Annotated in this window: 60 protein-coding genes and 1 pseudogene (2 of these 61 running past the window's edge); 23 read left to right on the top strand and 38 right to left on the bottom strand. The window is 60.8% G+C overall.

Annotated features, from left to right (window positions below; all coding sequences use genetic code 11):
• A protein-coding gene (locus tag AB0P14_RS08465; protein WP_363840294.1) for an AAA family ATPase crosses the window boundary here: on the bottom strand, positions 1-599 show its 5' portion. The gene continues 2,338 nt to the left of window position 1, outside the view; only the first 599 of its 2,937 coding nucleotides appear in the window; its start codon is at positions 597-599; its stop codon lies off the left edge, out of view.
• A 146-nt stretch (positions 600-745) separates the two neighbouring features.
• On the opposite strand from AB0P14_RS08465, the gene AB0P14_RS08460 reads away from it, so the two are divergent.
• From AB0P14_RS08460 to AB0P14_RS08440, 5 genes are all read left to right on the top strand, one after another.
• Positions 746-982: a hypothetical protein gene (locus AB0P14_RS08460; protein WP_363840292.1), complete on the top strand. Its 237-nt coding sequence runs from the start codon at positions 746-748 to the stop codon at positions 980-982.
• Between the two features lie 709 nt (positions 983-1,691).
• On the top strand, positions 1,692-1,823 hold the full coding sequence (locus AB0P14_RS08455; RefSeq protein WP_363840289.1) for a hypothetical protein: 132 nt from the start codon (positions 1,692-1,694) through the stop codon (positions 1,821-1,823).
• A gap of 340 nt (positions 1,824-2,163) precedes the next feature.
• Positions 2,164-2,814, top strand: a complete 651-nt coding sequence (locus tag AB0P14_RS08450) for an alpha/beta fold hydrolase (protein ID WP_363840286.1) — start codon at positions 2,164-2,166, stop codon at positions 2,812-2,814.
• Positions 2,811-3,845 carry an LLM class flavin-dependent oxidoreductase gene (locus AB0P14_RS08445; RefSeq protein ID WP_363840283.1) on the top strand — a complete coding sequence of 345 codons (1,035 nt, stop codon included), beginning with the start codon at positions 2,811-2,813 and terminating at the stop codon, positions 3,843-3,845. Before AB0P14_RS08450 ends, AB0P14_RS08445 begins: the two co-directional genes overlap by 4 nt.
• Positions 3,846-3,934: 89 nt before the next feature.
• Positions 3,935-4,483: a YdeI/OmpD-associated family protein gene (locus AB0P14_RS08440; RefSeq protein WP_363840280.1), complete on the top strand. Its 549-nt coding sequence runs from the start codon at positions 3,935-3,937 to the stop codon at positions 4,481-4,483.
• A gap of 37 nt (positions 4,484-4,520) precedes the next feature.
• On the opposite strand, the gene AB0P14_RS08435 is transcribed toward AB0P14_RS08440, so the two are convergent.
• On the bottom strand, positions 4,521-5,492 hold the full coding sequence (locus tag AB0P14_RS08435; RefSeq protein ID WP_363840277.1) for a hotdog domain-containing protein: 972 nt from the start codon (positions 5,490-5,492) through the stop codon (positions 4,521-4,523).
• Positions 5,493-5,822: 330 nt separating this feature from the next.
• Here AB0P14_RS08435 and AB0P14_RS08430 point away from each other — a divergent pair, with 330 nt between their 5' ends.
• A complete protein-coding gene (locus AB0P14_RS08430) occupies positions 5,823-6,218 on the top strand; it encodes a hypothetical protein (protein ID WP_363840274.1) in 396 nt (131 codons plus the stop codon).
• Here the strand turns inward: AB0P14_RS08430 and AB0P14_RS08425 are convergent.
• The 4 genes from AB0P14_RS08425 to AB0P14_RS08410 form a co-directional block, all read right to left on the bottom strand.
• A complete protein-coding gene (locus AB0P14_RS08425; protein ID WP_363840271.1) occupies positions 6,215-7,606 on the bottom strand; it encodes an MFS transporter in 1,392 nt (463 codons plus the stop codon). The genes AB0P14_RS08430 and AB0P14_RS08425 overlap by 4 nt on opposite strands.
• The gene (locus tag AB0P14_RS08420; RefSeq protein WP_363840269.1) at positions 7,599-8,024 is read right to left on the bottom strand and encodes a MarR family transcriptional regulator; all 426 of its coding nucleotides are present in this window, start codon (positions 8,022-8,024) and stop codon (positions 7,599-7,601) included. Before AB0P14_RS08420 ends, AB0P14_RS08425 begins: the two co-directional genes overlap by 8 nt.
• A gap of 730 nt (positions 8,025-8,754) precedes the next feature.
• Complete coding sequence (locus tag AB0P14_RS08415) at positions 8,755-8,889, bottom strand: hypothetical protein (RefSeq protein WP_363840266.1); 135 nt, start codon at positions 8,887-8,889, stop codon at positions 8,755-8,757.
• Positions 8,890-9,015: 126 nt separating this feature from the next.
• Positions 9,016-9,474 (bottom strand): MarR family transcriptional regulator, encoded by a 459-nt coding sequence (locus AB0P14_RS08410; RefSeq protein WP_363840263.1) that lies wholly within the window; start codon positions 9,472-9,474, stop codon positions 9,016-9,018.
• Positions 9,475-9,558: 84 nt separating this feature from the next.
• On the opposite strand from AB0P14_RS08410, the gene AB0P14_RS08405 reads away from it, so the two are divergent.
• The 5 genes from AB0P14_RS08405 (at position 9,559) to AB0P14_RS08385 (ending at position 12,702) form a co-directional block, all read left to right on the top strand.
• Complete coding sequence (locus AB0P14_RS08405; RefSeq protein ID WP_363840260.1) at positions 9,559-10,041, top strand: hypothetical protein; 483 nt, start codon at positions 9,559-9,561, stop codon at positions 10,039-10,041.
• Between the two features lie 47 nt (positions 10,042-10,088).
• Complete coding sequence (locus AB0P14_RS08400; RefSeq protein WP_363840257.1) at positions 10,089-10,670, top strand: hypothetical protein; 582 nt, start codon at positions 10,089-10,091, stop codon at positions 10,668-10,670.
• A gap of 386 nt (positions 10,671-11,056) precedes the next feature.
• Entirely contained in the window at positions 11,057-11,260 is a 204-nt protein-coding gene (locus AB0P14_RS08395; protein WP_363840254.1) for a hypothetical protein, read from the top strand.
• A 783-nt stretch (positions 11,261-12,043) separates the two neighbouring features.
• Positions 12,044-12,397, top strand: a complete 354-nt coding sequence (locus AB0P14_RS08390) for a type II toxin-antitoxin system RelE/ParE family toxin (protein ID WP_363840473.1) — start codon at positions 12,044-12,046, stop codon at positions 12,395-12,397.
• Positions 12,397-12,702, top strand: coding sequence for an XRE family transcriptional regulator (locus AB0P14_RS08385; protein WP_363840251.1), 306 nt, complete (start codon positions 12,397-12,399; stop codon positions 12,700-12,702). Before AB0P14_RS08390 ends, AB0P14_RS08385 begins: the two co-directional genes overlap by 1 nt.
• A 1,070-nt stretch (positions 12,703-13,772) precedes the next feature.
• Here AB0P14_RS08385 and AB0P14_RS08380 read toward each other — a convergent pair.
• From AB0P14_RS08380 to AB0P14_RS08355, 6 genes are all read right to left on the bottom strand, one after another.
• A complete protein-coding gene (locus tag AB0P14_RS08380) occupies positions 13,773-14,576 on the bottom strand; it encodes an IclR family transcriptional regulator C-terminal domain-containing protein (protein WP_363840248.1) in 804 nt (267 codons plus the stop codon).
• Positions 14,573-15,235 carry a 3-oxoacid CoA-transferase subunit B gene (locus tag AB0P14_RS08375; RefSeq protein ID WP_363840246.1) on the bottom strand — a complete coding sequence of 221 codons (663 nt, stop codon included), beginning with the start codon at positions 15,233-15,235 and terminating at the stop codon, positions 14,573-14,575. Before AB0P14_RS08375 ends, AB0P14_RS08380 begins: the two co-directional genes overlap by 4 nt.
• A complete protein-coding gene (locus tag AB0P14_RS08370) occupies positions 15,235-15,930 on the bottom strand; it encodes a 3-oxoacid CoA-transferase subunit A (protein ID WP_262453213.1) in 696 nt (231 codons plus the stop codon). Before AB0P14_RS08370 ends, AB0P14_RS08375 begins: the two co-directional genes overlap by 1 nt.
• An 8-nt stretch (positions 15,931-15,938) precedes the next feature.
• Positions 15,939-17,147, bottom strand: coding sequence for a thiolase family protein (locus tag AB0P14_RS08365; RefSeq protein ID WP_363840243.1), 1,209 nt, complete (start codon positions 17,145-17,147; stop codon positions 15,939-15,941).
• Positions 17,148-17,244: 97 nt separating this feature from the next.
• Positions 17,245-17,652 carry an alpha/beta hydrolase gene (locus AB0P14_RS08360; RefSeq protein WP_363840240.1) on the bottom strand — a complete coding sequence of 136 codons (408 nt, stop codon included), beginning with the start codon at positions 17,650-17,652 and terminating at the stop codon, positions 17,245-17,247.
• A gap of 141 nt (positions 17,653-17,793) precedes the next feature.
• On the bottom strand, positions 17,794-18,432 hold the full coding sequence (locus AB0P14_RS08355; protein ID WP_363840238.1) for an MBL fold metallo-hydrolase: 639 nt from the start codon (positions 18,430-18,432) through the stop codon (positions 17,794-17,796).
• Between the two features lie 191 nt (positions 18,433-18,623).
• Here AB0P14_RS08355 and AB0P14_RS08350 point away from each other — a divergent pair, with 191 nt between their 5' ends.
• Both AB0P14_RS08350 and AB0P14_RS08345 read left to right on the top strand, forming a co-directional pair.
• Positions 18,624-19,202 (top strand): hypothetical protein, encoded by a 579-nt coding sequence (locus AB0P14_RS08350; RefSeq protein ID WP_363840235.1) that lies wholly within the window; start codon positions 18,624-18,626, stop codon positions 19,200-19,202.
• On the top strand, positions 19,199-20,785 hold the full coding sequence (locus AB0P14_RS08345) for a GMC family oxidoreductase (RefSeq protein WP_363840233.1): 1,587 nt from the start codon (positions 19,199-19,201) through the stop codon (positions 20,783-20,785). The genes AB0P14_RS08350 and AB0P14_RS08345 overlap by 4 nt, the downstream gene beginning before the upstream one ends.
• A 47-nt stretch (positions 20,786-20,832) precedes the next feature.
• Here the strand turns inward: AB0P14_RS08345 and AB0P14_RS08340 are convergent, their stop codons facing one another.
• Both AB0P14_RS08340 and AB0P14_RS08335 read right to left on the bottom strand, forming a co-directional pair.
• Positions 20,833-21,621 carry an IclR family transcriptional regulator gene (locus AB0P14_RS08340; protein ID WP_262453223.1) on the bottom strand — a complete coding sequence of 263 codons (789 nt, stop codon included), beginning with the start codon at positions 21,619-21,621 and terminating at the stop codon, positions 20,833-20,835.
• A 133-nt stretch (positions 21,622-21,754) separates the two neighbouring features.
• Positions 21,755-22,075 carry a putative quinol monooxygenase gene (locus AB0P14_RS08335; RefSeq protein WP_262453224.1) on the bottom strand — a complete coding sequence of 107 codons (321 nt, stop codon included), beginning with the start codon at positions 22,073-22,075 and terminating at the stop codon, positions 21,755-21,757.
• A gap of 203 nt (positions 22,076-22,278) precedes the next feature.
• Here AB0P14_RS08335 and AB0P14_RS08330 point away from each other — a divergent pair, with 203 nt between their 5' ends.
• Positions 22,279-25,098 carry an FAD-binding and (Fe-S)-binding domain-containing protein gene (locus AB0P14_RS08330; protein ID WP_363840229.1) on the top strand — a complete coding sequence of 940 codons (2,820 nt, stop codon included), beginning with the start codon at positions 22,279-22,281 and terminating at the stop codon, positions 25,096-25,098.
• A 302-nt stretch (positions 25,099-25,400) separates the two neighbouring features.
• On the opposite strand, the gene AB0P14_RS08325 is transcribed toward AB0P14_RS08330, so the two are convergent.
• Together AB0P14_RS08325 and AB0P14_RS08320 are read right to left on the bottom strand one after the other, a co-directional pair.
• Entirely contained in the window at positions 25,401-25,577 is a 177-nt protein-coding gene (locus AB0P14_RS08325) for a hypothetical protein (RefSeq protein WP_262453226.1), read from the bottom strand.
• A 932-nt stretch (positions 25,578-26,509) separates the two neighbouring features.
• Complete coding sequence (locus tag AB0P14_RS08320; protein WP_363840225.1) at positions 26,510-26,914, bottom strand: helix-turn-helix domain-containing protein; 405 nt, start codon at positions 26,912-26,914, stop codon at positions 26,510-26,512.
• Positions 26,915-27,033: 119 nt separating this feature from the next.
• Here AB0P14_RS08320 and AB0P14_RS08315 point away from each other — a divergent pair, with 119 nt between their 5' ends.
• The gene (locus AB0P14_RS08315; protein WP_363840222.1) at positions 27,034-27,774 is read left to right on the top strand and encodes an SDR family NAD(P)-dependent oxidoreductase; all 741 of its coding nucleotides are present in this window, start codon (positions 27,034-27,036) and stop codon (positions 27,772-27,774) included.
• Between the two features lie 430 nt (positions 27,775-28,204).
• On the opposite strand, the gene AB0P14_RS08310 is transcribed toward AB0P14_RS08315, so the two are convergent.
• From AB0P14_RS08310 to AB0P14_RS08295, 4 genes and pseudogenes are all read right to left on the bottom strand, one after another.
• Positions 28,205-28,837, bottom strand: coding sequence for a recombinase family protein (locus AB0P14_RS08310; RefSeq protein ID WP_363840219.1), 633 nt, complete (start codon positions 28,835-28,837; stop codon positions 28,205-28,207).
• 48 nt (positions 28,838-28,885) lie between these two features.
• Positions 28,886-29,536, bottom strand: a pseudogene (locus AB0P14_RS08305) (IS30 family transposase); the annotation flags it as partial.
• Between the two features lie 45 nt (positions 29,537-29,581).
• Positions 29,582-30,789, bottom strand: a protein-coding gene (locus AB0P14_RS08300; protein WP_363840216.1) for an IS3 family transposase whose coding sequence is annotated in 2 segments (ribosomal slippage) — positions 29,582-30,537 and positions 30,537-30,789 — 1,209 coding nt in all. Because the reading frame shifts where the segments join, the coding sequence is not laid out codon by codon here.
• 351 nt (positions 30,790-31,140) lie between these two features.
• Positions 31,141-32,409, bottom strand: coding sequence for a TIR domain-containing protein (locus AB0P14_RS08295; RefSeq protein WP_363840213.1), 1,269 nt, complete (start codon positions 32,407-32,409; stop codon positions 31,141-31,143).
• A 103-nt stretch (positions 32,410-32,512) separates the two neighbouring features.
• On the opposite strand from AB0P14_RS08295, the gene AB0P14_RS08290 reads away from it, so the two are divergent.
• The 3 genes from AB0P14_RS08290 (at position 32,513) to AB0P14_RS08280 (ending at position 34,484) form a co-directional block, all read left to right on the top strand.
• The gene (locus AB0P14_RS08290; protein WP_218713690.1) at positions 32,513-32,662 is read left to right on the top strand and encodes a hypothetical protein; all 150 of its coding nucleotides are present in this window, start codon (positions 32,513-32,515) and stop codon (positions 32,660-32,662) included.
• A 142-nt stretch (positions 32,663-32,804) separates the two neighbouring features.
• Positions 32,805-33,194 (top strand): translesion error-prone DNA polymerase V autoproteolytic subunit, encoded by a 390-nt coding sequence (umuD, locus tag AB0P14_RS08285; RefSeq protein ID WP_363840210.1) that lies wholly within the window; start codon positions 32,805-32,807, stop codon positions 33,192-33,194.
• Positions 33,195-33,212: 18 nt separating this feature from the next.
• Positions 33,213-34,484 (top strand): Y-family DNA polymerase, encoded by a 1,272-nt coding sequence (locus AB0P14_RS08280; protein ID WP_218714154.1) that lies wholly within the window; start codon positions 33,213-33,215, stop codon positions 34,482-34,484.
• Here the strand turns inward: AB0P14_RS08280 and AB0P14_RS08275 are convergent.
• The 7 genes from AB0P14_RS08275 to merA all read right to left on the bottom strand — a co-directional run bounded on the left by AB0P14_RS08275 (position 34,479) and on the right by merA (position 41,884).
• Complete coding sequence (locus AB0P14_RS08275; protein WP_363840207.1) at positions 34,479-35,141, bottom strand: SOS response-associated peptidase; 663 nt, start codon at positions 35,139-35,141, stop codon at positions 34,479-34,481. The genes AB0P14_RS08280 and AB0P14_RS08275 overlap by 6 nt on opposite strands.
• Positions 35,142-35,432: 291 nt before the next feature.
• Positions 35,433-36,311, bottom strand: coding sequence for a F510_1955 family glycosylhydrolase (locus AB0P14_RS08270; RefSeq protein WP_363840204.1), 879 nt, complete (start codon positions 36,309-36,311; stop codon positions 35,433-35,435).
• A 91-nt stretch (positions 36,312-36,402) separates the two neighbouring features.
• Positions 36,403-37,005 (bottom strand): DUF305 domain-containing protein, encoded by a 603-nt coding sequence (locus AB0P14_RS08265; protein WP_363840201.1) that lies wholly within the window; start codon positions 37,003-37,005, stop codon positions 36,403-36,405.
• A 105-nt stretch (positions 37,006-37,110) separates the two neighbouring features.
• Positions 37,111-37,590 (bottom strand): DUF6153 family protein, encoded by a 480-nt coding sequence (locus AB0P14_RS08260; RefSeq protein ID WP_363840198.1) that lies wholly within the window; start codon positions 37,588-37,590, stop codon positions 37,111-37,113.
• An 87-nt stretch (positions 37,591-37,677) separates the two neighbouring features.
• Positions 37,678-39,798: a copper-translocating P-type ATPase gene (locus tag AB0P14_RS08255; RefSeq protein ID WP_363840195.1), complete on the bottom strand. Its 2,121-nt coding sequence runs from the start codon at positions 39,796-39,798 to the stop codon at positions 37,678-37,680.
• 33 nt (positions 39,799-39,831) lie between these two features.
• Positions 39,832-40,146, bottom strand: coding sequence for a heavy-metal-associated domain-containing protein (locus AB0P14_RS08250; protein ID WP_363840192.1), 315 nt, complete (start codon positions 40,144-40,146; stop codon positions 39,832-39,834).
• A gap of 307 nt (positions 40,147-40,453) precedes the next feature.
• Positions 40,454-41,884 carry a mercury(II) reductase gene (merA, locus tag AB0P14_RS08245; protein ID WP_363840189.1) on the bottom strand — a complete coding sequence of 477 codons (1,431 nt, stop codon included), beginning with the start codon at positions 41,882-41,884 and terminating at the stop codon, positions 40,454-40,456.
• Positions 41,885-41,990: 106 nt separating this feature from the next.
• On the opposite strand from merA, the gene AB0P14_RS08240 reads away from it, so the two are divergent.
• Positions 41,991-42,380, top strand: coding sequence for a heavy metal-responsive transcriptional regulator (locus tag AB0P14_RS08240; protein WP_218714147.1), 390 nt, complete (start codon positions 41,991-41,993; stop codon positions 42,378-42,380).
• 191 nt (positions 42,381-42,571) lie between these two features.
• Here the strand turns inward: AB0P14_RS08240 and AB0P14_RS08235 are convergent, their stop codons facing one another.
• The 10 genes from AB0P14_RS08235 to arsB form a co-directional block, all read right to left on the bottom strand.
• Positions 42,572-43,576: a hypothetical protein gene (locus tag AB0P14_RS08235; RefSeq protein WP_218714146.1), complete on the bottom strand. Its 1,005-nt coding sequence runs from the start codon at positions 43,574-43,576 to the stop codon at positions 42,572-42,574.
• Between the two features lie 422 nt (positions 43,577-43,998).
• A complete protein-coding gene (locus tag AB0P14_RS08230; protein WP_218714145.1) occupies positions 43,999-44,352 on the bottom strand; it encodes a helix-turn-helix transcriptional regulator in 354 nt (117 codons plus the stop codon).
• A complete protein-coding gene (locus AB0P14_RS08225; RefSeq protein ID WP_363840184.1) occupies positions 44,339-45,454 on the bottom strand; it encodes a tyrosine-type recombinase/integrase in 1,116 nt (371 codons plus the stop codon). The genes AB0P14_RS08230 and AB0P14_RS08225 overlap by 14 nt, the downstream gene beginning before the upstream one ends.
• A 222-nt stretch (positions 45,455-45,676) precedes the next feature.
• The gene (locus tag AB0P14_RS08220) at positions 45,677-46,099 is read right to left on the bottom strand and encodes a low molecular weight phosphatase family protein (protein ID WP_218712541.1); all 423 of its coding nucleotides are present in this window, start codon (positions 46,097-46,099) and stop codon (positions 45,677-45,679) included.
• A gap of 16 nt (positions 46,100-46,115) precedes the next feature.
• Entirely contained in the window at positions 46,116-46,637 is a 522-nt protein-coding gene (locus AB0P14_RS08215) for a universal stress protein (protein ID WP_363840181.1), read from the bottom strand.
• 13 nt (positions 46,638-46,650) lie between these two features.
• Positions 46,651-47,310: an arsenate reductase ArsC gene (locus AB0P14_RS08210; RefSeq protein WP_218712539.1), complete on the bottom strand. Its 660-nt coding sequence runs from the start codon at positions 47,308-47,310 to the stop codon at positions 46,651-46,653.
• Between the two features lie 17 nt (positions 47,311-47,327).
• Positions 47,328-48,836: an FAD-dependent oxidoreductase gene (locus tag AB0P14_RS08205; RefSeq protein WP_363840178.1), complete on the bottom strand. Its 1,509-nt coding sequence runs from the start codon at positions 48,834-48,836 to the stop codon at positions 47,328-47,330.
• A gap of 177 nt (positions 48,837-49,013) precedes the next feature.
• Entirely contained in the window at positions 49,014-49,988 is a 975-nt protein-coding gene (gene trxB / locus AB0P14_RS08200) for a thioredoxin-disulfide reductase (RefSeq protein WP_218712537.1), read from the bottom strand.
• Between the two features lie 18 nt (positions 49,989-50,006).
• On the bottom strand, positions 50,007-50,429 hold the full coding sequence (locus AB0P14_RS08195; RefSeq protein WP_218712536.1) for an arsenate reductase ArsC: 423 nt from the start codon (positions 50,427-50,429) through the stop codon (positions 50,007-50,009).
• Between the two features lie 39 nt (positions 50,430-50,468).
• Positions 50,469-51,515 carry an ACR3 family arsenite efflux transporter gene (arsB, locus tag AB0P14_RS08190; protein WP_363840470.1) on the bottom strand — a complete coding sequence of 349 codons (1,047 nt, stop codon included), beginning with the start codon at positions 51,513-51,515 and terminating at the stop codon, positions 50,469-50,471.
• Positions 51,516-51,660: 145 nt separating this feature from the next.
• Here arsB and AB0P14_RS08185 point away from each other — a divergent pair, with 145 nt between their 5' ends.
• A complete protein-coding gene (locus tag AB0P14_RS08185; protein ID WP_218712535.1) occupies positions 51,661-52,011 on the top strand; it encodes a metalloregulator ArsR/SmtB family transcription factor in 351 nt (116 codons plus the stop codon).
• On the top strand, positions 52,008-52,523 hold the full coding sequence (locus AB0P14_RS08180; protein WP_363840173.1) for an N-acetyltransferase family protein: 516 nt from the start codon (positions 52,008-52,010) through the stop codon (positions 52,521-52,523). The genes AB0P14_RS08185 and AB0P14_RS08180 overlap by 4 nt, the downstream gene beginning before the upstream one ends.
• 146 nt (positions 52,524-52,669) lie before the next feature.
• On the opposite strand, the gene AB0P14_RS08175 is transcribed toward AB0P14_RS08180, so the two are convergent.
• Complete coding sequence (locus AB0P14_RS08175; RefSeq protein WP_218712533.1) at positions 52,670-53,419, bottom strand: cytochrome c biogenesis CcdA family protein; 750 nt, start codon at positions 53,417-53,419, stop codon at positions 52,670-52,672.
• A 109-nt stretch (positions 53,420-53,528) separates the two neighbouring features.
• Here AB0P14_RS08175 and AB0P14_RS08170 point away from each other — a divergent pair, with 109 nt between their 5' ends.
• Both AB0P14_RS08170 and AB0P14_RS08165 read left to right on the top strand, forming a co-directional pair.
• Positions 53,529-53,918, top strand: a complete 390-nt coding sequence (locus AB0P14_RS08170; RefSeq protein WP_218712532.1) for a metalloregulator ArsR/SmtB family transcription factor — start codon at positions 53,529-53,531, stop codon at positions 53,916-53,918.
• Positions 53,915-54,811, top strand: the 5' portion of a protein-coding gene (locus AB0P14_RS08165; protein WP_363840170.1) for a cation-translocating P-type ATPase. 1,059 nt of this gene lie beyond the right edge of the window; 897 of the gene's 1,956 nt are visible here — the first part of the coding sequence; it begins with the start codon at positions 53,915-53,917; the stop codon falls past the right edge of the window. Before AB0P14_RS08170 ends, AB0P14_RS08165 begins: the two co-directional genes overlap by 4 nt.

Here is a 54,811-nt window from a genome sequence, read left to right as displayed (position 1 = left end):
GTGTTGAGCCGGTCCAGGGGGCCCAGCGCCATCCAATCCACGCGCGGCAGGCGGCGGATGTCAGCGAGCCAGCGCAGCAAACGGTTCCCCACACCAGACTCGCCGCTCCGTAGGGTGGCAATGAGGGCCAGGCGCCTGTCGGGTGGGCCGGCGATCAGGTACATCAGCACATCCAGGGTGCTGAGGTCCGCCCAGTGGAGGTCGTCGATGACAAGCACCACGGGACGGAGGGGACACAGCTGATCCAGCCACGCGTCAATGATGACGGGGACGTCCGGGTGGGCCTGGCTGGAAATGATGTCCGTGGGGTGTTCCACTCCGTCAACCTGCGGCGCGTTCCGGAATGCAGCCCGCAGCGCCAGGAAGGGCACCGTCATGGAGGCCAGGGGCAAGGCGGCACCTGAGAAGATCCACGGTGCCGAGCCGGCGGCGCGGCAGGCTCGTTGCACCAGGGCGGTCTTGCCCACGCCAGCGTCACCGGAGATGACAAGGCTTCCGGCGGATCCGGCGGCCGCAGCGTCGAGAAACGTCTTGAGGGCAGCTTGTTCCTTCGCCCGCCCGACGAGCCCGGCCCCGGCTGTTCCCACGATTCCCTCCACGCCTCATTTTCCCACGAAGCACGCTCTGGTGTCCGGAAAATCTGAGGATAGAAATGGGCTTTCTCAGGGGTCTCCCCGGATGCCGGGAGAGCGCTTCGCGGGGCACTGTTGAAGTACGAGAAATACCCCGCCAAGGAGGCAGCATCATGAACAAATCGCATCAGGGGCGCCGATGGGCCGGAGCAGCCGTTGCAGCACTACTGCTGGCCACCACCATGGCGGCACCGGCCTCGGCCCGGCTGGATCCAGACGGCACCCCGCTCAACAACACGCAGCAGGTGTTCCCGCAATGTCCGCTACAACGGATTGGCCAGCAGCTTGTCCACTGCGACAGTCTCACAGGGGGCGGAGTGCCTGCCCCGTCCTGGGTGCCGGAGCAATAGCAAGCAACCCCGTGGAAATCTTCGGATACCGCGGCACCTTCGGTCACGCACGGCACCAGCAGATCTGATGTGCTCAGGTCCGCTGGTGCCGTGCGTTTTGTGGAAGCCGAGCCGATGGTGATGCCAGAAGAGCTCAAAATCTGGAGCCGAGGGAGAGCTTTCTGGCCGGCGGTGACAATAAAAATGAAATATTGGGGATTATTTCAATTCAGACTGGATTTATGCGGAGATTCTGTTGTAGTTTATCTAGTAGTCCCCGACGAGTTGTCCGGGATGTCCGCGTGCAACTGAAGGGAGGTCATGATGTTTGCAAATATCAAGTCCGGAATTATCGGATCTCATCATGCCTTTACTGGCACGCCCGACAACCGCTGGCACATCTAACCACTGTCACAGCGTAGGGCCGCCACCGCAAGGCGTTCGGCCAGTGCCGCATTTATGCAGCAAGCTTCGGACCGATGATCCAGGTCATTCACCGCTACCACAGCCAGTAATTCTCTGCACCTCACATGCGTTGTGAGGGCTGAAACTGATGCTTCTGCGGGAACCCATAATGTCCCGGTCCGATAAATTCGTACAAAACAAATCGCGCATTTTTGTACTCTTATGATGCCATTTTTCGTTTATTCAATAAAAGAAAAGAAGGCTTTATTTGTCGCGCCCCAATATGTCCACTTATTCACATCCAGCGTCGAAAGGAGGTGCCATCATGAACCCCAAGCCCACGAAGTCTTCCATCAAGAGGATCTTCTTTACGCCCGTGGATCAACAAAAGTTCAACCAGCTTCGCGAACGTCAGTATCGCGAGATCGTTCGAGTTGACCTCTTCAATATCCGGTAGTCTCCGCTGCTCCTCAAGCGGTGCCGGAGCCGGCGACGGCACCCCACTGAAAGGAGGCTCCGAAATGACCATTACGCATTTCGATCACCTCATCGTCCGCCTAGGCGCCCCTTGCCCTGGCGCAGGGCATCGTGCCCCTGCTGGACACCGTGAACAGCCCGTGCTGATATGCACGGGCTGTTTCGTTTAAGGGTCGCGCTGGAACTCAAGGAGCAAAGCGAGCATTTCGCCGTCGTACTGCGGTCAACCCCGCTACCTGATAGTTGAAGCTACAAGTAAAGGGTGTATCTTTAAGCTATTAGGCACAGTGCTGTAGCTGGCCACTACCCAAGGAGTTTGAATGAACACCACCCTACGCGATGTGCGATCACCCGGCTGGAACACCACCGATACTCCTGAGGCGATGGTCCTTTTCCTGCATGGTTTCGGTTCCAATGAGCGCGATCTCACGCAGTTGGCACCGGCCCTGGGGCTGGAGCTGCCGTGGGCTTCCCTGCGGGCACCTCTGGAGGTGGGCAATGGGGGAGCGGCGTGGTTCTCCATTACCACCCCCGGAAATCCCGACGCCGCCCCGGTGGAAGTAGCCACTGAAGCGATTTGGGCCTGGATTGATGAAAACGTGAACTCGGAAACTCGCATTGTTCCCATCGGTTTCTCGCAAGGCGGGCTCATGGCCAGCCAGCTGTTGCGTACCCGGCCGCAGCGTGTGGTGGCGCCGGTGGTGTTGGGCGGATTTGTTTTGGGTGCCGCGCAGCCGGGGGACAGTCAGCTGATTGAACGACGCCCGGCACTGTTCTGGGGGCGTGGAGCCGAGGACCGGGTTATCGCACCGATTGCCATCACGCGCAGTAGCGAGTATTTGCCGCAGCACACCTCGCTGACCGAGCACGTTTATCCGGGGCTGGCGCATGGGATCAACGCGGCCGAACTCAGTGATGTCCGCGACTTCATCACCCTTGAAGTCGGTGCCCATGGGGTGGTCTCGGCATGAGTGGCACCAAGCCGTTTGAGATCGGCATCTTCACTTTTGGTGAGCTGACCAGCGATGCCCATGGCCAACCCATCGACGCTATGACACGCACGCGCGACATCCTTGAGTGGGCCCGCGTAGCAGATGAGGCCGGGCTGGATGTATTCGGAGTGGGCGAGCACCACCGTGAAGACTTTGCAGTCTCCTCACCCGCTGTGGTGTTGGCGGCTGCCGCCGCGCAAACCAAGAACATCCGCCTCACCAGCACCGTCACGGTGCTCTCCAGCTCTGACCCCGTTCGTGTCTTTGAAGACTTTGCAACACTGGACCTCATCAGTGGCGGACGTGCGGAGATCACCGCGGGCCGGGGCGCCTATGTGGAATCCTTCCCGCTGTTCGGCCAGAAGTTGGAGCGGTATGACGAATATTTTGAGGACCGGCTCGATCTGCTGCTGCGCATTCGCGAGGAAAACCCCATCACATGGAATGGCACCACGCGTGCGCCGCTGACGGACGCCGGCGTCTGGCCGCGGCCGGTGCAGGCTCAACTGCCCATCTGGGCTGCTGTCGGCGGTACGCCCTCTTCTGTCGAGCGAGCTGGCCGGCTGGGCATGCCGTTGTATCTGGCAATCTTGGGTGCCCCTGAACGATTTGGGGCGCTGGCGCAGTTGTATCGACGTGCGGCACAAGAGGCTGGCAGGGAGCCGGGGCAGATCGGTGTCACCTCGCACTTCTACGTTGAGGAAACGTCCCAAGGCGCCAAGGACACGTTCTTCCCGCACTATTCCTCCTACATTGAGCAAAACATGCCACGCGCTGGCAGGATGGACCGGGCCAGTTTTGACGCTTGGTCCGGATCTCGCGGCGCACTCTTCGCGGGAAGTCCGACCGAAATTGTGGACAAGATCCTGTGGGAGCATGAGGTCTTAGGTCACACACGTTTCCTCGCTCAGGTGGGATTGGGTGGTTTGTCGCAAACTGCAACCCTGCGTTCCATTGAACTCTTGGCTACCGAAGTCCTGCCCGCCGTGCGAGCCGCGCTGAAACAATAAGGTTCTGGCCCGCCATAACCGCACCATGGCGCCTACGCTGGTGAGGCAGTCAATAGCGGAAGACGCAAACGGTGGTGGAGGAGTGACCCATGGACGTGCTCGAATTCCGTGACGGCCGCGCATGGCATTCCTGGTTGCAAACCCAGCACGCGCAACACAGTGAAGCGTGGTTGCGCATAGCCAAGCGTCATGCAGCACTGGAGCTCATCTCTATTGTTGACGCGGGCGACGTGGGACTTTGCTTTGGCTGGATTGATGGCCAGCGAAAGTCCTACGACGAGCTGTCCTTTGTGCAGCGTTACTCGCCCCGGCGGGCAGGCAGTCCGTGGTCGCAGGTCAACGTGGCTCGGGTTGAATCGCTCCTGGCGGCTGGCCGCATGCACCCGGCGGGCTTGGCGGAAATTGAGCAGGCCACAGCAGATGGCCGGTGGAGCGGGGCCTATGCCCCGCAGCGAACTGCTCAGCCGCCCGCCCAATTGCTCGCGAACCTGGCCCTGAACCCAACTGCGCTCTCCGCTTTCGAGGAGCTGCCACGCTCGGAGCGGTACCTGCTGATGCTGCCGCTGCTGAAGGGCTATACGCCCAAGACTAAGGAGCGCGCCCTTGCCCGCATCATGTCCACTCTCTCCCGCCCCTGATATGTGAAGTCCGACGGCGTTGCTCTCACCTGCGCGGCTAGGTCCCCGCTGGCAAAAGGTGATTCGGGAGCCTGTTTCCGGGCACCCGGCCACGGATTTCAAGGAGGTCCTTGGCGTGGGCGTGCAGCCGTTTGTCCTCCTCAGACACGGGGACCCACGGCGGCACCGGAACCGAATTCCCCGCGTGATCACGAGTCACCATGACGGTCAGGCATGAGGTGGTCAGGTTCATCTCACGGTCCTTGGGATCCCCGGAGCGGACGTGGACGGCGATGTGCATGCCCTTGTTTCCCGTGTAAACCAGCCGGGCCTCGACCTCCACCACGTGGCCGATCAGCAACGGCCGGTAGAAGCGAATGCCGCCGGAAAACACGGCCACGGTGTCCGTGCCGCAATACCGGCTTGCGCACAGGTAGGCGGCCTCATCGATCCACTTCATGACTATTCCGCCGTGAACCTTGCCGCCCCAGTTCACATCCGTGGGGGCTGCGAGGAAGCGTAGGACCACGCGTTCGGCCGTTCCCGCGTCGGTGTATTCCTGGACCTTCATGGATTCCACAATTTCTTCCCGGACGCTAACGCGGTCCAGGGCGTCATCGCGGTGATGGATATCCTGGGCTGTGACCGGCTCAAACGGTGTCACGGGGATGGGCTTGCCGTCCTCGCCCACGGCCACAAAGATGACGATGCACTGGCTGCGCATGGTGGGGGTTCCGCCACGTGGATCGCCTGAGGAGACCACGGTTTTGATGTGCATTGAGGAACGTCCGGTGTACACAACGGTGGCCTCAACTTCCACCATGTCGCCGCTGTTGACGGGATCCGCAAAGTGGATATTACCCACATAAGCTGTCACACAGTAGGACTTGGCCCAGCCCACAGCGGTGGCGTAGGCAGCCTTATCAACCCACTCCAGGACGGTGCCGGCGTCCACGGATCCGCTGTGGCCAACGTCGGTGGGGGCAGCAAGGAAACGAAGGGTAACGGAATTTGCGGGGGACTCATTCATAGGACGACTCTATTGAACGGTTCAAGTGGTCTCGAGATGGCCTGTCTCATAGGCTTGTTCGCTCGTCATAATGCCGTGCTGTCGGAACCATCTCGATAGAGCCTAGGCCACCGGCCTCGGCCGAGATGAGCGTTGCTTTTTGCGAGCAAGAGGCGTCATGCCTGCCGTAGTCTTCGAAGAGTCCAAGACATTTCCGGCCCTCCGGGATGTGGAAAAACTTGTTCCAGACCCCCATCACTTCGGTGCCTGGAGCACGGTATTTTCCAGCTACCCGGCTTCGCCTCAAACTAGTGTTAACACGGGGCGGCTTGGCCTTGTTATGCTCGGCGAGTGATTATCCGAGCGATCGATCTCGTGGATGTCTTCGTGTACCTGGTGGTGCTCGGGGCTTTCACCCAGCTGTTCCCGCAGGTCATTTCCGAATCATTCCTGCTGGCGCTCCTGACAGCAATCCTGCTCAAGGTCGTCCTCGATTTAGTGTTGTGGGTCAAGAAGAACATCGTTGGGCGGATCAAGACCACTAAGAGTGCAAGTGTTCGAGTCATTAATGTTGCGGCCCTGCTGTTGGTGCTCCCGGGTAGCAAGTTTGTGGTTCTGGAACTGGTTGCCTTGGTTTTCGGTGATGCCGTTCAGCTTGGGGGCTTCTTCCAAGTGACCGCTCTGATCATCGTCCTCATGCTTGCCCGTGGCGGGATGAGACGTTTGTGCCCTAGCGCTGTTGCCTAGCCTGTGACAGGCCGGGAACGCGCTATCAAGTTGCGGGCCAAAAGGGCAACGAATACTGCTAAACAGAGGATTGCGCCGATCGCCAGCGTCGCAGTAATACCCGTGTGAGTGGGGTGTAGATCAGGGGCCATATTCGCTGCGAGTACCGCCCCGGCCACCGCGGTGCCAAAGGAACTTCCCACTGTGCGCAGTACTTGATTGAAACTTACCGAGCTGCCAAGCTCTTCAGCGGCCACGCTGCGGGCGATCAGCGCCGGCATGGCGGCATAGCTGGCGCCCATGCCCAGGCCCAAGACCAACATCCCAATGAGGATCTGCCATAGTTCAGTGTGGGCAAACCAGAGCAGCATTCCGGCGACCGTCATGGCAGCTGTGCCGATGGGTAACAGCGTCGCCAGATGAATTCGATGTGAGAAGCGACGTACCAATCGGTTCGCGCTAAAGCTTCCCACCGAGAGCGGGAACATGACGAAGCCAGCCCAGAAAACTGGCATCGCGAGGCCGTAGCCGGTAGTGGCGGGGGCTTGTGCGATGAGGCTTGAAATTGACAGGCCAATGTACATTGCGGCGCCCAGCCCCACTGCGGTGCAGTTAGCCAGCATCACCTCGCCGTTTTTTAGCACGTGGAGGTTGATCAACGGGTGGTCACTGCGTAGTTCAAGTCGAGCCCACGCGGTCAGGGTGATTGCCGCGAGAATGAATGCGCCAAGGGTCCACGGAGAAACCCATCCCCAATTGGGGCCTTCACCAATACCCAGCAGAAGGGCGCCCAAACCTAAACCGAGGAGGGCTGCTCCGGTGAAATCGAAGGGAGTACTTGTGGCTTGAGTATCAGTCCCTTCTGGCATAAGGCGGTGGACAACGATGATGGCCGTGACCACAAACAAAGCGGCAAACCAGAACGCGATCCTGAAGTCGAAGAGTCCAGCGATGATGCCGGTCAGGGGATAGCCGATTCCGATTCCAGTGGATACTGTCACAGACAAACTAGAGATGGCGGCCTGCGCTGACTTGGCCGGAACGTAGCGCCGGGCCAGGGCAATGGTCACCGGAACGATCCCGTAGGTCAGGCCTTGCAGTGCCCGCCCGATTAGAAAGATGGTGAAGTTTGCTGCCGTCGCCGCGATGAGGGATCCGATGAGGATGATGAGCAAGGACACCAGCAGCAGCCGCTTCTTGTGTGGACCGTCGCTGAGCCGGCCCATGACCGGCGTCGCAATGGCGCCAACCAAGAGATTGACAGTCAGCATCCACTGCGCCGTGCTGACTGAGACATCCATCTCGCGGGAGATGGTGGGTACCAGCAACATGCCCAGCGAACTCACGATCGCCGTCGAAAGTGCAGCGTAGATGAGAGCCGGAACTAGGCGGGAACGCGCGTTAGTCAACGGCCGGCTCCGCGCCAAGCTTCTTCAAGATCGGGATCACTGTTTCGAGCGTCTTCTGCTCCTCGAGCGTCAACTTTTCGGTGATGGCTTGGCCCAGCCAGCCCTCACCCGCCAACGTTTCTTTGCCCAGCCGCTGAGATCCCGCCTCCGTGATTTCGATCCAGGCTCGACGGCGGTCCTCCTCATCTGGGACCCGCACCACAAATGCCAAGCGTTCAAGCTCCCGCGCGGCAAGTGAAATCCCTTGGGGACTGACGCGTATGGCTGTGGCTAATTCCGAGGTTGTCGCTCGCCCATGCAGCGCCAGATGCCGCAGTACCCCAATCTTTCCTGCGGAGATGGTGCGTTCGCTGGTGAGGCGTCGCAGCAGTGGGTGGAGTGCTTCGAAGAAGGCTCGTGTCATGAGTGGGTCGGTCATGAGACGATCCTACAAGCTACTTGATCAAGTTCCTTGTCGAATTCCTGGAATGTGTCGAATCAGTCATGATCGACGTCGGTCGTTTCGCGTTGCGCTTCACTGGGGTGGTTGGTGAGATTTCCAGTGGCTTTATGGCCTTTAGTGCGGTGCGAATCCTTGCAGGGGTTAATGAGAAGACTTCAAGTCGTTTCAAAAGTGCCCATCCCTGCACTGGCTCAACATGCTTCATTGGGCCCGAGCCGGTTTCTCCGCCCGGCGGGAAGAATGCGGGTATGGAGAAGATTCGATAGGCTCCGCTGAGCCATCAGTACTGGGTGATCCGTGCCGAAGCCAGTCCAAAGCGTCAGGGGTGAGGAAATAGATATGTCGACGGAGAGCCCGATAGTTTTCACCGGCGATGCGGTCTGTCTCTTCCGCTACGAGAGCAAACCCCGCATCCGGGCCTTGAGCGACGCTCTGTGCGAGGCCGCAACCCAGAGCGAGCCACAGGTAGGGCGCGGATGGTGAGTTGTCCGACGTCGTGTTTGGGTATATCGGGTAGATCAGCAAAGGGAATCGTCTGGCATTAGGGTGATCGGGCCACCAGTTCCTTTATGATCTCGTTGGTGCCACCGAAGGTCTGCAGGTACCGGTCCGGTGACTTGTTTTGCCAATTGGCGCGCCACAACTTTGCGATCGAAGCTGTCCGCGACGCATTCCGCGAGCACAACCCTAGTGTTTTGAAAGGCCATCAGGTTCGGCCGAGGGCATCTCGATCGTTGGCGGACACCGTCGTCTCGGGGACCTGCGTATTCACGAAGTCACGTTCGCGGGAGTCCTGTTCGTGCGTGCCGTTGAGCATGGGCGACTTCGAGCTATTGATCACCTATGAATCGCAATCACGCTTTGTCGGGTATGGACACTTTGGGGCGCTGGCCCGTGGATGGTTTCCTCGTTAGCGCTGCCGGAGTGGTTTCATCTGGGCATGAATCGACACCGGAGGTGGCCTCGGCTACGACTTGTTGGGCTCGGGGTCTGAGAGCGCTTTGAGCTCCAGTAGGGTCTGGCGTAGTTCGCGGTAGCGGTCGGTGCCCAGGATTGTGGCCCAGTGCTCTTCAGTTTCGGCGATGAGCTGCCGCGACAGATCCGCCGCAGCAACACCGGATGCGGTCAACGTGACAATCTTTGAGCGATTATCTGCTGGATTGCGATCCAGGACCACGTATCCCTCTCGTTGTAGATGCGCTATGAACTGGCCAATTCCGGGCTTGGTGATATCAGCTCGCCGGGCAAGCTCGCTGAGCTTGAGCCCCTCCGCAGGGATCAGTGCCATCACGCGGTAGTGGGAAGGCCTCAGGCCAGGCAGCGACGCGGCGTTGAGAGCAGTTCGGAAATTCTCGAAGGCGCCAATCAACAGCGCCGGCATGGAGAGCTGCATGTCAATTTGGGACTCGCCGTTGACATTTTTCATAAAGTAACTTTACCATTATTGGTACAGTTAGTTAACCATTGACTTGTCGTGGGGGAGCATCTCGATTCTTCTCAGGGGAGCGCCATGAACAACGCCGCGCTAGTGAATCTCGACATCTTGGGCCCAGCCGCTCCCACAGGGTCGGAGCTGGGCCGAATCGCCGGCGCGGCTCTGCATCTGCCTCCGGTGGAAATAGGTTTCGCCAATGCTGCGCCGATCCAAGTTCCGCTCTTCAATATGACCACTGGTGGCTTGTGGCGCATCACCGGAACTGCCCAAATGGATGGTTCAGCGGTACCCGGCAAATCAGTCCCGTTCAGCGTTGTCGTGAAGTCAATCCAATCGCCGGCGTTGTGGTCTGGGATATGGCAGGTGCCTGATCACTTCAGGGAGAGTTTGGTGCGCAATTATCCGTGGCACACCGAAGCACGGGTGTACGCCTCCGATCTAGCGAATAACATGCCCGACGGCGGACGTCTTCCCGAGGTGTTTGCTAGGCAGCCGCACTGCTGGGAAGGCTGGCAGGAAGCGGAGCTGTTCGTCAGAGTGGACCGGCGCTCTCGATAGAAAAGGATGCCGAACGCCTCCGGTACTTCCTCGATTCAGTGGGGTCCTTGATCTACATTCCGAGCCTTCGTGGCGATGAATTGTGGCAGGTGCCTGCTGTTGCCGAGGGTGCCAGCGCCGAACTCATTGCTGGGCTCCGCTCGCTGACGGATCGGGCCCACCAGCTGGTCGATGAGATTCTTGAGCTTCCTACATTTCCGGCGCACGGAGATGCGAGTCGACAGAACCTTCTCATCGAAACGAGGGAGGCGAGCGTAGGCGAGCCAGGAGCGTCGCCGCGATTCGTCGTCATTGACTGGGGAGCCTATGGAGCGGCATGCGCTGGTTTTGACCTCGGTCAGCTGTTGTCGGGCTTAGTTAACAATGGGCTGATGAGCGGCGAGGAACTCTACCGATTGGAGCCTCTCTGCTTTCACGCTTACTGCGACGGGCTGGCCGAGTCCGGAGCGGATGTGCGGGAATCAGCGGTGTTGCGAGGTCATGCGATGACTATGGCGCTTTTTACGGGGTTGTCTGCAGTACCTTCCCAGCGCTTGGGGGAGCCCGATTCGGAGGAACTGCGGGTATTCATGGCCGGCAGAATTGTGATGGCTCGCTTTGTCCTAGATCTGCTGGCATCAACTGACTAGCCAGAGGCCTCAAGCGTCGCGGTGGATGTCACCGGTGTGGTTTCTCTGTCGCCCTTGCTGGACTGGCTTGGAGCCTAGAGAGTCTTCTTTGGATGAAATGTAGAGCTGGGTTCGCGCTCAAGCGCCATGCGGGGAAGGTCCTCAAGGGCCAGCGCTACCTGCATTGGATGCAGCCCAAGTGGGTGGCTCATAACATTCATGCCCTCCTGTGAGCTGGAGCTGAATCGCGAACTAGTCAGCTAACAGGAGCGGCTATGTTACGCATTTGGTAGAGGATTTTTGAGTGCTCCGTCACATTGAGGGCCTTCGAGGGTGGAAGCTGACATAGCCTGAAGAGGCTGCCTCAATGACGAGGTGGCCGGAACAGTCAAAGAAAGCAATGGCGCATGAACTTTGAATTGAACACCTTAACCCTGAAAATTTGGGACCAGTCAACCATCGACCACACCTTGGAAGCGGCTATTGCCCACGTTTCCTCCAAGGCAAACGCACCGAGAGACATGGTTAGGGTCACTCGAAGTGGACCTAATGTATTCACAGTCAACGTGACCGGCGGAATGCCCGGCGACTCGCTGACAAATCTCAGTTAGGGTCTGTGCCCCTGACCCACGGAAGCGCTGACCCACGAAAGTGCCGCCTCAACACCTTGTTGGGGCGGCACTTCTGGGTGTATGCCCAGCCTGGGCATTTGCTTAGAGGTGAAAGTCCTCTGAAGGATAAGGTGGTTTAACTAGTCGATGGTAACTGCGTCACCGTGAGGTGGGGTGGGAAGGAAGCCGGAGGCAAATCCCTGCACCGAGGGACACGAACCGCATAGTAGGCATGCTGGTTGGGATAGGCCAGCGCAAGATGGTGAAGCCCGTTCCACCGAAACGGCCAGTGTGTAAATGCGGCGGCAGGGGGAAAGTAAATGTTCTTATCTGGGGAGGTCTGTCCCAGTGCGCCACCTGTTTGATGGGTGGAGCGGTGCGGCTCTAAGGGTCGTCACTGATGGGGCAGAAGTCAGCCGAGGCCATAGTACCTACCGGAATTTTGTTGGTGGTGGGGAAGGGCTGAACGCTGGGAATTGATGTTCTGAAGCGGTATTTCTCGTGTTCAGACTCCATAAGGCCGTGAAGTGTGCTTTTTTGTGACTCTTTGTTGGGGGAGCGGAGCACTATCCGTCCGAATTTCGGGGCCATTCGCCTCCGACTGGCCGACCTTGTCGGCCCAAATTGGAATAAGTTTCGTGCGCCAAACTGCGAACAAGTAGAAGGTTGATGCGCGGAATGAGTTGCAACCCCTTACTTGGCTCCAGGCCTACTAATTTGTCGGCAGATCAGATTCGATATAACCCTTGAGTTGTATCACCTAGGTGTTGTATTGTGGTGGTGATGTGGAACGTCGACGCGGGTTTGGTTGAGGCATGGCTGTTCGGTCTGGATGAGGACTCTTATGCGCAAGTGGTTGCTGCCCTGGAGTTGTTGGCTGAGCGCGGGCCGCAGCTTGGCCGGCCCTTGGTGGACACCGTTGTTCGGTCGCGGCACAAGAACATGAAGGAACTGCGGCCAGGGTCAAGTGGGCGGTCGGAGCTGCGGGTGTTGTTTGCCTTTGATCCGCGGCGTCAGGCGATTTTGCTCGTGGCTGGTGACAAGGCTGGAAACTGGTCCAAGTGGTACACGAAAAATATTCCGATAGCTGATGACTTGTTCGATGATCATTTGAAGACTTTGAAAGGAGAGTCGTGATGGCAATGTCCATTGAGGAGATGCTGGCGAAGCGGCCGGTCGGCCGGGCGGTCGTGGAGGGGCATAAGAAACGGATGCTTGATGAGGTTCGTGCTTACCGTCTGCGTGAACTGCGTGAGGCGTCCGAGCTGACTCAGGTACAGCTGGCTGGTCGTCTGAACGTTACCCAGAACCGGGTTTCGCGGATCGAACACGGTGACATTGACCGCGCCCAAGTCGACACGCTACGCAAATATGTTGAAGCGATCGGAGGCACGTTGCGCATCGAGGTCGAGCTCGGGGACGAACGCATCCAAATCGCCTAAATGATTGAAAACGCAGGTGAGGAATCGCCATCACCTGCGCATACAGAGCCCCAAGCAGTCTTGCCGTGCCGAACTCCTGACTGAAACCGTGGCAAGAACCGCATCGTTTGTCGCCCACCGGACAAGTTACCGGACAGGCTAAACAGGACACAAAATATGGCGCCAATTCAAAGCTGCTGGTCAGGGCGAGTCTGACCGGTGAGAAAACGGCTTACGGGTTCGGCGTCTGGCCGACTGCAAGGTACTCGCCGCGTTGGAATGGACCTGCCGCAGCCGGCCGTTGGGATGGTGGTTTAGGGCAATTCTGCCGAATTACGAGAGCTTGAAGATCGGATCCGCCACGCCGGGCTGTTTACGGTCTTGAGGGAATTTCTTTGGTAACCGGCGGTCGCCAGTTCCGTGAGCAGGGCGATCGGAGGGCCAATTATTGGCAGTCAGGGTCGCAGGTCGTTCGTGCCTGGATGAGCCCCGGATTTCCACCACTTTTATGCGCGCGGATTGAAAGTCGTGACCTCAGGTGGATTCGAAATAGACCCCGAAAATTTCAGAAATGTGATCAACTTTTCGTTCAATAACGTGAATAGAACGTGATCTGGCGCCTCGGCGCACCCGGACAAGAAGAGTAAACCCGCAGTTCAGAGGCCTTTTTGTGTTCCGGGCGGGAATTGAGGCCATGGCCAAGAAAATCGCGGCGCAGAGCCCTCGAGCTAATTGAGGAGGCGCCTGCAAATAATGTGTAAAGAAGGTTCATCCCGCAGCATCATTGGGCAGCGAACCGACTCTCTTCCTCCGGGAATGCTTTGAGCGGTACTGTCTGGCCTGCATTGGTCTCGAAATGATGCACAGACTGAAAAAAGACGAAGCGGCCGTGTCCACAAGGGACTACGGCGGCTTTCCAAACCACCGATCGGCATCTTGCCGGGGGACTAGGCCTCCACAGTGCAGTCGGCCAGATGAATCCTGAACACGATCTTGGTCAACACGTGGCGATCACGGAATGACTGTCCAACGCCCGCCAACCTGGTGGCCGGTCAGCGCCGCGCAGGCGTGACGGCTGCACGGCGCGTCGGCTATCGTCCGGCGGCGAGATCGGCGGAGATCAGGGCGGCCGTGTGCAGCAGCTGCTCGCGCACAGTGTCCAGAAACGCCTCCGGATCGTCCTGCCCATCCACGGCTTGAGCCTGCAGAGAAACGTTGACGGCGGCTGTGACCTCACCGCCGGCGCCGCGTACCGGGGCGGCCATGGACATCAGGCCCACCTCCAGTTCCTGATCCAGCAGGCACCACCCCTGGTCCCGTACGCCGGCCAGGACTTTCCGCAGGTCAGACTCCGACCCCACGGCTTTAGGCGTCATGGGAGTGACCGGGTGGACGGCAAAGTACTCGTCAAGCTGGGCTGGTGGCAGACCGGCCAGCAGCACACGCCCCATCGAGGTTGCGTGGGCCGGGAACCTGGTGCCCACGGTGATACCGACACTCATGATGCGCCGGGCCGCGACCCTCGCCACATAACTGATGTCGCCGCCGTCGAGCACGGCTGCCGACGTCGATTCCCCCAGCAAGGCGGAGAGCGCCTGCAGGTGGGGCTGCGCCAGCTGGGGGAGTGAGAGCGCGGACAGGTAGGAATACCCCAATTGCAGTACGGACGGGGTCAGGGAGAAGGCCCGGCCGTCCGTGCGGACGTAGCCCAGCTCCACCAGTGTGTGCAGGAAGCGGCGGGAGGTGGCCCGGCTCAAATCCGTGCGTTGGGCCACCTCGGTCAGGGTCATGGCCGGATGGTCCGCGTCAAAGGCCCGGATGACTGACAGTCCGCGGGCCAGCGACTGTACATACTGGTCACTGGCGACGGGCTGGGCAGACTGTTCCTCGATCATCCGAGGATGGCCGCTTCGAGGGGCACGGCAATGCGTTCCTGCAGTTCCGCCACCGTGGTGCCGAAGGTTTCGCGCACGCGCACGCCGTCGGCGGTGATGAGGAAGACGGCGTCGTTGGTGTAGATGCGGGTGACGCAGCCGACACCGGTGAGCGGGTAGGTGCATGCCTCGACGAGTTTTGAGGTGCCGTCCTTGGCGAACAGGCTCATCATGACGTAGACCTCCTTGGCGCCGGTGGCCAGGTCCATGGCACCGCCGACTGCGGGAATCGCGTCGGGTGCCCCGGTGTGCCAGTTCGCGAGGTCGCCGGTCGCCGAAACCTGGAAGGCGCCCAGAACACAGACATCAAGATGGCCCCCGCGCATCATGGCGAAGGAATCGGCGTGGTGGAAGTAGGACGCGCCGGGCAGTTCCGTGACGGGGATCTTGCCCGCGTTGATCAGGTCATCGTCGATGTCGTCCCCGTGAGCTTCCGGGCCCATGCCGAGCATGCCGTTTTCGGTGTGCAGCGTGACGGCTTGTTCCGGGCGCAGGAAGTTCGAGACCAGGGTGGGCTGGCCAATGCCAAGGTTGACGAAGGAGCCGGCCTTGATGTCGGCGGCTACCAGCGCGGCCAGTTCCTCCCGGCCAAGCCGGGTGCCGTTTTCTTGCGTGCTCATTACTTGACCCCATGTTCTGCCGGTGCCGGCGTGGTGGCGTTGATCGCTACGATCGTGTTGACATAGATGCCGGGTGTGATCACGTTTTCCGGATCGAGTTCGCCTGTCTCGACAATGTTGCCGACCTGGACGATGCTTTCCTTGGCCGCGGTGGCCATGATGGGGCCGAAGTTGCGTGCGGTCTTGCGGTACACCAGGTTCCCGGCCCGGTCCGCCGTCAGCGCCTTGATGAGCGCGTAGTCGGCGTGGATGGGGGTTTCGAACACGTGGCCGCGGCCGTCGATCATCCGGGTTTCCCGGCCCTTCGCGAGCATCGTGCCGTAGCCGGTGGGCGTAAAGAACCCGCCGATCCCGGCCCCCGCGGCCCTGATTCGCTCGGCAAGGTTGCCTTGCGGGACCAGCTCCAGTTCAATCTCGCCTGCCCGGTACGCGGCGTCGAAGTGCCAGGAGTCGGACTGCCGCGGGAAGGAGCAGATGATCTTGCGGACCCGGCGTTCCTTGATGAGCAGGGCCAGGCCCGCGTCGGCCTGCCCGGCATTGTTGTTGACAACTGTCAGGCCCGTGGCGCCGCCGTCGAGCAGGGCATTGATCAGTTCCATGGGCTGCCCGGCGTTGCCGAAGCCGCCGATCAGCACGGTGGAGTTGTCCCGGATGCCGGCGACGGCCTCGGCCGCGGAGCTTGCAATGATGGGCATTTTCTTCCTTACTTGTTCGAGGTGACGTTTTCGAGCACAACGGCCAGGCCCTGCCCCACGCCGATGCAGATTGCGGCCACGCCCCACCGTTCGCCGCTGGTCTGCAGGCTGCGGGCCAGGGTGCCCAGCAGTCGGGTGCCGGAGGCGCCCAGCGGGTGGCCCATGGCGATGGCGCCGCCGTGCTGGTTCACGATTCCCGGGTCGATGTCCCAAGCATCGATGCAGGCCAGTGACTGAGCGGCGAATGCCTCATTAAGTTCGACGGCACCCACCTGGTCCCAGCCGATTCTCGCCTTTGCCAGCGCCCGGTTCGCGGCCTCGACGGGTCCGTAGCCGAAGAACTGCGGGTCCACCCCGGCCGCACCGCGCCCGGCGATCCTGGCCAGCGGGTCCATCCCCAGGATCCCGGCCGCGGCCTCGGATCCCAGCCATGCCGCGGACGCGCCGTCGGACAGCGGTGAGGCATTCGCTGCTGTTACGGTGCCGCCTGCCACGCCGTCGGCCTCCTTTCGGAATACCGTCTTGAGCCCGGCCAGCTTCGCCGCCGTCGACCCGGCTCTGATGCCCTCATCCCGCAGCAGTTCCGTGCCGGGCACCACGGAGGTGAGGTTGTCGTAGAAGCCGCTGTTCCAGGCTGCATCGGCCAGCCGGTGCGAGTTTGCGGCAAATTCGTCCTGGCGTTCGCGGGTGATGCCGTATTTTTCGCGCAGCTGCTCGGTGGCTTCGCCCAGGTTCACTGTCCATTCTTTGGGCATGGCGGGGTTGACGAGCCGCCAGCCCAGTGTGGTCGAGGAGAGGGCCAGATCCCCTGCCGGGTACGCCCGTTCCGTCTTTGGCAGCACCCACGGTGCCCGGCTCATCGATTCCGCCCCGCCCACCAGCACCAGGTCGGCATCGCCGACGTTGATCTGGCGTGAGGCGATGATCGCCGCGTCAATGGAGGAGCCGCACAACCGGTTCACCGTGGTACCGGGAATGGAGGTGGGCAGGCCCGCGAGCAGCGTTGCCATGCGCGCCAGGTTCCGGTTTTCCTCGCCGGCACCATTGGCATTGCCGAAGACCACCTCGTCGATCCGCTCCACGTCGAGTTTCGGTGCGCGGGCTACGGATTCGCGCACCACATGGGCGGCCAGGTCGTCCGGGCGGACGCCCGCCAGGCCGGAGCCAAACTTGCCAAAGGGGGTGCGGACAGCGTCGTACAGGTACGCATGGTTCACGGGAGTTCGTCCTTCTGTTCGGTGGAGTGTGGCTCGGTGACGGCCTAGGAATCACCGCAGTGGATGGAGGTCTTGCCGTCCCGAGCGGGTGTCGGGGTCAGGGCTGGGTCTGATGGATCAGGCCCAGGAGCAGGCGGGCAACCTCGGCCGGTGCCTCCGCTGGTGTCAGGTGGGCAACGTGCGGGAGGGTGGCGAGTTTCGCCACCGAATCTGCGGAAGCGGTGTCTTTGTCGGCGCGTTGGACGGCCCCTGCGTTTACTGCATCCACCATCTCCTGCATCAGTTCCGGGCTTGCCACCGAGTCCTCTGAACCGGCCACGGCCAGCAACGGGACGCGGATTTGTCCGAGTTCGTTTCTGACGTCAAAGCCGGCCAGCGCACCGCAGCAGTGGGCGTAACTGAACTGGTCGGTGTCGCGCAGGGTGTTCAGCAGCCGGCTGGACAGCTCGGGCTCCCGGTCCAGGAAACCTTCAGCAAACCAGCGCTGGGCAGAACCCTGGATCATGACGGCGGTGCCCTGCGTCCGGACCGTTTCCGCCCTCTCGGTCCAGGCCGCCGGCGTGCCCAGCTTTGGACCCGAACACTGCACGGAGAGGCTCAGGAGACGGTCCCCATGGTCGATTTACTGAGGTTGGAGGGCGGGAACCTACCAGCCGCGTTCCAGCCACTGCCTCAGCTGCGGCCGCTCGGCACCCAGGGTGGTGCCTGTGCCATGGCCCGGATGCACAACGGTGTCATCCGGCAGCCGGCCGAAGACCCGGCCAGTGACATCGGCGATCAGCGTGGCGAAGCGTTCGGGGTCCCCGAAGGTGTTGCCGACGCCGCCGGGGAACAGAGAGTCGCCGGTGAATATATGGTCGGGTCCCGACCGGTCCCGGTAGAGTAAGGCCACGGAGCCGGGAGTGTGGCCGCGGAGCTTGATGACCTCTAGCTCCAGACCGTCCCCGATTTCCAGTCGCCCGGCCTCCAGCGGCAGATCTGTAGGGACTTCAATATCTGGCACGTCCGCCGTCCCGGCTGCTGTACGGGCCCCGGTGTTCTTCACCAGCTGAGCCAGTGCCCTGACATGGTCCCAATGGGAGTGGGTGGTCACGATCCACTCCAGCCGGGTCGGCGCGGGAGAGTCGGCCTCCGAAGCGGCGATCATCTCCCGGATTGCCTCCGGGTCATCGGCGGCATCGATGAGCACCTGCGTCCCGGTGCGCTTGGACGTCAGCAGGTAGACGTTGTTGTTCATGTCACTGACGGAGCAGTTGCGGATAGTAATCTCTTCTAAATCAATCATGCGATCAGGCTATGTGGACCCGCGTGGGCCATGGCACGGGCATTCTCACCAGTCGATAACAGCCGTTGGCCCGTGTGTGATGCGTGGCACACACTGTAGGTATGGCTTCCCGACCGTCAGGTGGCAGCACCACCCAGTGCCGGCCCGGGAGCCTTGACCTAGCCTGACCCTAAACAACCGAGGTGACAACGATGGTGTTTCCCGCAAAATACTCGGAACTCAACGCCCTGGAGCTCTCCGGCGAGGCGCGGCGAATCCTGACCCGGATCATCCGGGTCTCATTCCCGCACCCGCAGTTCCCGAACGGCCCCTATGAACGGATGACCGAGAAGATCATCGAGGCTTCCGAGGAATCACGCTGGTTCCGGATGGCCCTCATCCAGGGCTTGGCGACCCTGGACACGCTCACGGACGAGCACTTCCTGGATCTGCCCGAAGACCGGGCCATCACGGTGCTCAAGCGCATCGCCGATCTGGAGTTCTTTGCCTTCATTCGGCGGACGGTGGTGCTCAACCTCTATGACGACCCGGAGGTCCACACTGCGCTGGGTTACGAGGGCGAGTCGTACTCGAAGGGCGGCTACGTCAACCGCGGGTTCAACGACCTCGCCTGGCTGCCTGATCCGCGGATCGAGGAGTGTACCGAGCCCGTACCCGAGATCGGCCCGCTGCCGTACCAGGTGGCAACTTGCACCCCCACAGAAGGCTTTGAACCCGTAGGGAATCTGTTCAAGGACACCGGAATGATCGAGGAAGGCCGCACACGATGAGCACCGAAGAAATCTCAGCCCGTTTTGAGTACGACGACGATTCCGTGGTGGTGATCGTCGGCTCCGGTGCCGGCGGAGGCACCCTGGCCCACGAGCTGGTCAGCAAGGGCATCAAGGTAGTCCTGCTCGAGGCAGGGCCGGATCTGAAGAACGAGGACTACCACCAGGACGAGTGGGCGGCTTTCAACCAGATGGCGTGGCTGGATCCGCGCACCACGTCAGGATCATGGCGCATCGCCCGTGATTTCCCGAATCTGCCGGCGTGGATCGTCAAGGCCGTCGGCGGCACCACCACTCACTGGTCCGGGGCCACCCCGCGGTTCAAGGCCCACGAATTCAAGGCGCGCACCACCTACGGGCGCATCGATGGAGCCAACCTGCTGGACTGGCCCATCACCTTGGCCGACCTCGAACCGTACTACGACCGCGCCGAGCAGAAGATGGGTAGCACCCACCGGCACGGCCGCCCGCCGCTGCCGGCCAACAACAACTACAAGGTCCTGGCCAATGGTGCCAAGCGCCTGGGCTACCGGCACTTCTCCACCGGCCCTTACGCCACGAACGCCGAACCCTATGACGGCAGACCCGGCTCGATCCAGGACGGGTTCAACTTCCAGGGCGACAAGAACAAGTCCAAGTGGTCCACTTTGGTCTCGGAGATCCCAAAATCGCTGCGCACAGGGCTGCTGGACCTGCGTCCGGACTCCCACGCCGTACAGGTCACGCACACTCCCGGTGGGCGTGCCGATGGCGTCATCTACATCGACGCCGACGGTAATGTCCAACGCCAGAAGGCACGCATCGTGGCGGTTGCAGGCAACTCCATCGAGACGCCGCGCCTGCTGATGCTCTCATCCTCTCCGCTGTTCCCTGACGGGCTGGCCAACTCCTCGGGGCAATTGGGGCGGAACTACATGCGCCACACAACCGGCTCGGTGTACGCCAAGTTCGACCAGCCGGTGAACATGTACCGGGGCGAGACGATGGCTGGCTTGATCGCCGACGAAGCACGCCACGACGTCGAGCGCGGATTCTCCGGGGGCTACTACCTCGAGATGATCTCGCTCGGGCCGGCGTTTCTGGCCAGTTTCGTGGAACCCGGAGCCTGGGGCCCGGATTTCACCGCATTGTTGGACAATTACGTCAATACCGCCGGGCTGTGGATCACCGGCGAGGACATGCCGCAGGAGTCGAACCGGATCACGTTGAACACCACCGTGACCGACCGGCTGGGGCTGCCGGTGCCCAACGTGCACTTCGATGACCACCCCAACGACGTCAACATGCGCAACCACGGCTACCAGCAGGCGTCCCTGCTCTACGAGGCAGTCGGGGCGACGTCGATCCACCGCACCCCGCCGTACCCTTCCACCCATAACTTGGGCACTGCACGGATGAGCGAGCGGCCCGAGGATGGGGTCGTCAACGCGTTCGGGCAGACACACGACGTGCCCAACCTGTTCATCTCCGATGGCTCGCAGTTCACCACCAGTGCGGCGGCGAACCCGACGCTGACGATCGTGGCCCTGGCGATCCGCCAGGCCGAATACATCGTCGACCAGATGGCAGCTTCGGCCCTCTAAAACAAAGCTGCCACCAAGCAACTGGCTGGCACCCCTCTGCCCGGCGCCTATCGCCCAAGCAGTGGGGTGCCGCGCAGTGCGCGGCTGACGCGGGACGCCACGTCGCGCAGCAGCACGGAGACTTCCCCGGAGCGCACGAGGAAGTCAGACGGATCCATGGACACCGCCACCGATCCGACCGTCTGCCCGGCGGCCGTCGTCACAGGGGCCGCCATGCACGAGGCTCCACGGATGAATTCCTCGCGTTCGACGGCGATGCCTGAGGTACGCACCCCGTCCAGCTCCGCGTCGAATATTGCCGGATCTGTGATCGTGGCTGCCGTCATACTGGGCATCCCATGGCGCTGCAGGTAGGTCCGGCAGCGCTCGGCGTCCATTCCCGCCAGCAGCACCTTGCCGAACGCAGTGGCATGCGCGGCATCATTGAACCCGAAGCCCATGGGGGTGATTCTTGGCCGGGTCGGGGATTCCACCACATGCGCCACGACGATGTCCTCACCGCGGTGGACCGCATAATAGGCGGCAGCATCGGCGCGCACATGCAGTTCACGCACCAGCCGCGCCACCGACGGTGGCGTGCCAACCTGCCGACGCAGTGATTGGTCCAGGGCGTGGAGCTTATAGCCCAGCCCAAACCGGCTCTCGTCCTTGAGATGGATCAAATGCTCGGAGGCAACCAGAGTTTTCAGCAGCCGGTAAACGGTGGGCAGCGGCATCGCCAGCTCGGCTGCAATCTCCTTGGCCGACATTCCCCGGTGGTGGGAGGCAACCACATCCAACAGTGCGAAGGCCTTCTGGACCGAAGCCAGACCGGTCAGTGAATCGTTTTGTCCCATGCACCCAATCTTGTCCCCAGCGCAGAGGATTACCAAGTTAAGACGGCCGGCGTCCACCCCCAAGGGGCAGCGCCGGCCGTCACCGCCGGCGGTCCATGCACGGGACCGGAATTAACAGCCTCGTGGCGGTTCGTTAGTTGATTTCCAGTTCCCCCATGCGGTCCCAGGCATCGCCGTCGATCTGGCGGCTGACGATCCGCGGGGTGTCGACCAACGCTGGGGCCATGTCCAGCATGGCCTGCTTGAAGTGGCCGCTGTTCACATGGTCACCCGCGGCGTCGTCCTGGAAGGCCTCGACGAGGACGTACTCGTGCGGATTGTCTAAGCTGCGTGACCAGTCAAACCACAGGTTCCCGGGCTCGGCACGGGTGGCTTCGGTGTACGAGTGGGTAAGGTCGGGCCAACGGTCCGACCAGTCGGGCTTGACATTGAACTTGACGACGATGAATATCACGGTGCGTTCCTTCCGGTGGTGGTACGCCTCACCGTCCTGGACTAGGCCTGGACAAGGCGTGCTGTCCGCCAAGTCTTGCCGGTACCCGGACCGCCAGCCAATGGGTGTTCTCGGTGGGCGAGAATGACGACAGACGCCGTCCGGCAGGCGGATCTAGAGTGGGAAAGACTTCACCCACCTCCGCAGCGAAAGACGGTTGCACCATGCTGAGCACCCTCCGGGCGGCCGTAGCCGACCCCGCCCAAGTCAAGACCCGAGCCATCGACCTGCACGCCAACGCCCACGACGCCTCCCATTTCCTGCTTGTCCCGCAGGCGGTCGTCGTCGCCAGGGACGCAGCCGAGGTTGGTGGGCTTATGCGGGCCAGCACCGCCCAAGGCATCCCGCTGACGTTCCGCTCAGGCGGGACCAGCCTCAGCGGGCAGGCCGTCACGGACGGCGTCCTGGTCGACGTGCGCAGGAATTTTCGCGGCATGGAGGTGCTCGATAACGGGGTACGCGTCCGGGTAAAGCCGGGCGCCACCGTGCGCTCCGTGAACTCCCGACTGGCCCGTTACGGCCGCCGCCTCGGCCCCGACCCTGCCTCCGAGGCAGCCTGCACCATCGGCGGCGTGGTGGCCAACAATTCCTCCGGAATGAACTGCGGGATCACAGAGAACACGTACCGGACGCTGGAATCCATCACTTTGGTACTGCCCTCCGGGACCGTGATCGACACCGCAGACCACGACGCCGATGCGCGGCTTCGCGCGCTGGAGCCGGGACTGCACGCCGGCCTGGACCGGTTGGCCCGCCAGGTCCTCGACAACCCGGCCTCCGCGGCCAGGGTGCGCCACCAGTTCTCGATGAAGAACACCATGGGCTACGGCCTGAACTCGCTGCTGGACTTTGACACACCTGTGGAGATGCTTGCCCACCTGGCAATCGGCAGCGAGGGGACGCTCGGGTTCATCGCTGAGGCCGTCTTCCGCACCGTCCCGAAGCTCACCCACACAGCCACCGGTCTGTTGGTCTTCCCCGATTTGGACGCAGCCAACGACGCCCTGCCCGGCCTCGTCGAGACCGGTGCGGCGACTGTGGAACTGCTCGATGCCACCTCGCTGCGCGTCGGCCAGTCACTCAGGGGAACGCCGCAGGCCGTCGCAGGACTGGACGTGCGCGAGCATGCGGCACTGCTGGTCGAATATGCCGCAGGGCAGGCCGACGAACTGGCCGAACTCCAACATCGGGGCGCTGCCGCCGTGGCCGGATTTCCACTCGAATCTCCCGCTGGGTTTTCTACTGACGCCGCCACCCGGGCCTCACTGTGGCACCTTCGCAAGGGGCTCTACGCCTCGGTTGCCGGGGCAAGGCCGCAGGGGACGACGGCGCTATTGGAGGACATCGTCGTCCCTGTTCCGGCGCTGGGGCGCACCTGCCGCGAACTGATAGGCCTGTTCAATCGCCATGGCTACCAGGACAGCGTCATCTTCGGCCACGCCAAGGACGGCAACATCCACTTCATGCTCACCGACGGATTCACCAGCAACACCGAACTTGAACGCTACAGCGCGTTTACCGAGGACATGGTCGACTTGGTGCTCGGCGAGAACGGCTCCCTCAAGGCCGAACACGGGACAGGCCGCGTCATGGCCCCCTATGTCCGTCGGCAATACGGCGACGAACTCTACGACGTGATGCGCCAGATCAAGCTCCTGTGCGACCCCGCAGGTGTTCTGAACCCAGGAGTCCTGCTTAACAACGACCCCCAGGCTCACCTTCGCCACATCAAGACGGATCCGCCGGTCGCCGAAGAGGTCGACAGGTGCGTCTCCTGCGGGTATTGCGAACCTGTCTGCCCCAGCAAGGACATCACACTGACCCCGCGCCAGCGCATCGTCACCCTGCGCGCCATCGAAACGGCGCGCTTTGCGGGAGACTCGGAGCTCGTCGCTGAGTTGGAACGTGACTATGACTACGAATCCGTCCAGACCTGCGCCGTCGATGGCATGTGCCAGACGGCCTGCCCCGTCGGCATCAACACCGGCAATCTGGTGAAGCAGCTACGCCAGGACAAGGCCGGCCCCGTTGCAGGCGCCGGGTGGAAGCTGGCCAGCCAGCATTGGGGGACGATCACACGGGGCGCTGGCCTGGCGCTGACCGCCGCCGCCAAGGTCCCCGCCGGCGCCATCCGACCTGCCAACCAGATCGCCCGGGCCGTTCTCGGCGAAGACACCGTGCCTCTGTACTCGGGCGAACTGCCCGGCGGCGGATCTGCCCGGCGACGCCCCGCCCCGACCGGACCACCGGCGGCAGTATACTTCCCCGCCTGCGTCGGGGCCATGTTCGGACCGGCCACGACCGCAAACGATAGCGGGGCTGGTCCGGGCGTGCAGGCCAGTTTCGAACGGTTGGCCCAACGGGCCGGCATCGACCTGCTGGTCCCGCCCTCCATCGACGGCTTGTGCTGCGGGACCCCGTGGTCTTCCAAGGGCATGGCCAAAGGGCAGAGATCCATGCAGACCCGCACCCAAGCTGTACTCTGGGAGGCCACACGCGGCGGTGAGTTGCCGATCATCTGCGATGCGTCCTCGTGCACCGAAGGCCTGCAACACGCTGTGGAGTCTCACGAGCCAGGTCCGGGGAAGCGGAAACTACGAATTATCGACGCCGTCGAATTCACCGCTGAAACGATCCTGCCCTTGCTGCCGGAGCGGACCAAACTGGCATCGCTGGCCCTGCACCCCACGTGCTCCTCGACGCGCATGGGGCTGAACGCGTCTCTCACTGCGGTGGCCGCAGCCGTCGCCAATCGCGTCGAGGTCCCAGACAGTTGGGGGTGCTGTGCTTTCGCCGGGGACCGCGGCATGCTCCACCCCGAGCTCACTGCCTCCGCCACCGAACAACAGGCGGCCGAGGTCAACATCCTAGGTGCCGCCGCCCACGCCTCCTGCAACCGCACATGCGAACTGGGCATGACTCGCGCCACCGGGCATGACTACCGGCACATACTCGAACTACTCGACGAGCAGACCACCCCCTGAATCCGTGTTGATATGGCTCCACGCCTGACAGCGAGGCCTTATTTTCCGGTGTCCTCGCTGTTTGTCTGGCTGATTGCTCAGTATCATTTCCGGCTGAGGCAGTTGGCCACAACCGCTGCGGCCAGAGGCCAAGCACGCTGTGTAGCTGTGCGCAGCGATTTGTAGGAAATCTGACCATCGACAAGGGAGGGATCATGGGAGACCTGCACGGAATGGCGCACGAGTGCTTCGTAACTCTTGGCGACGTGTGCTAGATCGGCGCGTGTGGCCTTGGGATCGACTTGGGTGATGGCGGCTACTGCTTAGCGTGCAGGCTGGCTGAATGCTCGTTGCGGTCCGCCAGTGTTTCCGTCAACAGGGGAGCTGGCTTCGGCGCGGTCGTTGCGTGTCGTGGTGTCCACGACGATTTGATTGGCGCGGTCGATCATGCGCAGCCACATGGGATCCGATTCGTCGTTGCCCGCGTCGATGAAGATCAATCGTTAGTATTTGGGGTGGCTTGTGAATTCGCTAAAAGTCCGACGCCGAGGATGGCGGTGTCCAGCGACGATCGTTCGGAAGACACTGCCCGAGGTGCGGATGTAGCCTTGGAATGGGACGATCGAAGGCCCTAGTGTTGCCCCCAACTGCCCGGCCGCGTACGGTAGAGTGAGAACCGCGGAATCTAGGCCTTTTTGTGACTGAATGTTGAAAAAGATGAGCGTCACGGACTGAAAAAGATGACCAGAAACTCAGGAAAAGTTCGCTGAATTAGATGAGTAAAACGTGACTTGGGCGTTTTTTGGCCTTAAGCGACCCTGACCCGCGGAATGAAACCGCAGGTCAGAGCCACAGTTGGGTGCCCCGGGCGGGAATTGAACCCACGACCAAGAGAATCTCACCATCTGGATGTCACGGGGTGCTGATGGCTATCAAAATTCGTGTATTTTAGGGAACTTTCTCCCTTCTTGACTCCCACGATATGTCAGCAATCGCCGTAGTTTTCCGCTGAATTAGATGGGTAAAAGATGACTGGCACTGCTGGAGCCTTTGACGTTGTCGGGGTTTGACCGTGGAATCTGTGAATGCAGGTTCATCAGTGATCCTCTTCGAGGCCGTGCCTTACCGTCCGTGATTACCATTTTACGCCTGAGACCTAGGCCAGGGCACTGGTCGGTGCCCTTGAGAATACGAAGCCCTTAGCGGTGGACGGTAACTGGTGCGGACGGGCATTCTGACACTTTTGGGTCAGGCTGGGGTATTTCTTACGGCTAGGAGCGGCGGCTTCGGTGTCCCGCACAGGAACGCTCTGCGGGACGGGTGGCTCCGGTTGAGAAGCTTTTCCGCACATGGCGTCCTTGCCTATGTTCGGTCGTATTCTTCCGTCAGCGGGCGTTCCCTGATTGCTATAAGGGAGCCATCGAATTAGACGTTAATCATTGGTGTGATGCGGACTTGAGGAGTTTTCGGTCGGCGGGGTGAGCTCTGTGAGTTCCCCGGTATGGAAGGCGATACGTTCAAAGAGCGGGACGAGGAGCTCCGTGATTTCTCGTCCTACTTTGGTCAGCGAGTATTCTACATGCGGTGGCATGGTGGGCTTCTGTTCACGCAGTATGAAGCCGTCGGAAATCAAGGATTGCAGGCACTGGGACAGCATCTTCTCACTGACACCGTCCAAGGCGCGCCTGAGCTCATTCCAGCGAAGCGTACCGCCCCACAAGGCGAGCAGGATCAACGTGCCCCACTTGTTCGTCACATGACCCAGAACAGCGCGGGTGGCGCAGTCAGCCGGGACTGACAGCATGGACCGGTGAGGTTTTTCTCCTGTTTGAGGCATACCCTCATAGTACTTACTAAATAGTGGGTACCGTAAGTTTGGAATACTTCGATTCCTGGCATCCTTCTACCTAGTGCGTTCACAACGGTGAACGCGTCACTGTCCTTCGGAGTATATATATGTCATCTAACATCTCACCCGTCATTGTCATCTTCGGGGCCGGACCCGGCCTTGGAGCGTCGGTGGCCCGCCGCTTCGGCCGCGAAGGTTTCCGGGTGGCCCTGGTCGGACGGCGCCAAGAGCCACTTCTCGAGTTCGCCGAGTTGTTGAAGGCCGAAGGCATAGAAGCAGTTCCGTTCACTGCCGACCTCTCCAACCCTGCGCGGGTTCCCGCCCTGATTACCGGCATCCGTGAGCGTTTCGGCCGTATCGACGTCATTGAATATGGTCCGGCCAGCGCAGCCGACCAAGGGTTTGTCCCCGCGGCACAGCTAGATGTTGTAGCTCTGGAAAAATACATGCGCCTGTTCCTGCTCACCCCCGTGGAAATCGTTCGTCAGGTCCTCCCCGAGCTCATCGAACGTGGCAACGGTGCGATCCTTGTAACCCATGGGTCTTCCTCCGCAACAGGGATTCCCTTCCTCAGCGGTGTCGGACCGGCCATGGCGGCCATGCGCAACTATCTCTATTCCCTCAATGGCGAGCTTGAAGGCACCGGGGTCTACGCAGGTACCCTCACCATCGGGGCCCTCATTACAAGTGGCGACTCCCTCGCCGACCAGGGATTCCCCGGTGACACCGAGGCTGCCACCACGTTCCCGACAGTTCACCCCGATACTCTCGCTGGACTCTACTGGGACATGTATGTCCAGCGCCGTGCCGTCGAGCAAGCCTACCCAGAGCTTGTCGTAGCGGTATGAACAGCAGCAACGTATAAGTAAGTGGACAACACCGTCGAGTTCGATCAGGTGAGAGTGTGGTCGGGTTTGGTGGTGCGCCGCGGGAAGCGGATCCAGGTTTCATGAGGCGTGAGCAAAACTCTCTCTCAGGCGACCCGTCGGTGGCCGATCGAATCGCGTCAAGCAACAGCCGAACGAGATCGATTGGGCCCTCCGCATATGAACCAGATAGAGCACTTCTTTTTGTACCGAGTCAATGGCGTCGTCCCGATAGAGGCCTGTCCGCATTAGCATCTAAAACCATCCCGTAAGGCGGTCCCTCATCGGACGAACCATCTCCTGAACTGCGGTTATATGATGGCGGATTTGGGACTGTCCCGTAGGGGTAGCCCGATGAGCTGTCCGGTGACGGGGCGTCGTACGGTACGGGCTAAGTGTCTTTGAGTGTCGTTCAGCCGAGTGGGGGAGTGGGTTGGGCTTCTTGGGTGTGCCGTGTTGGGTTTGGTGGGGTGAGTGTTTGTGCGCGTCTGTAGAAGGTGGCGCGGGACATTCCAAGGTCGCGGGTGACTTGGGCTGTGGGTTCTCCGCTTTCAATGAGGCGGATGGCGTTGAGTATTTGGCTGTCGGTGATGCGGCGAGGACGGCCACCAAGGTCTTTGCCTGCTGCTCTGCGTTTATTGATGGAGTCGGTGATGCGTTCGCTTTTAATGTCGTGTTCCATTTGTGCCAGGGCAGCCATGATGGTGAAGAGCATCGATCCCATGGGTGTTGATGTGTCTACATCGCCGCCGTCAAGGTTCAGGACCCGCAGACCTGCGCCCCGCTTGTTGAGCTCTTGCGCGAAGGTCAGCATGTTTTGGGTGGAGCGCCCGAGTCGATCCAGTGTGGTGATTACCAAGGTGTCACCAGCAATCAGAGCATCGAGTGCCCGGTCGAATTGAGGCCGCGATGCTCTTGCACCAGAAACGCCCTGGTCAATATAGAGGTCATCTGCCCGGACGCCGGCGGTGAGAAGGTCAGCTTGTTGCCGGTCGGTAGATTGCTGCTTCGTCGATACGCGCGCGTAACCGATCAATTTCCCCACAGGGCACTCCAATGTGTCTCATAACTAATAGTGAACACCCTGGCGAATTCAGGTGGTGTCTGCAACACCTGTTTGATTTGTTGGGTCTAAGAATAGCGTGGCTAGGACTTCTGCCGGGGTGCGGTAGCCGTGGCGTTTGCGGGGCCGGCGGTTGAGTTCGGCAGCGACGTTCTCGAGGATTCCGGGCCCGTGGAACGAGAGGTCCGTGCTTTTCGGGAAGTACTCGCGCAGAAGTCCGTTGGTGTTTTCGTTGCTGCCGCGCTGCCAGGGCGAGTGCGGGTCGCAAAAGTAGATCGGCATCCCGGTCGCCATTGTGATCTCTTGGTGGCGGGACATCTCCGCTCCTTGATCCCAGGTCGTGGAGCGGCGAAGCTTCTCTGGGAGGGTGTTCATCGCAGTGATCATCGCGTCGGCGACGGTGCGGGCGGTGTGGTCCCCGGGCAGGTGCAGCAGCATCACGTAACCGCTGGTCCTTTCGACCAGGGTCCCAATCGCGGACCTCGACGCCGTCGAACCAATGATTAAGTCCCCTTCCCAATGGCCTGGAACCGCGCGGTCTTCGATCTCGGCGGGGCGGTCAGAGATCATCACCATGTCCCGGAAGCGTTGTGGGCGGGGACCCCCAGGCCTTTGTGGGCGCCGTGTCACACGTCCTGACCGCAGCGCCGTCGCAACTTCCAGACGCAACGATCCGCGGCCTGTGCGGCCGTCAAGTTTCTGAGACAGTTTGATTGATTTTTCTTCTTACGCTGCTGCTTGTTCGGCTTGATCTTGGTTCTGGTATTCGGCCAGGGCCCGGGCCGGTGGCAGTCCCTGGTTGTTGGCATGGGGCCGGCGCCGGTTGTACCAGGACTCGATGTATTCCATGACGGCGGTCCGTGCCGCCATGTGGCTGGCGAAGTCGTGGTGGTGGTACATCTCGGTCTTCAGATGCGAGAAGAACGACTCGGCAACCGCGTTGTCCCAGCAGACCCCGACCTCGCCCATGGACTGCGTGACATTGTTGCCGGCACACCATTTTTGGAAGTCCCCGGAGGTGTACTGCGCGCCCCGATCGCTGTGGAACACGGCCCCGCCGGCGTGCAGCCGGCCGTGATCCCGGGCCATGGTCAGCGCGTCAATGATCAGCTCGGTGCGCATGTGGGAGGCCATTGACCAGCCCACGACCATCCGGGTCGCCAGGTCGATCACCGTGGCCAGGTACAGCCAGCCGGAGCCTGTTTTCAGGTATGTAATATCGCCGACCAGCTTCGTTCCCGGCACGGTGGCGCTGAAGTCCCGCTTCCCGTTCTCATCGAGCATGTGGTTGCGGATGTGCTCGGTCCTGGCGCCAGGATCCACGACCGTGGTCTTCTTCCACGCTCGCATGCGCACGGCCCGCAGGCCCTGTTTCTTCATGATCGTCCCGACCGTGCTCGGGGCTGCCGGGATGCCCTCATGGCCCAGGATCGTGGTGATTTGGTCCCGCCCGGCCATGCCCTTCTCCCGCTCATACACCCGGCACACATCCTTGGTGAGCTGCTCGTTGCGCCGCTGCGTCGGGGTCGGCTCCGCCGGCTTGGTCCAGCGGTAGTACGAGGACCGGGGAACCTGCAATTTCAGGCACATCCAGTCAACCGGATAGTTGGCCTTCTCCAGCCCGATAAACGCGTAGTAGTCGTTTATCGTTGCTTCGCGGCGAAGAAGGCACTGACTTTTCCCAGAAACTCGATCTCCCGCTTCAACTCCGCGTTCTCGGCCTGCAAGGCCTTGAACTTCGCCCACTCCACCGGGCCCGGCTCATCCGCGGCAGCATCAGGGTGCTCTTCCTTCCACACCCGCACCCAATTCCCCAACGTCCCCTCATTGACCCCGATCTCAGTGGCAACCTGGACCACCGGACGGCCCGAGGAAATCACCAACTCAATGGCCTCGGCCTTGAACTCCGGACTGTATTTGCGACGACTCGACATGAAACAGATTCTCCTAAACACTGTCTCAAATCACCATACGGGCGCATGTAAGAGTTGATCGTTAGACGGGCCACAGGTGCCGCCGAGCTGGTGACAGGCCAACGCTTAAAATGTCGCAGTAGTGTCGTCTTTGAAGTGGCCAACCGTGCCCCATAGGTTGGTCACTTCGCCATTTAACAACCGTGAGTAGTAGCCGGCTATCGGACAAGTTCCCCATGGTCCAAAACGGGGGGAGTGTCCCACTTCGTTAGAAGTGAGACACTCCTTGTCTCTGTTGAAACCAACGGGTGAGTTGGTGCCGAGTGTGTCAGGAGCGAGCAATGAGTGGGGCCAGTTGGAGGCTGAATGAAGCTACTTCGTTAGGACCCTCAGATTGACCTGAATCCCCGCGTCTTCCAGTTCGCCAGCGAGCTTGCCTTTCCAATCGTTGGTAAAACTGTTGAAAGGAATATAAAGCATGCCTCGTACATCACCGGGTTCAGTTACATCCGTTGCCTGAAGGATAGCTACTTTGTCTCGTCCCAGATGTGCCATGAAGTAGCCCATTTCGAACACGACGTTCTGGCGACCACGAGGTTCAAGGTCCTTGTCATCTTTTGCCTTGCCCAGGTCATCGGCAGTCAAAATAATGACCGCGAAATTAGCTTGGGCGGCAGCTTTTTCAAGTTTTTCGATCAGTGATTGACCCGAATTTCCTTGCTCGTGGAGGATGACAGCATCCCGTCCTGTGAGTTGGTTGAGGAAATGATGAACGAAGGTCTTGGCCGTATCATCGTGGCCGTGAACGATGAAAATGCTTTTCTCGGCGGGAGACGTTTTAATGCCACTTGTGGTTGGCACGCCGCCTGGGATACCAACAGCTGACGAGATTGACTCTTGACTTCCACCAGGCGAATGAAGAAGATCAGCCACTGGCTCCCCGGCAGTCCGGATACTGTGTTTCTGGTGGTCTGCCCATGGGTCGACAGGTTCAACCTTAGTCGGAAGGGTTTCCCACGCGTTGACGGGTTTAGCCTTTTTCTGAGGGGTTTTTTCAATCTTTTTCTGGTGGTCTGCCCATGGGTCGACAGGTTCAGTCTTTTCTTGAGTTGTTCCCCATGCGGTGAGAGGAGTTCCCCATGCGGTGGCAGGCCATTCGGTGACAGGCTCAGCCTTATTCTGGGTGACTTTTTTCTGGGGGTCTGCCCACGGGTCGAAAGGTTCAACCTTATATAGAGGGTGCCCACTTACACTTCCGTCCTGTATGAATTTGTATCCATCAGGGCTCAAAATCTTGTTGTAAGTCTCTACCAAGGAGGCCGCATCGTCGCCGGAAAGTGCCACCGGGTTAACCGTCATCTCAATAAATTTCAGGAAGTTCTCATCTGTACCCCACAGGAGATTGAATCGTGGGTCAGTGAAGATGTAATCGTTCTCCCAATCCTCGGGATTGTTGACCCGATGTTGAGTGACGTCACCGTATGCGTCATTGAACCTCTTGTCGGTACTGGGCAGATCCCTGAGGGGGAAAATACGGGCCAAAAATTCTGGCTCACTCAGACGCCCGGACCAGGCGAGAGGCAAAAGAGTGCAGAGGTCCATAACTTTGCGTCGAGTGACCTCGGATATTGAATTTGGCACTGCGCTGGTTCCCTCACTTCAAACGACGAGGTTGCATTGTCGCATTTCCTCCAGATACCAACTTTAGCCGCGAGGTGGCGCGTGTCGAACTTACAATCAATCAGTGAAGATCTTTGGAACTGTGGAATGTATTGAGGGCAGCGTCATTGAGAAAACGGAAGTGGACGCAGCTGAGTATCAGGCAGGCGTGGACGCCATGCGCCGCACGTTGGCCGAAGGCTACCGACTGTTGAGCGTAAGGGTTGACCGCTAGGCAGGGTTCCGCCCCCCTAATGCACTAGGCATGGTCCTTGTCAGGGGGAGGGCTTACACTCAATTAATAGAACTTTATTTCTAGTAGTTGGTGTGTCATGGATCATGTATCGAATATTTGTCTTGTAGACTTCGCGTCCCCTGTGTCGCACCCACTACTGGCCTCGGTCACCGTGGCAGCTGGTTACCCTTCTCCTGCCCAGGATTATTTTGACGGTCGGATTAATTTGAACGACCACTTGATTAAGGACGTCACCAGCACGTACATCATTCGCGTGTCGGGCCACTCTATGGAAGGCGCCGGCATCAGTGATGGTGATGAGTTGATCGTCAACCGGGCATTGGAGCCTAAGGATGGGTCTATTGTCGTCGCTGTCCTTGATGGTGAGTTGACGGTTAAGCGGCTGCGCATCACCCCTACGGGTGTCGTGTTGCAGGCCGAGAATCCTGATTACCCGGATATTCGTGTCCCTGAGTTGGCGAGCCTTGAAATTTGGGGGACGGCTTCCGTTGCTCTGCATCATCTCTTGTAGGCCGTAGTCGTGGAACGTATGCAGGCCATCGCCCATGTGGACGTTAACTCGTTTTATGCCAGTGCGGAAAGGGCCTTTGACCCCTCCTTGGAAGGCAAGCCGTTGATCGTGCTCTCGAATAATGATGGTTGCGCCGTCACCCGCAGTGCCGAGGCAAAGGCACTAGGCATCCCGATGGGGGAGCCGTGGTTCAAGCTCGCGCCCCGCGCCAAAGCCTTGGGACTGATTGCCAAATCCAGCAACTACGAGCTATACGGGGACGTGAGTGCCCGCGTCATGGAGCTACTGGGCAGGTTCAGTCACGAAATCGAGATTTACAGCATTGACGAAGCATTCTGCACCGTCAAGGGAACTGGTCCGGAGCTGCTGCAGCTCGGCCGTGCCATGAAAGACGCCGTGCGCCGCAATTGCGGCGTACCCGTATGCGTGGGTATCGCGTCCACGAAAACCCTGGCGAAGCTTTGCAATAAGTGGGCCAAGAACAACCCCAATTTCAACGGCGTGTGTCACTGGGATTCCGTACCCCTGGCGCAACGCGAACACCTCATGGCCAGCCTCTCCGTGATTGAAATCTGGGGCGTGGCCACCAAACTAACCAAACGGCTCTACGCCTTGGGGATCAAGACCATTCTGGACCTGAGCCAGGCCAATCCCGTCATGATTAGGGACCGCTTTTCTGTAGTCATGATGCGCACCGTCCTAGAGCTGCAAGGTAAGCCCTGCATCCCGATGGAAGAAGAGCGGATCGGGCGTGACCAACTGATTTTTAGCCGGTCATTTTCGACCCCGATCACCACCCGCGCAGACATGCGCCAGGTCATGAGCCTGTACGCGCAGCAAGCCAGCGCCCGCCTAGCCAAACACAACCTGCAAGCCAAACTGTTGACGGCTTTTGCTGCCACGTCCTACTACAACCCTGGCGATACGTCCTATCCCTCCGTATGTGTACCGCTGCCAATGCCCACGGCAGATCCTGTGCTGTTAGCTCGGGCAGCCTACGCGCTACCACCCCGGATCGTGGAAGGCGTCAAATACGTGCGCGCCGGGATCATGGTCACCGACCTACGCCCCACCGGCAACCAATCACCCCTAGAACTCTTCGAGAACCCACATGAAGAACGCCACATCGGGCAGCTGCTTGAAGATATATCCAAGAAGCACGGACGGGGGAGTATCGGACTCGGGTCAGCAGGCATCAAAGGCGGCCCGGACTGGTCCATGAAACGCGACATGCTCAGCCCCCGCTACACCACCCACTGGGACGAGCTCCCTATCGCCAAAGCCTCATGAATTGATCGGCACCACCAGCTCTGGCCCGTCCCCCTTGAGCGGGCCGACCTGGTGAAATTCCAGCGCCTCGGCTACTGGCGTGGCCGCTGCAACAGCAGCGTCGACCAGTGTTTGGTCCCCGTCCTGGCCAGCGTCTAGCCACTCATCCCAGAAACTCGGCGGTAGCGTCACCGGGGTGCGGTCATGAAGCTGGCTCACCTCACCGACCGCCGCCCGGGTCAGGATTGTGGTCGTCAATGTCCAGTAGTCCTCGTGGTCCTCGGGTAAGGACTTGTCCGGCCACCAGGTATAGAGGCCGGCAAAGGCTATGATTTCGTCATTGGGGGAGTGGATGGCATACGGAGTCTTTGTCTCACCCTCGGTGTGCCATTCGTAGTAGGAATCGGCCGGCAGGATCGCCCGCTTGCTCTTGACCGACCCGCGGAACGTGGCCTTCTCCGCCGCCGTTTCCGAACGGGCATTGAAGGTGGCGAACTTCGTTTTCAGTTCCTTGGAGTACGACGGCGTGAGTGACCACCGGCCAGCCTCCAGTCGACGCACCGGCTCATGCTCACCCTTCGCGGACTCCAGTATGACCGGGACACGGTTCGTCGGTTTGATGTTCCATGCCGGTTCCGGCAGGTTGTCACCTGCCACCATCACATCGAACATGTTCACCAAGTCAGCTGTCGTGTCGGGGTCATGTAAGTATTCGTTCTGCAGTAAGGGCAATAATGCTCTATCGAATATCTGGGTAGTTGTTCCAGGCCAGCCGGACCGTTGAGCCTATGTGTCAGCGATGGACATTCTCATTCCGAACGGGTCTGCCAAACAGCTAGGTGTACTCGGCCATGTGGTTCGTGACATCGGGGGTTTGATCAATTGGAGGCCCGCCGGGCTTTGTGGAGCTGTCTATTGCTTCACTGACCGGAGGTTCCCATGCCTCACGCTGATGCCAGAGTGATGGGCCTAGGAAGCAGCCGTGTGGAAAGTCTCCCCACCGTCATCGGAGACCTGGATGCCGGTGGTGGTGGCCACCCAAATCCGCGGCTTTCCGTGGCTTCCTTCCAAGGCGGCGATGGCTTCGACCTGGCCTGCAACCTTCCCGGTCACAGCCCAACTCAGACCGGCATCGGTTGAAACATGGACGCTGCCATCCGGGGATACCCCAACAGTCTCCGTCGGGGCCTTCTCCAGGGACGTGGCAAAGGCGGCAAACTGGATAATCGGGGAATTGGGAACGAGCTGCCAGGTCTTGCCGGCGTTCGTGGAGCGCTGCACGCCGCTCTCAGTCGTGGCAAGGACGACGGTGCTGGCAGGGTTGCCGGCCAACACAGCCGGGGTAAACGTAGTCGTGGAGTTTTCCCACGTAACCCCGTCGTGACTGGTACGAAGCTGGCCATCGAAGGCGACTAGACCACCGCCGCTGGCAGTGAGGGCATGGAAATCGGATTGTCCACCGAGAGAGATCTCCTGCCAGGTTTTTCCGGCGTCGGTGGAGCGGATGAGACCGACCGGATTCGGCAAGGAAGATCCAGCTCCGGGGTGTCCTGACGCGTAGAAGGTCTTTGGATCGTCAGTGACGGTGAACCCCATCAAATCGATGGTGTCACTGACCTTAAGGGCGGTTTTCTTAGTGGCGTCGTAGAGGCCATCATGGGTGGCAAGTAGGATCCTTGTGGATTCCGGGTCAACCGATATGCCATGAACATGTCCAAATGCGTTGGCTGCCGGCGTGGAATCGATGGCCGGGGTCGGTACTGAACACCCTGCCAGAACGAGCGGAAGGGTTAGTGCGGCCGCAACTACAGCTCGGCGGACAGGGAAAAACGAAATTCGGGGATACAAAGGGACTCCAAAGAAGAAGGTTAGCAAGGAGAGTTGGTGGTGGATCCAAGAAGTTTTGGATCCACCACCGAGGACGGATTGAGCCAGCCTGTTAGAGGGTGGCGAGCAGGTCCTTCATGTCCTTGATCTCGGATTCCTGGGAGGCAACGATGCTCTCTGCCAAGGCCACAGCCTCGGCATTTTGACCGTCGGCGATCTCGGTTTTGGCCATCTCCACGGCACCCTCGTGGTGGGCAATCATCTGGGTCAGAAATAGCTTGCTGGCCTCGGTGCCCTCGGCAGCCTTGAGCTTGTCAAGATCATCGCCAGTCATCATTCCGTTCATGGAGTGGTTTCCGGCCATGGAGGTTGGTTCGGACCAGGCGGTGAGCCAGGTGGTCATCTTCTTGATTTCCGGGCCCTGGGCGGCCTTGATGTCTGTAGCCAACGCGGTGATCTTCGCATCGAGGTCGGTCTTGGCAAGCATGATGTCACTCATCTCCACCGCTTGGGTGTGGTGAGGGATCATCATTTGGGCAAACATCGTGTCCGCAGCATTATGCTCCCCACCGGCGACTGTAGCTTCCATGGAGGAAGCGGTCGGACCGCTATGGTTCATCCCTGGCATGGATCCGCCGTCGGTTCCGGTGGAGCATCCTGCCAACGCGAGCATGGCGGCAACAATGGTGGCTGAAACGGTCAATGATTTCTTCATAACAAACAGTCCTTCACTTAAACTTCTCGAATACTTTGCAGTTGCCCTAGCTTGGAGGGCGCGCCAATGAGGACCCGTGAGAGATACCCGGGACGATTCATCGGTTTACGTTCTGCTGATCGAGAGTTGATTCAGTGACGGCGGATCGGGAACACGACCCGAGGACTTGTGTCCTGTAACAACCAGAAACGCCGATTCGGTCGAAGGAAGCATGAGCGTTCCGGGCAGGGGCAAGTTCACCACTGCTGTTGCCAGGCTGGGAATGCAGCTCTGGTGCATGTCCATGGATGATTCACATCCAGTGGAGGAACAGCCGCAAGCCGCGGGTGTGGTCGAGGGCGCATGAGCGGCGCTGTCAAGCATTGCATTGCCTTCGGACACTGGGTGCTCCGAGACCGGAGTGGTCTTGACACTGACTGTTTCGGTGGAGGCGTTCATCATGCTGGGGGAAGCCATGGACGAGACGCCTGCTCCGCCCATGACATGCATGCCGAAGATGCCCCCGATGACAGCGAAGGCAAGAGCGATCATCGCGCCCCAGCGCAGGAAGGACACCATCGTGGGCGTGCTACTTGGCATGCGCATGGTGAAATCCTTTCCGTGGCTCCGCTGGAATCTAGCTAGTCGTTGTGAATTGTACGGGCACAAGCTGGGCGAGAGCTTCGAGCGTGCCTAGTGGACGTCGGCGGGGTTGAGGTTGAGGCGGCGCAGCAGTTGGGCGTTCAGTGCCACCACGATGGTCGATAGCGACATCAAAACTGCACCCGCGGCCGGTGAGAGGACGATGCCAGCAAAAGCCAGCACGCCTGCGGCCAGTGGAACGGAAATGATGTTGTAGCCGGTGGCCCAGATCAGGTTTTGCCACATTTTGCGGTAGCTGGCATGGGAAAGGTCCACCATGGACAGCACCGCCCGTGGGTCATTGCCGGCCAGCACCACTCCAGCCGATTCCATGGCGACATCAGTGCCGGCGCCGATGGCAATGCCAACCTCGGCCCGGGCCAAGGCGGGGGCATCGTTGACGCCGTCGCCGACCATGGCGACCTTCATGCCGCGGGCCTGCAGTTCGGCGACCTTCAGGTCCTTGTCCTGGGGTAAGACCTCCGCGAAAACCTCGTCGATGTGAAGCTCGGAAGCCACCGAAGCGGCAACCTGGTGTGCATCGCCGGTAACCATGGCGACCTTGATGCCACGTTTTTGCAGGGACTGGATGGCTTGGCGGGATTCCTCGCGGACTTCATCCTCCAAAGCGACAGCACCAACGATGGCGCCATCCCTGATCACATGCAAGATCGATGCACCCCGGTCCATCCACTCTGCGGTTGTGTCTGCGATGTCCGCGGGTTCAGAGGCTCCGAGCTCCGCGAGTAGGGCTGGTCCGCCGACTGCAGTGTTGGTTCCGTTGACGGTGGCCTGGACGCCGCGTCCGGTCAGGGACTGAAAACCCGAGGCAGTCAAAGCCGGATTGCCGGTCTGTTTAGCGGCAGCGATGATCGCCCGGGCGACCGGGTGTTCGCTGTCCGATTCAACAGCGGCGGCGAGGGCCAACAACTCCTCTGTTGTGACGCCGTCTACCGCAACGACGCCTGTGACAGCGGGTTCACCCTTGGTTAGGGTGCCGGTCTTGTCGAACAGGACGACGTCGATGGTGCGCATCCGTTCCAAAGCCATCCGGTTTTTAATCAGCACGCCGGCCCGCGCGGCCCGTTCGGTGGAGATGGCGATGACCAGTGGAATGGCCAAACCCAGGGCATGCGGGCAGGCAATGACCAGCACGGTCACGGTGCGGGTCACCGCGTCCGGGATACTTCCCAGCAGGGACCAGACAATGAACGTGATGACGCCGGCGCCGGCGGCGAAGTAGAACAGGAACGCCGCCGCCCGGTCGGCCAGGGCCTGGGCGCGGGAGGTAGAGGCCTGTGCCTCGGCAACCAGCCGCTGAATTCCTGCAAGGGCGGTATCGTCACCGACTGCAGTGACTTTCATCCGCAGTGAGTTGTCGGTGGCAACAGTGCCCGCCACCACGGGATCGCCCACGGTGCGCGGGACGGTTTTGGATTCGCCGGTAATCATCGACTCGTCCACCTCGGCGGCTCCGTCGCTGATGACGCCATCGGCCGGCATGCGGGCGCCCGAGCGGACCAGGACAAGGTCGCCGGCTTGTAGCTCGGTGACGCTGATGGTCTCGGTGCCGCCCTCGATGACCCGTTCGGCCTCATCCGGCAGCAGGGCGGCCAGGGCGTCCAGGGCCCCGCGGGCCGAGCCAAGCGCCCGCATTTCAATCCAATGCCCGAGCAGCATGATGGCCACCAGCAGGGCCAGCTCCCACCAGAAATCCAGGTCAAAGCCGCCGATACCCAGGCTGGTGACCCAGGAGGCAACGAAGGCGACGGTGATGGCCATGGAAATCAGCAGCATCATGCCCGGTTGCCGGGACTTGATTTCCTGCCAGCCACCCTTGAGGAACGGCTGGCCGCCGTAGAAGAAAATGAAGGTGCCCAACACCGGTGGGATCCAGACAGCCCCCGGGAAATCGGGCGGATTGTAACTGAGAAGGTGCCCGAACATGGGGCTGAAGAACACCACCGGGATGGAAAGGACCAGGGTCAGCCAGAATCGATTCTTAAACATGGCGGTGCTGTGCCCGGCATGTTGGCCGGCGGTGTGGACGGCATGGTCGTCATGATCCATGCCGCCGTGACCCACGGCCGCATGGTCCATCTCAGAAGTCAACGTCTCACCGGGGTTGGCAGCCTGTGCCTGGTGGTCGTGCCCATTGTTGTTCTCTTCCATGTCTCTCCCCGTTCGGGTTGATAGAAGTGGTTTCTAGCTCTCAGTGAAGGAATAGCCGGCGGTGACGACGGCAGAGCGAATGTCTTCAGGGCGTACAGGTCCAGAGACCATCAGTGTCGAGATACCGCCGGCGACAAGATCAACGGTGGCTGATTCCACTCCCTCAATTTTCTGAACGGCTGCCTCGACGCTTTGGACGCAGTGCCCGCAGGTCAGTCCTTCCAAGGAATACAGGGTTCCAGACTCACCGGTTGCCTTGGCCTCTGTTGTCTCGGTCGAGCAGCAGCTACATGAGCTCTCGGTTGTCTGCGTCAGTTTGAGGTCTTTTGGAGTTTCAGTTCCGCACATTTGGGAAGTTCCTTTGAAAAGGGGGTAGATGGTGTGCGTTGGGGTTGAACGGCAGTGGCGGCTGGAAGAATCGACGGCCGCGACAAACTACTTCACTGACAACACTCCAACCATACCCCCGTGGGGTATTTTCTTCAAGCTTTGACCGTGGTGATGCAGGCGTCATCAGTAAGGATGTTCTTAGGTGAAATTGCCCGGATACCGCTGCTTGGAGAAGCGGACTCAATAGTCGCTGCCTTCTCGATCAAGGCTGGGAAGAAGAGGGTGTGTTCCGGACCGCGAGGGCGGTTTCGGTGGTGGGGAGCAGTCAGGCGCAGCAGGAGAGCTTGGTGGGGTCGGTGTTGAAGGCCTTGCACGCGATCCTGATGCCCTCGGCCATCGTCAGGTAGGGGCTCCATGCGGCGGCAACTTGTGCGGTGGTCATTCCCGCTTCGAGGATGTAAACGCCGGCCGCGGCAATTTCCCCGGCGTCCTTGGCCACGGCGGAAATGCCCAGGATCCGCCCGGTACCCAGTTCGGCGACAACCTTGATGAAGCCTCGGGTGTCGCGGTTGACCACAGCACGCGGGACATACTCCAAAGGAAGGACCCGGCAATCACAACGGATCCCGGCAGCGATGACTTCCTTCTCCGTCATTCCGACCGCCCCGATGGAGGGGCTGGTGAAGGTGACACGGGGCAGGTGCCGATAGTCGACCTCGGCAGCGGCATCGATGAAGGCATTGTCCACAGCCATCGCGCCATGGGCCGCAGCGACATAAACGAATTCCCGATGCCCCGTCACATCCCCAGCGGCCCAGATACGCGGATTGGCCGTAGCCAGGCGGGAATCGACAACGATTTCCCCGGATGCGCCGGTCGCCACACCGACGGAGTCAAGGTTCAATCCCTCCGTTACAGGACGGCGCCCCGTCGCCACCAACAGTTTGTCGGCCCGGAACACTTCCTTTCCCCCTGCAACGGATGCGGAGGCAACCACCGATCCGTTTGTCTCATCGCGCTCCACGCTGTCCACGGTGGCCCGCCGAACCACCCGGATGCCCTCGTCGGCGAACACAGAAGCCAGCGCCTTTGACGTCTCTGGTTCTTCCGGTGAGGCCAGCCGGGAACGAACCAGCATAGTCACCCGAGAACCCAGCCGGGAGAAAAGTTGCGCCATCTCCAACGCCACGTAGCCCCCGCCCAGGATCAGCAAAGTTTCCGGTACCTCATCCAATTCCATCGCCGTCGTCGAAGTCAGGTACCCAGCTTCCGCCAGCCCGGGAATAGGCGGCACGAAGGGGCTGGCGCCAGTGGCCACCAGGTAGTGCCCGGCCTCGATGGTGTGCATCCCGCCATCCGAGGATGCGACTTGAAGCAGCGGGCTGTCCATGCTGCCGGTGAACGAAGCGTTCCCCTCGACCATGGCCCAGTCGTAGTCCGCGGCTAGATCGACATACTTTTCCGTCCGCATGGACTCCACCAAGGCGGCCTTGCCCTGGATCAAGGCCGGCATGTCCACCGGTCCTGCCGAGGCCCTCATGCCAGGGAAGCGGGCCGAGTCCAACGCCACGTGGCGGGCCTCAGCGGCAGCCAGAAGCGCCTTCGAAGGCACGCATCCGGTGTTCACGCATGTCCCACCGACGGTGCCGCGCTCCACCATGACGACGCGCTTGCCCAGCCCTGTGGCTCGGATAGCGGCAGCAAAGGCGCCGCCCCCGGAACCAATAATCGCCAGATCATACTTTTCGCTTGTCATCCCGGTCTCTCTTCCCTGTGGCCTAAAAGTCTCTATGCACCATCATGAACCTTCCAGTACAGTGGAAGGTCAAGAATCGTGGCCATTGAAAGGGAACCTGACGAACATGAGGATCGGACAGCTTGCGGAAGCAACAGGCACCACGACCAAGACCCTGCGGTTCTATGAGGAGTCGGGACTACTGACTCCAGCCGAGCGCCTAGCCTCCGGCTATCGTGACTATGCTGACGATGCTGTAGGCAGGATCGGCTTCATTCACCGCGGCCAGGCCGCTGGGCTCACCCTGGCCCAAATTCGACAGATCCTAAAAATCCGCGAACACGGCCAAACTCCCTGCTCGCACGTCCGAGATCTGCTGGGCGAGCGGCTGAGAGAGCTTGATGCCCAAATCGCGGAATTGGCAACCCTCAGGGAGACCATCGCCCAGCTGCATGCCAACGCAGCCGAACTCGAACCAGAAACATGTTCCGTTGGCGAGGTCTGTCGCTACGTTTGAAAGCATCATCACTAAATGACGCGGAGGCAGCCGATCACCAGCATAGATTCGAGCTAGAAGCATCCATGACATCGGAGCTGCAAGGAGTTGACCTGCTCATTCAGGCGACATGATTGGTTGCACGCGTTTCAATAGTGACTACTCTGTCGGGGTCATGCGGATATTCGTTCTGTCATAAGGGCAATAATGCCCTATCGGATGGCGGGATAGTCGTTCCAGGTGTGACCGGACCGTTGAGCCCATTGCGCGGCGGTGTAAACACTCATGCCGAGGGTGTCTGCGACGACGCTGACGGGGATGGCAGCGGCAAGTTGCAGCATTGCTGCCTGGCGAAAGGGCCGGGCCTTGATGCCAGCCTCGGAGAGGCGCATTGTGATGTGGTTGGGCGTTATGTGCTGTCCTGGGACGAGGCCGTTGAAAAGCCATCCGATTTCTGGCCGGTGGTAGATGTAGCGACTTGTCGGCATCTGCAGTTGCGCCAGAACTAGAGTGGCGAGGGCTGGGGGTAACTCGATTGCGTCGGTGCCAAACCTTACGGACACTTTGGGTCCTGACACCTCAACGTCGGAGTGTTTGAGTCGGACTGTATTGGTGACTCGTTGTCCAAAGAGAAGCAGAAAAAGCCCGATGATCCGGACGTCACGCGCGGTGGAATCGTCATGGAGCAGAAACTCAACCTTGTCCCAGAGCTCTTCGTGGCTTGCGGCTGATCCCGGCCTAGAGGGTTTCCTAGGAATGTCGATTTCTGATGCCAGGTGTTGCTCGCGGGCCCACCTGATGAACGTACTGAGGACTGTTGCTGTGTCTGTAGTCGTCGCGAAGTAGTGGTCGAGGTGAGCTTGGGTTGCCGTCTCCAGGCAATTGTCTTGGTCCTCCAACCAGGTGAGGAAGGCGGCGATCGCTCGTAGTTCAGCACGCCGGCGATTGAGTGCGTGGACGCTGGTTGGTGTTTGGGCCGAGGCGAGCCGCATGACTCTCAAGACGTACCAGCGTTGGTATCTGCTGATAATTGCGGCTTGGTGGGGTGGCAGCGCGCTGATGAACTTGGAGCCGTAGACCTCGTAGGCATGCAGTTGCATGTCTTGGGATGGGAGAGTTCCTGCACTGACGAGCACTTGCCGGAGGTAGCGCACACGATGAGTCTGGGTGAGTTGATCCAGGCTCATATGGCTGATGGGTAGTTGCCCTAGGGCCATGGAGCGCAGTGTTTCCTTAATGGGAGAGTGACTTATCCATCGAGTCACGGTCCGTGGATCTGGGGCGGTAAGAAAGTGGTGGTAGAGCCCTTTGAAACCGGGATGCATCGTGCCATCGTCTTGGGATAGAAGTGCTGTGGCTCGATCTTTCATACGGCATCGGCCGCATTGCGAACCTGTGAGCTGAACTTCGCTGCCGCAGTCCTTGCATGCAAAGCGGGCTGGTTCCCCGGCGCATCCTGCGCAAACCGCCAGACCCGCCTCGTCACGGAATGCGAGAACTCTGATGTGGTGGCAGCGGGGACACGCTGTCGCCGATCGTCGGATCCGGGAGTAGCAAGGGTTGCAGATCGTGCCTCCCAAGAGTTCGTACCCGCTGGTGATGGCCCGGCTGCAGAGATGGCACTCCAAACCATCTGGGATCATGTTGGGCGGCGGATCCGAGCCGGCACGGGACGGAGGTCTCCGATTGAATGACTCTCCGGGGCGGTGGTGCCAGTGGTTCCAGTTCGGAACACGTCGGCAGCAGCTGTGGCCGGTTTGATCTGGATCAAGTCGTTGGGAGTACAGCTGAGGATCTGGCAGAGCCCGGCGAGGACCTCGATATTCAATCGTGCTGGGGTTTTGGTGACCAGGCGAAAGACTTGCTCCCGTGAAAGCTGAATGCCGACATCTTGAAGAGGGCCGACCAGGTCGGTGGTGTGAAACATGCCCGCTGCAGCCATGAGTTCACGCAAGCGCCAGGAAATCGGTGATTGGTCGTCAGCTGTGCGCATTCTGGTCTCCATACACTCGGGAAAGGGCCCGGGCGATCACCCGGTTCTTATAGTCGCTGCCCACCGAAGTGTAGATCGCGGTGGTTGAGGCATATAGGTGGCCGACTTGGTCTTGGACAAACTTTTCCGAGTAGCCCCACTCGATCAAATTTGTCACATAGCTGTGGCGTAGGGAATGCAGGCTGAGTTCTTTGGGCAGTCCAGCACCGTCACGGATCTCGGCAAATCTGTCATCAAGGTATCTGAGGGAGACACGGGTTCCTCGTTCGGTGGGCCATAGTGCGCCGCGGCGTTCATTGGTCACGCGCATCCGACCCATCTCGACCCACTGCCGCAACCCATCAATAGCCCAGTCGAACTCAGGCAGGGCCAAAATTGTTCGTCGGCGCGGTCCGGAACCATTGGACCCCTTACCCCACCGGACATCCAAGGACCCGTAGTGCCCGAAGCGTGGGGATGCCGGGTTTGGGCGAAGATCAGCAATATCGAGACCCACGGCTTCAGCCCTTCGGAGACCAAACGCATAAACAGTCTTGAAAATCTGGGTGTCTCGCAGAGCAGCCAAGGCCCCTTTCTTGCCAGACTGGACTATGGACTCCACACGCCCATCGGCATGGCCAAAGAAGCTATCAAGTTCGTCGTACGTCAGGGCTCGTCGCTCCGGCCGGCCCTCATAGTCGGCAATATGCGCCGTGGTGTTCCACTCATGGCAAATCTGTTGTGGGGCACACCCGAAGCGTTTCTGGCACTGGGCAATCCAGTCATATCGGGTGTCAGTGATGAAAGCGCAAAAGACCCGGATTCTTGCCTGGTAGGCGCGGATCGTCGATTTCGCCAGCCTCCCATCCCCTGAGCTGCAGTGCACGGTGAAGTCCTCAACATCCCCGGGAATCCATTGCCAGGGCAACTTGTCACAGTAGTTTGCAAAACGGCGAATAAATAGAATCCTCGATGTCACGGTACTGGCTGCCAACCCCCTGCTGACTTGCTGGTCATGCCAACCGGAGAGCATCGCGTCAAAGACAAACTCACCCTCGTGAAGGGGGTGAACGTTGTCCAGTAACTGCAAAAGCGGACTCGGCGGGCGAGTGCCATCAACCATGGCTCATGGTTGCATTAAATGCATCATTGATGCAATCAGTTTGAGGAAATTTATGAGGAAACGGCGAGAATGAACTCGCCTCAGATGCGGTGCCTAAATGTGCCTCGTCCTCGGGGCTTCTTCGGTTGAACGGCTTCCCTGACTGCCGCGACAGAGCGCAAACGAGGGTGAATCCACAATTATCCGGCTTTATCCAGAATTCTGGATAAAGCCGGTCGGTGTCTAGCTTTGGGCGCCAAGGTCTAGTTCGTTTGCCAGGGCGGAGACGCGGTTGTTGATGTCGTCGCGGACCAGGCGCATGCGTTCCATGCCTTCGATTCCGCGGGCGGAGGGTTCGTCGGTGTCCCAGTTGCGGATTTCGATTCCGGGAACCGGGTCCACGACTGCTTCGCTGCCGAGGGTGATGATGAGGCCCACGTTGGCGAGCATGTCGGAGGTGATGGGCTTGGTGTGCTCGGCGGAGATGTCGATGCCGAGTTCGGCCAGGGATTCCACGGACTGGGCGTTCAACGCTGTGCCGGGTTTGGTGCCGGCGGTGTAGACGGTGACGGTGTCGCCTGCGAGGTGGCGCATGAGTCCGCCGGCCATCTGGGATTTGCCGCCGTTCTTCACACATACGAACAAGACGCCTGGTTTGGTGATCATGGGGGTGGTTCTGCTTTCAGCCGTGGGAGTGGAAGTGGCGTTGCACTTCGGGGGAAGGGATGCCCAGGACCGGGATGGCCTGAGTGGTGAGGAGGCGGTGGATGAGGGATCCGGAGACGAGTTCATCAACTTTGGCCATGAATCCCGGGCGTCGGGCGCCGATGATGATGGTCGAGGCTCCGACCGCTGCAGCCATTCGGCCCAAGGCCAGGGCGGGGTCCCCGCCAATGATCCGCAACGACCAGTCCACGTCATGGCCTGCCGCTGCGGTGGTGAGGGATTCCTTGATCTGGGCTGCGGCTATGGAGGTTTCATCCTCTGGTTCCAGGATGGGGTCCAGGGAGATTGGCAGGACCCTGTTCCCTGGTGTCCATTCGATCAGGTAGCTGGCGGGGTCCACGAAGGCCGCGATGAGCGGCGCGGACTGGCTGTGGGCCAGTTCCAGGGCCCGGGCACACACGGTCGGGTCCTGGTCGGGGATGACCCCGACAATGACCGGTGAACCATTGAATCCTGCCCTGGCTGCTTGCTCGCTCATCGCGGTCTCTTTTCTAGTGGTCCTCGCTGGTGGTGAGGTCGGTGAGGAATTCACGGACCAGCAGGTCGATCTCGTCCCGGATTTCCTTGGCCCCTGCCAGGTCCTTGGTTGCAGGATCTTCGATCTTCCAATCAAGGTACTGCTTGCCGGGGTAGATCGGGCACGAATCCCCGCATCCCATGGTGATCACGACGTCGGCTGCCCGCACCACATCGTCGGTCAGGGGCTTGGGGAACTCCTCTGACAGGTCGATGCCGACCTCGGCCATGGCCGCCACGACCGAGGGTTCCAGATCGGCCGCTGGTGCGGATCCGGCGGAGCGGACGTGCACGGCACCTTGGGCGTGCTTGTTCAACAACGCGGCTGCCATTTGGGAGCGGCCGGCATTGTGCACGCACACGAACAGGACTTCGGGCACGTCGTGGGCGATGGCACCCTTGGACTGGGCCAAGGCCCTGAGCCGGTCGGCCGCGAACCTGGCGGTGGTGGCTGCCAGGTAGGTGTGGATCCGCGAGGTCCTGGCCAGGGCCGTGTAGGACTCGAAAACGTAGCGTTCGACGGTTTCAGCGGCGAAGATGCCGGTGAATTTCTGGGTCAGGTCTTCGCTGATGCGCCCCAAGACGGCGGTGTCGTCCGTGAGGCCTGTCAGTACGCTCTTGCGGTGCTCGGTCATGGCTGGCTCATTTTCCTTTAGTCGGTGAGTGTGGCGGATCGGCCGTGGGCCAATCCGGTGGGGATGCCGATCAGCACTGGTTCCGGGGCGGCGCAGCATGATGATGCGGCCTCCACCGTGTCCGGTGCGGTCTCGGATGGGGTGCCGCAGCCGCCCGAGGCCGGCTGGTCAAGCATCACCAGCTCGGGTGTGCCACAGCACGAATCAGCAGCCTCGCTTTGTTCTGCGCCGGACACGGCTGGGAGGTCGCAGCTGCCACCAAGATCGGTGGAGCAGACACCGGTTTCGGGCAGTTCCAGGTGAACCTGGTCGGCGGCTTCCTGGTCCCCGGCGAGGGCGGCGACGATGGAGCGCACCTGCTCGTAACCGGTGGCCATCAAGAAGGTCGGTGCCCGGCCGTAGGACTTCATCCCGGCAATGTAGAAATCCTTGTCCGGGTGGGCCAAGACCTTGGCGCCATGGGCCGGGACGGTCCCGCAGGAATGGAACTCGGGATCAATCATGGGGCCCAGGTCCCGGGGTGCTTCCACAATCGGGTCCAGCTCCAACCGGATTTCACGCAGGATGTCCAGATCGGGGCGGAACCCGGTGGCGGGAATCAACAGGTCCACATCCAAGGTCACGTCGCCGTTCGGGGTGGAACCGGTGACGGCCAGTCCCAGGTCCGTGGTGGCGAAGGAGGTGGTGGTGAAGGAGGTGTGCAGTTCAATGTGGCCGTCTTCGACGAGCTTGCGCAGGCGGGTGCCGAGCTGGCCGCGGGCCGGCAGGCCATCAAGGTCCCCGCCACCGTACAGGCGGGAAGCGTCAGCCCCGCGCACGGCCCAGGTGATCCGGGTCCCGGGCTCGTTCTTGGCCAGCTGGCCCAGGGAGATAAGGGTGTTGGCGGCGGAGTGGCCTGCACCGATGACCAGCACGTGCTTGCCGGTGAAGCGGTCACGGTCAACCCCGGTGACATCAGCCAAGGGACCGGTGATCAAGCCAGCAGCGATGGCCTCGACCTCGCCGGGCGCGGGCAAGCCAGCCTGGCCCAGCGGGTTGGGCTGGGCCCAGGTGCCGGAGGCATCGATCACGGCCCGCACATGGTGATCCGTCACGGTCCCGTCAATGTTGGTGACACGGACCAGGAAAGGCTGCTCATCGCGGCCACGGGAGTGGGTCTTGTCCATGCCGACCCGGCTCACGGCCGTCACGGTGGAGGACAGGTGCAGTGCGTCCGCGATGGCGGGGGTCGCAGCCAGGGGGGTGAGGTATTCGTCCACGAGCTCGGCACCGTAGGGCAGGGCGGTCAGGCGCGGTTCGGTCCACCCGGCCGGTTCGAGCAGGCGGCGTGAGGCGGGGTCGATGTTGTGCTCCCAGGAGGAGAACAGACGGATGTGGCCCCATGCCTTGATGGCCGCACCAACGTGGTCGCCCTTTTCGAAGATGAGCGGTGTGAGCCCGCGTTCGATCAAGTTCGCGGCGGTGGCCAGGCCGATCGGGCCGGCACCGATGATGGCAACGGGCAGGTCGTTTCGTGGGGTCGTCATGTTCGTGGTTCTCCTTGGAATATTCACAGTTAGTTTCGTATGGGTGGGTGCCCTGCCAGGTACGTGCCCTGGCAGGGCGGTGGAGGGTGGTTAGCAGCAGCCGGTGTCGTTGGTGCAGCAACCGGTCTCGGTGCAGCAGTTCTCATCCATGGCTTTCACCTCCCTCCATTGTGGTGACTAGGCGGGCACAGGGACGGCCAAGTGGGCCGCGGTGCTGCTGTGGCGGTCATCGATTTCAGCGAGGTAGCTCTTGGCGTCCAGGCCGGCGGCGGCCCCGGTTCCCGCTGCGGTGATGGCTTGCCGGTACCGGGAGTCAACGGCGTCACCACAGGCAAACACGCCCTCGAGATTCGTGTGCGTCGTTGGTGCCTGAACCCGGATGTACCCGTTCTCGTCCAAATCGACCTGCCCGGCCACCAACTCGGTGCGGGGCAGGTGGCCGATGGCAACAAAGACACCCGTAACTGCCAGGTCCTGTTCGGTGCCGGTGATGGTGTCGCGCACGGTGACACCGGAAACCTTGCCCTCACCCTGAATGGCGGTGACGGCGCTGTTGTACATGATGCGGATCTTCGGGTTCTCCATGGCCCGTTGCGCCATGATCTTCGAGGCCCGGAGCTCATCACGACGCACGATCAAGGTCACGGACTTCGCGAAGCGGGTCAAAAACGTCGCTTCCTCCATGGCTGAGTCGCCCCCGCCGACCACGACGATGTCGTGCTCGCGGAAGAAGAACCCGTCGCAGGTGGCGCACATCGACAGGCCGTGGCCGAGGAACTTCTTCTCTTCCGGCAGGCCAAGCTCCTTGTAGGCGGAGCCGGTGGCCAGGATGATCGCCGTGGCCTCGTAACTGTCGCCCGCCGCGGTGGTCACCGTCTTGACGGGCCCGGTCAGGGTGGCGGCGGTGACGTCATCGAAGATGATGCGGGCGCCGAAGCGTTCGGCTTGTTCTTGGAGGTTATCCATCAACTCCGGGCCCTGGATGCCGGCAGGGAAGCCGGGGAAGTTCTCGACTTCGGTGGTGTTCATCAGCGCGCCGCCGGCGGTGACGGCGCCGGCGATGACCAGCGGCGCATGCCCGGCCCGGGCGGCGTAGATCGCGGCCGTGTACCCGGCGGGGCCTGAGCCGATGATGATGATTTGTTCAGTCATGACAGGTGCAGTCCTTGGCTAGGCGGTGGGGAGGAGTTCGGCGATGAGGGCCTGGATGCGGGCCTTGATGTCGTCCCGGATCGGGCGGACGGCGTCCACGCCCTGCCCGGCCGGGTCTTCAAGTTCCCAGTCCTCGTAGCGCTTGCCGGGGAAGAACGGGCAAGTATCCCCGCAGCCCATGGTGATCACGACGTCGGATTCCTTCACGGCCTCGGTGGTGAGGACCTTGGGGATCTCGGTGGACATGTCGATGCCCTCCTCCGCCATGGCGGCCACGGCGGCCGGGTTGATCGAAGCGGCCGGTGCGGAGCCGGCGGAGCGGACCTCAATGGCCCCGTTGGAGAGGGTGGTCAGGTAGGCCGCGGCCATCTGGGAGCGGCCGGCGTTGTGCACGCAGACGAACAGGACGGAGGGCTTCTTGGCGGTTTCGGTGGTGCTCATGAGTTCATGCTCCTCAAGGAAATGACGGGGAATTTGGGATCAAACTGACAGGGGCTGGCTGGTGAAGAATCGTTTGCGGGCCCACAGGGCCACGTAAACCAGGGCAACCAGGACGGGAACCTCGATGAGGGGTCCGACGACGCCGGCCAGGGCCTGGCCGCTGGTGACGCCGAAGGTGCCGATTGCGACGGCGATGGCGAGCTCGAAGTTGTTGCCCGAGGCGGTGAAGGCCAGGGTGGTGGTCTTGGCGTAGCCCAGGTTCAGGATGCGGCCGATGACCATGCCGGCGGTGAAGACGACGATGAAGTAGACCAGCAGGGGCAGCGCAATCCGGGCCACATCCATCGGGTTGGAGGTGATGGCATCGCCCTGGAGGGCGAACAGCAGCACGATCGTGAACAGCAGGCCGTACAGGGCCCACGGGCCCAGCTTGGGTAGGAACTTACCTTCGTACCAGTCACGGCCCTTGGCCTTTTCGCCCAGGGTGCGGGTCAGGAACCCCGCCAACAGCGGGATGCCGAGGAAGATCAGCACCGAGGCGGTGATGGCCCAGAAGGAGAAGTCGGCGCTGGTGGTGGGAAGGCCCAGCCAGCCCGGCAGGATCTGGAGGTAGAACCAGCCCAGGACGCCGAAGGCGAAGACCTGGAAGACGGAGTTGATGAGCACCAGCACCGTGGCGGCTTCGCGGTCCCCGCAGGCCAGATCGTTCCAGATCATGACCATGGCGATGCAGCGGGCCAGGCCCACAATGATCAACCCAGTGCGGTACTCGGGAAGATCGGGCACAAAGATCCAGGCGAGGGCAAACATGAACGCCGGCGCCGCCACCCAGTTGATGATCAGTGAGGTGATCATCAGTTTGCGGTCCGCCAGGACCCGGCCGGTCTCGTTGTAGCGGACCTTCGCCAGAACCGGGTACATCATCACCAGCAGGCCGATCGCAATGGGCAGGGACACCGAGCCGATCTTCACCGCGTCCAATGCGGTGTTCAGGCCCGGAACAAACTTACCCAACAACAGGCCAACAGCCATCGCGGCAATGATCCAGACCGGCAGGAACCGGTCCAAGGTGGAGAGCTTGCCCATGACGGCGGCCTCTCCAGAGGCAGGGGGTGTGGTGGTCGTGGTACTCACAAGGCTCCTAGGGGATCCAGCTAAGATTGATGACTGTCGATATAAGAAGTATTGAGGGTTACATCGACAATTGTCAATATCTTGGCATAATGGGTACATGAACACTGCATTAACGATGGAAACAACGACCGAGCAAGTCTGCTGCGCACCCAGCGACCGGCCCGTGCTCAACGCCGCTGATGCCCAGGATTCCGCCCGGATTCTCAAGGCACTCTCGGATCCGAACCGGCTGCGGTTGCTCTCCATCGTCAAAGCCGGCGACGGCGGCGAGGCCTGCGTATGTGACCTCACCGAACCCCTGGACCTAGGCCAGCCCACCGTCTCGCACCATTTGAAGATCTTGGTGGACGCCGGACTCCTGGAGCGCGAAAAGCGCGGCACTTGGGCCTACTACTCCCTAGTCCCCGGTGCCCTCGAAAAGGCCGCCACGATTATCACCGGCCTGTGACCGCGCATCAAGGCGGGGGCGTGCAGATCCGCCTCATGACTGACGCTGACTGGGACGCTGTCCAGGACATTTATGCCCAGGGAATCGCCACCGGCAACCCCACCTTTGAAGAGCACGTGCCGGCGAAAGCTGACTTTCTGTCCGCAAGGATCCCCGAGCTCCGCATCGTCGCTGAAGACACCAGTGGGGCCGTTGTGGGCTGGGCTGCAGCATCGCCCACCTCAGCCAGGGCGGTCTACCGTGGCGTCATCGAGCACTCTGTGTACATTGACCAGGCTAAGGCAGGCAGGGGCATCGCCACCCAACTCCTGCGGGAACTGATTACGCGCGCCCGGGTCAATGGCTACTGGACAATTCAATCCGGGATTTTCGCGGAAAACACCGCCAGCCGGGCCCTCCACAGCAAAGCAGGATTCAGGGAGATCGGCCACCGCGAACGCGTCGCTCATATGACCTACGGGCCCTACGCCGGCATTTGGCGGGACACAATCTTGGTCGAACAACGCTTGTGAGGTGGGCGCGCACCGCCACTCACATTTGCGCTGACTCGGAGCCGCCAAACCAATCCGCGATTTAACCGCCAAGCGAAGCTAACAGTCACACCCGGCGGATTTCACGTTGCGCGCCGGTGGTTGGGCGAGTGCAGGCACGGTGAGTGTTAGACCGGTGTGGTGATGGTGCCGGCGAGGTTTTGTAGTTGGTAGATCCACATCATCCAGACGCCAGTGACCATCATGATGCCGACAAGAATTAATAGGGCTCCGCCGACGATGTTGAAAATGCGAATATGCCGACGAATGAATCCGAGCGTCTTACTGACCCAATTCAGGCCCAAGGCCACGAGGACGAATGGGATACCAAGGCCCAGGCAGTACAGGAACCCTAGCAATGCCCCGCGCCAGGGATTGCCTGTGGTGGTACTAAGTGCCAGGACAGCACTGAGGGTGGGACCCATGCAGGGAGTCCACCCCAGGCCAAATACGATCCCGAGGAGTGGTGCTCCGGCAATGCCGGTACGCGGCTTGAACGACAGCTTCCGGGTTGTCTGCAGGAAGGAGAATCCTCCAACCAAGACCAATCCCATGAGTACAACAAAGATGCCAAGGGTTTGAATTAAGGTACCTTGCCACCGTTGGAGCCATCCGCCGATCATGCCAAAGGCGGCACCGTAAAGAGTGAATACCGCAGCGAAGCCGAGTATGAAGAGTCCGACTCCCGCAAGGACTCGACGCCGGTTGTCAGGTTTTGTTGGGTCCGTCAACCCTGAAACGTAGCCCAAATAGCCCGGGACGAGGGGAAGAATGCATGGGGAGATGAACGACACGACCCCGGCGATCATGGCCAATGGCATCGCCATCAGCAGCGCGCCGGACTGCACCATCTCGGCGAAATACCCGCCAATACTCATCAAGGTCCCCTTATTTAGGATTGTGCCTGGTTGCGCGTCCTGTTACGGACGCTCCCCGATATTACAGGCAACAGTCGATAACATCCGAATTAGGGGATAACATCGTCTTATGACGATAAAACTTGATAGGTCACTGGATGCGTGTGGGCACCTTGACCCTGCTGCAGCGTTGTTTCATTCCCTGAGCGATCCGACCAGGTTGTCGATTGTGAAGAGGATGGCCGGCGGTGAGGTTCGCGTTGGCGACATTACGAACGAACTGGGGTTGGCACAGTCCACGGTTTCGGCCCATGTAGCCTGCCTTCGTGACTGTGGCCTTGTGGAGGGGAGGATGCAGGGACGAAGCGTGTATTACTCCCTCTCCCGCCCTGAATTGATGGACATGCTTGCCCAGGCCGAGATTCTGCTTGCTGCCACTGGCAATGCGGTGAGCTTGTGCCCGAACTTTGGCGTTGATTCCCTCAGTGCCACCCAGCCAAGCCAGGAGGCTGCACAATGAGCGACGCCTGTGGATGCAGCGACGACGAGCCGAAGTCCGGCGGATCAGAAGAGACTGAGGAAGCCACCGGATTCTGGCAGGTGACTGAAGTTCGTGCGGCCGCCGTGGCCGGTGTGCTGCTGCTGGCGGCGTGGATCACCTCGCTGGCGGGTGGCCCCGGCTTTGTGACGCTGCCGCTGGAACTCGGCGCATTGTTGGTTGCTGCCTGGACGTTTGTTCCCTCCACGCTCCGACGTCTATTTAAGGGAAAGATCGGCGTAGGTACGCTGATGACCATTGCCGCAGTCGGTGCCGTGGCCTTGGGTCAGTTCGAGGAAGCGGCCATGCTGGCCTTCCTCTATGCGATTTCGGAGGGATTGGAAGAATATTCGCTGGCCAAAACCCGGCGCGGGTTGCGGGCCTTGTTGGATTTGGTTCCGGCCGAGGCCAGGGTCCTGCGCAATGGAATCGAAGCCACGGTGTCGCCTTCTGTCTTGGTCCCAGGGGACCGGATGGTTGTGCGGCCCGGGGAACGCTTGGCCACAGACGGGAGGATTGTCACCGGACGCACCTCCCTGGACACCTCGGCACTGACCGGCGAATCCGTCCCGGTCGAGGTCGGTCCCGGCTCCGAGGTCTACGCCGGTTCCATCAACGGCACCGGTCCGCTGGAGGTGGAGGTCACCAGCACCGCAGAGAACAACTCGCTGGCCAAGATCGTGCACATCGTTGAAGCCGAGCAATCTCGCAAGGGCCCAGGCCAGCGACTGGCTGACTCCATCGCCAAGAAACTGGTCCCCGGCATCCTGATTGCCGCAGCCCTGATCATCGTCTTCGGGTTCATCGTTGGGGAACCGGCCTTGTGGTTCGAACGCGCACTGGTTGTCCTGGTTGCGGCCTCGCCCTGCGCGCTG

The sequence above is a fragment of the Specibacter sp. NPDC078709 genome (assembly GCF_040686795.1).
Classification (GTDB): domain Bacteria; phylum Actinomycetota; class Actinomycetes; order Actinomycetales; family Micrococcaceae; genus Specibacter.
This window is presented reverse-complemented; position numbering and strand designations above follow the sequence as displayed.

Excerpts from the sequence above, each read along its gene's own strand:
- AB0P14_RS08355 (WP_363840238.1), bottom strand. The coding sequence starts at position 18,432 with ATGATTGATTTAGAAGAGATTACTATCCGCAACTGCTCCGTCAGTGAC.
- AB0P14_RS08330 (WP_363840229.1), top strand. The coding sequence starts at position 22,279 with ATGCTGAGCACCCTCCGGGCGGCCGTAGCCGACCCCGCCCAAGTCAAG.
- AB0P14_RS08405 (WP_363840260.1), top strand. The coding sequence starts at position 9,559 with ATGAACAACGCCGCGCTAGTGAATCTCGACATCTTGGGCCCAGCCGCT.
- AB0P14_RS08235 (WP_218714146.1), bottom strand. The coding sequence starts at position 43,576 with ATGGCCCTAGGGCAACTACCCATCAGCCATATGAGCCTGGATCAACTC.
- AB0P14_RS08390 (WP_363840473.1), top strand. The coding sequence starts at position 12,044 with ATGTGGAACGTCGACGCGGGTTTGGTTGAGGCATGGCTGTTCGGTCTG.
- AB0P14_RS08320 (WP_363840225.1), bottom strand. The coding sequence starts at position 26,914 with ATGCCTCAAACAGGAGAAAAACCTCACCGGTCCATGCTGTCAGTCCCG.
- AB0P14_RS08435 (WP_363840277.1), bottom strand. The coding sequence starts at position 5,492 with ATGAATGAGTCCCCCGCAAATTCCGTTACCCTTCGTTTCCTTGCTGCC.
- trxB (WP_218712537.1), bottom strand. The coding sequence starts at position 49,988 with ATGACTGAACAAATCATCATCATCGGCTCAGGCCCCGCCGGGTACACG.
- AB0P14_RS08185 (WP_218712535.1), top strand. The coding sequence starts at position 51,661 with ATGAACACTGCATTAACGATGGAAACAACGACCGAGCAAGTCTGCTGC.
- AB0P14_RS08195 (WP_218712536.1), bottom strand. The coding sequence starts at position 50,429 with ATGAGCACCACCGAAACCGCCAAGAAGCCCTCCGTCCTGTTCGTCTGC.
- AB0P14_RS08215 (WP_363840181.1), bottom strand. The coding sequence starts at position 46,637 with ATGAGCGAGCAAGCAGCCAGGGCAGGATTCAATGGTTCACCGGTCATT.
- AB0P14_RS08460 (WP_363840292.1), top strand. The coding sequence starts at position 746 with ATGAACAAATCGCATCAGGGGCGCCGATGGGCCGGAGCAGCCGTTGCA.
- arsB (WP_363840470.1), bottom strand. The coding sequence starts at position 51,515 with ATGGGCAAGCTCTCCACCTTGGACCGGTTCCTGCCGGTCTGGATCATT.
- AB0P14_RS08210 (WP_218712539.1), bottom strand. The coding sequence starts at position 47,310 with ATGACCGAGCACCGCAAGAGCGTACTGACAGGCCTCACGGACGACACC.
- merA (WP_363840189.1), bottom strand. The coding sequence starts at position 41,884 with ATGACAAGCGAAAAGTATGATCTGGCGATTATTGGTTCCGGGGGCGGC.
- AB0P14_RS08205 (WP_363840178.1), bottom strand. The coding sequence starts at position 48,836 with ATGACGACCCCACGAAACGACCTGCCCGTTGCCATCATCGGTGCCGGC.
- AB0P14_RS08450 (WP_363840286.1), top strand. The coding sequence starts at position 2,164 with ATGAACACCACCCTACGCGATGTGCGATCACCCGGCTGGAACACCACC.
- AB0P14_RS08375 (WP_363840246.1), bottom strand. The coding sequence starts at position 15,235 with ATGAGCACGCAAGAAAACGGCACCCGGCTTGGCCGGGAGGAACTGGCC.
- AB0P14_RS08455 (WP_363840289.1), top strand. The coding sequence starts at position 1,692 with ATGAACCCCAAGCCCACGAAGTCTTCCATCAAGAGGATCTTCTTTACG.
- AB0P14_RS08440 (WP_363840280.1), top strand. The coding sequence starts at position 3,935 with ATGGACGTGCTCGAATTCCGTGACGGCCGCGCATGGCATTCCTGGTTG.
- AB0P14_RS08240 (WP_218714147.1), top strand. The coding sequence starts at position 41,991 with ATGAGGATCGGACAGCTTGCGGAAGCAACAGGCACCACGACCAAGACC.
- AB0P14_RS08420 (WP_363840269.1), bottom strand. The coding sequence starts at position 8,024 with ATGACCGACCCACTCATGACACGAGCCTTCTTCGAAGCACTCCACCCA.
- AB0P14_RS08250 (WP_363840192.1), bottom strand. The coding sequence starts at position 40,146 with ATGTGCGGAACTGAAACTCCAAAAGACCTCAAACTGACGCAGACAACC.
- AB0P14_RS08265 (WP_363840201.1), bottom strand. The coding sequence starts at position 37,005 with ATGAAGAAATCATTGACCGTTTCAGCCACCATTGTTGCCGCCATGCTC.
- AB0P14_RS08220 (WP_218712541.1), bottom strand. The coding sequence starts at position 46,099 with ATGATCACCAAACCAGGCGTCTTGTTCGTATGTGTGAAGAACGGCGGC.
- AB0P14_RS08315 (WP_363840222.1), top strand. The coding sequence starts at position 27,034 with ATGTCATCTAACATCTCACCCGTCATTGTCATCTTCGGGGCCGGACCC.
- AB0P14_RS08225 (WP_363840184.1), bottom strand. The coding sequence starts at position 45,454 with ATGGTTGATGGCACTCGCCCGCCGAGTCCGCTTTTGCAGTTACTGGAC.
- AB0P14_RS08255 (WP_363840195.1), bottom strand. The coding sequence starts at position 39,798 with ATGGAAGAGAACAACAATGGGCACGACCACCAGGCACAGGCTGCCAAC.
- AB0P14_RS08350 (WP_363840235.1), top strand. The coding sequence starts at position 18,624 with ATGGTGTTTCCCGCAAAATACTCGGAACTCAACGCCCTGGAGCTCTCC.
- AB0P14_RS08340 (WP_262453223.1), bottom strand. The coding sequence starts at position 21,621 with ATGGGACAAAACGATTCACTGACCGGTCTGGCTTCGGTCCAGAAGGCC.
- AB0P14_RS08370 (WP_262453213.1), bottom strand. The coding sequence starts at position 15,930 with ATGCCCATCATTGCAAGCTCCGCGGCCGAGGCCGTCGCCGGCATCCGG.
- AB0P14_RS08360 (WP_363840240.1), bottom strand. The coding sequence starts at position 17,652 with ATGATCCAGGGTTCTGCCCAGCGCTGGTTTGCTGAAGGTTTCCTGGAC.
- AB0P14_RS08170 (WP_218712532.1), top strand. The coding sequence starts at position 53,529 with ATGACGATAAAACTTGATAGGTCACTGGATGCGTGTGGGCACCTTGAC.
- AB0P14_RS08260 (WP_363840198.1), bottom strand. The coding sequence starts at position 37,590 with ATGCGCATGCCAAGTAGCACGCCCACGATGGTGTCCTTCCTGCGCTGG.
- AB0P14_RS08395 (WP_363840254.1), top strand. The coding sequence starts at position 11,057 with ATGAACTTTGAATTGAACACCTTAACCCTGAAAATTTGGGACCAGTCA.
- AB0P14_RS08380 (WP_363840248.1), bottom strand. The coding sequence starts at position 14,576 with ATGATCGAGGAACAGTCTGCCCAGCCCGTCGCCAGTGACCAGTATGTA.
- AB0P14_RS08445 (WP_363840283.1), top strand. The coding sequence starts at position 2,811 with ATGAGTGGCACCAAGCCGTTTGAGATCGGCATCTTCACTTTTGGTGAG.
- AB0P14_RS08345 (WP_363840233.1), top strand. The coding sequence starts at position 19,199 with ATGAGCACCGAAGAAATCTCAGCCCGTTTTGAGTACGACGACGATTCC.
- AB0P14_RS08280 (WP_218714154.1), top strand. The coding sequence starts at position 33,213 with ATGCAGGCCATCGCCCATGTGGACGTTAACTCGTTTTATGCCAGTGCG.
- AB0P14_RS08230 (WP_218714145.1), bottom strand. The coding sequence starts at position 44,352 with ATGCGCACAGCTGACGACCAATCACCGATTTCCTGGCGCTTGCGTGAA.
- AB0P14_RS08385 (WP_363840251.1), top strand. The coding sequence starts at position 12,397 with ATGGCAATGTCCATTGAGGAGATGCTGGCGAAGCGGCCGGTCGGCCGG.
- AB0P14_RS08175 (WP_218712533.1), bottom strand. The coding sequence starts at position 53,419 with ATGAGTATTGGCGGGTATTTCGCCGAGATGGTGCAGTCCGGCGCGCTG.
- AB0P14_RS08410 (WP_363840263.1), bottom strand. The coding sequence starts at position 9,474 with ATGAAAAATGTCAACGGCGAGTCCCAAATTGACATGCAGCTCTCCATG.